50 protein-coding genes, 2 tRNA genes, 1 other RNA gene and 2 pseudogenes (1 of these 55 running past the window's edge) are annotated in these 57,671 nt (G+C 48.3%); 28 read left to right on the forward strand and 27 right to left on the reverse strand.

Features of this window, described 5'->3' with window-relative positions; translation table 11 throughout:
* Window positions 1–113: pseudogene (locus E2B99_RS14830) on the forward strand (IS5/IS1182 family transposase); the annotation flags it as partial.
* A gap of 283 nt (window positions 114–396) precedes the next feature.
* Here the strand turns inward: E2B99_RS14830 and ilvC are convergent.
* The 3 genes from ilvC to E2B99_RS03650 form a co-directional block, all read right to left on the reverse strand.
* Window positions 397–1,413, reverse strand: coding sequence for a ketol-acid reductoisomerase (gene ilvC, locus E2B99_RS03640; protein ID WP_134243628.1), 1,017 nt, complete (start codon window positions 1,411–1,413; stop codon window positions 397–399).
* Window positions 1,414–1,508: 95 nt separating this feature from the next.
* Window positions 1,509–2,003, reverse strand: a complete 495-nt coding sequence (ilvN, locus tag E2B99_RS03645) for an acetolactate synthase small subunit (protein WP_034279131.1) — start codon at window positions 2,001–2,003, stop codon at window positions 1,509–1,511.
* A complete protein-coding gene (locus E2B99_RS03650) occupies window positions 2,000–3,724 on the reverse strand; it encodes an acetolactate synthase 3 large subunit (protein WP_134243629.1) in 1,725 nt (574 codons plus the stop codon). The genes ilvN and E2B99_RS03650 overlap by 4 nt, the downstream gene beginning before the upstream one ends.
* 512 nt (window positions 3,725–4,236) lie before the next feature.
* On the opposite strand from E2B99_RS03650, the gene E2B99_RS03655 reads away from it, so the two are divergent.
* From E2B99_RS03655 to E2B99_RS03680, 6 genes are all read left to right on the forward strand, one after another.
* A complete protein-coding gene (locus E2B99_RS03655; protein ID WP_134243630.1) occupies window positions 4,237–4,770 on the forward strand; it encodes a DUF4124 domain-containing protein in 534 nt (177 codons plus the stop codon).
* A 49-nt stretch (window positions 4,771–4,819) separates the two neighbouring features.
* Window positions 4,820–5,263, forward strand: coding sequence for a DUF4124 domain-containing protein (locus E2B99_RS03660; protein ID WP_166738981.1), 444 nt, complete (start codon window positions 4,820–4,822; stop codon window positions 5,261–5,263).
* Window positions 5,264–5,424: 161 nt separating this feature from the next.
* Window positions 5,425–8,049 carry a leucine--tRNA ligase gene (gene leuS / locus E2B99_RS03665; protein ID WP_134243632.1) on the forward strand — a complete coding sequence of 875 codons (2,625 nt, stop codon included), beginning with the start codon at window positions 5,425–5,427 and terminating at the stop codon, window positions 8,047–8,049.
* 62 nt (window positions 8,050–8,111) lie between these two features.
* Complete coding sequence (gene lptE, locus E2B99_RS03670) at window positions 8,112–8,666, forward strand: LPS assembly lipoprotein LptE (protein ID WP_166738982.1); 555 nt, start codon at window positions 8,112–8,114, stop codon at window positions 8,664–8,666.
* Window positions 8,667–8,672: 6 nt separating this feature from the next.
* Complete coding sequence (holA, locus tag E2B99_RS03675) at window positions 8,673–9,668, forward strand: DNA polymerase III subunit delta (RefSeq protein ID WP_134243634.1); 996 nt, start codon at window positions 8,673–8,675, stop codon at window positions 9,666–9,668.
* Window positions 9,669–10,561: 893 nt separating this feature from the next.
* On the forward strand, window positions 10,562–11,929 hold the full coding sequence (locus E2B99_RS03680) for an outer membrane beta-barrel protein (RefSeq protein WP_134243635.1): 1,368 nt from the start codon (window positions 10,562–10,564) through the stop codon (window positions 11,927–11,929).
* A gap of 109 nt (window positions 11,930–12,038) precedes the next feature.
* Here the strand turns inward: E2B99_RS03680 and E2B99_RS03685 are convergent, their stop codons facing one another.
* The 4 genes from E2B99_RS03685 to rluD all read right to left on the reverse strand — a co-directional run bounded on the left by E2B99_RS03685 (window position 12,039) and on the right by rluD (window position 16,539).
* Complete coding sequence (locus tag E2B99_RS03685) at window positions 12,039–13,253, reverse strand: multidrug effflux MFS transporter (RefSeq protein WP_134243636.1); 1,215 nt, start codon at window positions 13,251–13,253, stop codon at window positions 12,039–12,041.
* Between the two features lie 644 nt (window positions 13,254–13,897).
* Window positions 13,898–14,446 carry a flavodoxin family protein gene (locus tag E2B99_RS03690; protein WP_134243678.1) on the reverse strand — a complete coding sequence of 183 codons (549 nt, stop codon included), beginning with the start codon at window positions 14,444–14,446 and terminating at the stop codon, window positions 13,898–13,900.
* 191 nt (window positions 14,447–14,637) lie between these two features.
* Window positions 14,638–15,423, reverse strand: a complete 786-nt coding sequence (gene pgeF / locus E2B99_RS03695; RefSeq protein ID WP_240687718.1) for a peptidoglycan editing factor PgeF — start codon at window positions 15,421–15,423, stop codon at window positions 14,638–14,640.
* Between the two features lie 27 nt (window positions 15,424–15,450).
* Window positions 15,451–16,539 carry a 23S rRNA pseudouridine(1911/1915/1917) synthase RluD gene (gene rluD, locus E2B99_RS03700; protein WP_134243637.1) on the reverse strand — a complete coding sequence of 363 codons (1,089 nt, stop codon included), beginning with the start codon at window positions 16,537–16,539 and terminating at the stop codon, window positions 15,451–15,453.
* A 74-nt stretch (window positions 16,540–16,613) separates the two neighbouring features.
* Between rluD and E2B99_RS03705 the strand changes: the two genes are divergently transcribed.
* The 3 genes from E2B99_RS03705 to E2B99_RS03715 all read left to right on the forward strand — a co-directional run bounded on the left by E2B99_RS03705 (window position 16,614) and on the right by E2B99_RS03715 (window position 21,823).
* Window positions 16,614–17,699: an outer membrane protein assembly factor BamD gene (locus tag E2B99_RS03705; RefSeq protein ID WP_134243638.1), complete on the forward strand. Its 1,086-nt coding sequence runs from the start codon at window positions 16,614–16,616 to the stop codon at window positions 17,697–17,699.
* A gap of 92 nt (window positions 17,700–17,791) precedes the next feature.
* On the forward strand, window positions 17,792–19,753 hold the full coding sequence (locus E2B99_RS03710; RefSeq protein WP_134243639.1) for a DNA primase: 1,962 nt from the start codon (window positions 17,792–17,794) through the stop codon (window positions 19,751–19,753).
* A gap of 168 nt (window positions 19,754–19,921) precedes the next feature.
* Window positions 19,922–21,823, forward strand: coding sequence for an esterase-like activity of phytase family protein (locus E2B99_RS03715; protein WP_166738983.1), 1,902 nt, complete (start codon window positions 19,922–19,924; stop codon window positions 21,821–21,823).
* Between the two features lie 105 nt (window positions 21,824–21,928).
* Here the strand turns inward: E2B99_RS03715 and hemA are convergent, their stop codons facing one another.
* Window positions 21,929–23,263, reverse strand: a complete 1,335-nt coding sequence (hemA, locus tag E2B99_RS03720) for a glutamyl-tRNA reductase (protein WP_134243641.1) — start codon at window positions 23,261–23,263, stop codon at window positions 21,929–21,931.
* 152 nt (window positions 23,264–23,415) lie between these two features.
* Between hemA and E2B99_RS03725 the strand changes: the two genes are divergently transcribed.
* From E2B99_RS03725 to panD, 9 genes are all read left to right on the forward strand, one after another.
* On the forward strand, window positions 23,416–25,026 hold the full coding sequence (locus E2B99_RS03725; RefSeq protein WP_205669629.1) for a tetratricopeptide repeat protein: 1,611 nt from the start codon (window positions 23,416–23,418) through the stop codon (window positions 25,024–25,026).
* 108 nt (window positions 25,027–25,134) lie between these two features.
* On the forward strand, window positions 25,135–25,758 hold the full coding sequence (lolB, locus tag E2B99_RS03730; RefSeq protein WP_134243642.1) for a lipoprotein insertase outer membrane protein LolB: 624 nt from the start codon (window positions 25,135–25,137) through the stop codon (window positions 25,756–25,758).
* Window positions 25,755–26,591 (forward strand): 4-(cytidine 5'-diphospho)-2-C-methyl-D-erythritol kinase, encoded by an 837-nt coding sequence (ispE, locus tag E2B99_RS03735; RefSeq protein ID WP_134243643.1) that lies wholly within the window; start codon window positions 25,755–25,757, stop codon window positions 26,589–26,591. The genes lolB and ispE overlap by 4 nt, the downstream gene beginning before the upstream one ends.
* A 31-nt stretch (window positions 26,592–26,622) precedes the next feature.
* Window positions 26,623–26,697, forward strand: a tRNA-Gln gene (locus E2B99_RS03740).
* A gap of 135 nt (window positions 26,698–26,832) precedes the next feature.
* Window positions 26,833–26,907 (forward strand) — tRNA-Gln (locus E2B99_RS03745).
* Between the two features lie 342 nt (window positions 26,908–27,249).
* Window positions 27,250–28,203, forward strand: a complete 954-nt coding sequence (locus tag E2B99_RS03750; RefSeq protein ID WP_134243644.1) for a ribose-phosphate pyrophosphokinase — start codon at window positions 27,250–27,252, stop codon at window positions 28,201–28,203.
* A 114-nt stretch (window positions 28,204–28,317) separates the two neighbouring features.
* A complete protein-coding gene (locus tag E2B99_RS03755) occupies window positions 28,318–28,920 on the forward strand; it encodes a 50S ribosomal protein L25/general stress protein Ctc (RefSeq protein WP_134243645.1) in 603 nt (200 codons plus the stop codon).
* 28 nt (window positions 28,921–28,948) lie between these two features.
* The gene (gene pth, locus E2B99_RS03760; protein ID WP_134243646.1) at window positions 28,949–29,536 is read left to right on the forward strand and encodes an aminoacyl-tRNA hydrolase; all 588 of its coding nucleotides are present in this window, start codon (window positions 28,949–28,951) and stop codon (window positions 29,534–29,536) included.
* Window positions 29,537–29,910: 374 nt separating this feature from the next.
* Window positions 29,911–30,291, forward strand: coding sequence for an aspartate 1-decarboxylase (panD, locus tag E2B99_RS03765; RefSeq protein ID WP_026469866.1), 381 nt, complete (start codon window positions 29,911–29,913; stop codon window positions 30,289–30,291).
* 130 nt (window positions 30,292–30,421) lie between these two features.
* On the opposite strand, the gene E2B99_RS03770 is transcribed toward panD, so the two are convergent.
* The 5 genes from E2B99_RS03770 to E2B99_RS03790 form a co-directional block, all read right to left on the reverse strand.
* Window positions 30,422–30,703, reverse strand: a complete 282-nt coding sequence (locus E2B99_RS03770) for a hypothetical protein (protein WP_026469865.1) — start codon at window positions 30,701–30,703, stop codon at window positions 30,422–30,424.
* Between the two features lie 166 nt (window positions 30,704–30,869).
* The gene (locus E2B99_RS03775) at window positions 30,870–32,147 is read right to left on the reverse strand and encodes an FAD-dependent monooxygenase (protein ID WP_134243647.1); all 1,278 of its coding nucleotides are present in this window, start codon (window positions 32,145–32,147) and stop codon (window positions 30,870–30,872) included.
* A gap of 110 nt (window positions 32,148–32,257) precedes the next feature.
* On the reverse strand, window positions 32,258–33,487 hold the full coding sequence (gene ubiH / locus E2B99_RS03780) for a 2-octaprenyl-6-methoxyphenyl hydroxylase (RefSeq protein WP_134243648.1): 1,230 nt from the start codon (window positions 33,485–33,487) through the stop codon (window positions 32,258–32,260).
* An 85-nt stretch (window positions 33,488–33,572) separates the two neighbouring features.
* Complete coding sequence (pepP, locus tag E2B99_RS03785) at window positions 33,573–34,889, reverse strand: Xaa-Pro aminopeptidase (RefSeq protein WP_240687719.1); 1,317 nt, start codon at window positions 34,887–34,889, stop codon at window positions 33,573–33,575.
* Between the two features lie 141 nt (window positions 34,890–35,030).
* A complete protein-coding gene (locus tag E2B99_RS03790) occupies window positions 35,031–35,669 on the reverse strand; it encodes a UPF0149 family protein (RefSeq protein WP_134243649.1) in 639 nt (212 codons plus the stop codon).
* A 65-nt stretch (window positions 35,670–35,734) separates the two neighbouring features.
* Between E2B99_RS03790 and E2B99_RS03795 the strand changes: the two genes are divergently transcribed.
* The 3 genes from E2B99_RS03795 (at window position 35,735) to ssrS (ending at window position 36,893) form a co-directional block, all read left to right on the forward strand.
* Entirely contained in the window at window positions 35,735–36,289 is a 555-nt protein-coding gene (locus tag E2B99_RS03795) for a hypothetical protein (protein WP_134243650.1), read from the forward strand.
* Window positions 36,286–36,573 (forward strand): cell division protein ZapA, encoded by a 288-nt coding sequence (locus tag E2B99_RS03800; protein WP_134243651.1) that lies wholly within the window; start codon window positions 36,286–36,288, stop codon window positions 36,571–36,573. Before E2B99_RS03795 ends, E2B99_RS03800 begins: the two co-directional genes overlap by 4 nt.
* Before the next feature lie 138 nt (window positions 36,574–36,711).
* Window positions 36,712–36,893: non-coding RNA, 6S RNA (ssrS, locus tag E2B99_RS03805), on the forward strand.
* 37 nt (window positions 36,894–36,930) lie between these two features.
* On the opposite strand, the gene E2B99_RS03810 is transcribed toward ssrS, so the two are convergent.
* The 4 genes from E2B99_RS03810 to E2B99_RS03825 all read right to left on the reverse strand — a co-directional run bounded on the left by E2B99_RS03810 (window position 36,931) and on the right by E2B99_RS03825 (window position 41,036).
* Window positions 36,931–37,974, reverse strand: a complete 1,044-nt coding sequence (locus tag E2B99_RS03810; RefSeq protein WP_134243652.1) for an AraC family transcriptional regulator — start codon at window positions 37,972–37,974, stop codon at window positions 36,931–36,933.
* A gap of 119 nt (window positions 37,975–38,093) precedes the next feature.
* Window positions 38,094–38,225, reverse strand: a complete 132-nt coding sequence (locus E2B99_RS03815) for a rubredoxin (protein WP_240687721.1) — start codon at window positions 38,223–38,225, stop codon at window positions 38,094–38,096.
* 40 nt (window positions 38,226–38,265) lie between these two features.
* Entirely contained in the window at window positions 38,266–39,483 is a 1,218-nt protein-coding gene (locus E2B99_RS03820; RefSeq protein WP_134243653.1) for an alkane 1-monooxygenase, read from the reverse strand.
* 308 nt (window positions 39,484–39,791) lie between these two features.
* Window positions 39,792–41,036, reverse strand: coding sequence for a putative solute-binding protein (locus E2B99_RS03825; protein WP_134243654.1), 1,245 nt, complete (start codon window positions 41,034–41,036; stop codon window positions 39,792–39,794).
* A gap of 112 nt (window positions 41,037–41,148) precedes the next feature.
* On the opposite strand from E2B99_RS03825, the gene E2B99_RS03830 reads away from it, so the two are divergent.
* Window positions 41,149–41,406: a hypothetical protein gene (locus tag E2B99_RS03830; protein ID WP_134243655.1), complete on the forward strand. Its 258-nt coding sequence runs from the start codon at window positions 41,149–41,151 to the stop codon at window positions 41,404–41,406.
* Between the two features lie 104 nt (window positions 41,407–41,510).
* Here the strand turns inward: E2B99_RS03830 and E2B99_RS03835 are convergent, their stop codons facing one another.
* On the reverse strand, window positions 41,511–44,027 hold the full coding sequence (locus E2B99_RS03835) for a heavy metal translocating P-type ATPase (RefSeq protein WP_134243656.1): 2,517 nt from the start codon (window positions 44,025–44,027) through the stop codon (window positions 41,511–41,513).
* Window positions 44,028–44,173: 146 nt separating this feature from the next.
* On the opposite strand from E2B99_RS03835, the gene E2B99_RS03840 reads away from it, so the two are divergent.
* The 5 genes from E2B99_RS03840 (at window position 44,174) to secF (ending at window position 48,791) form a co-directional block, all read left to right on the forward strand.
* Window positions 44,174–44,584, forward strand: coding sequence for a heavy metal-responsive transcriptional regulator (locus E2B99_RS03840; protein ID WP_134243657.1), 411 nt, complete (start codon window positions 44,174–44,176; stop codon window positions 44,582–44,584).
* A 149-nt stretch (window positions 44,585–44,733) separates the two neighbouring features.
* Window positions 44,734–45,327, forward strand: a complete 594-nt coding sequence (locus E2B99_RS03845; protein ID WP_134243658.1) for a 5-formyltetrahydrofolate cyclo-ligase — start codon at window positions 44,734–44,736, stop codon at window positions 45,325–45,327.
* Between the two features lie 217 nt (window positions 45,328–45,544).
* Window positions 45,545–45,874, forward strand: a complete 330-nt coding sequence (gene yajC / locus E2B99_RS03850) for a preprotein translocase subunit YajC (protein WP_026469851.1) — start codon at window positions 45,545–45,547, stop codon at window positions 45,872–45,874.
* 50 nt (window positions 45,875–45,924) lie between these two features.
* Window positions 45,925–47,793: a protein translocase subunit SecD gene (secD, locus tag E2B99_RS03855; RefSeq protein ID WP_134243659.1), complete on the forward strand. Its 1,869-nt coding sequence runs from the start codon at window positions 45,925–45,927 to the stop codon at window positions 47,791–47,793.
* A gap of 11 nt (window positions 47,794–47,804) precedes the next feature.
* The gene (gene secF, locus E2B99_RS03860; protein ID WP_134243660.1) at window positions 47,805–48,791 is read left to right on the forward strand and encodes a protein translocase subunit SecF; all 987 of its coding nucleotides are present in this window, start codon (window positions 47,805–47,807) and stop codon (window positions 48,789–48,791) included.
* A gap of 125 nt (window positions 48,792–48,916) precedes the next feature.
* Here secF and E2B99_RS03865 read toward each other — a convergent pair whose 3' ends face one another.
* The 9 genes and pseudogenes from E2B99_RS03865 to pilW form a co-directional block, all read right to left on the reverse strand.
* Window positions 48,917–49,588 (reverse strand): 4'-phosphopantetheinyl transferase family protein, encoded by a 672-nt coding sequence (locus E2B99_RS03865; RefSeq protein WP_134243661.1) that lies wholly within the window; start codon window positions 49,586–49,588, stop codon window positions 48,917–48,919.
* 42 nt (window positions 49,589–49,630) lie between these two features.
* Window positions 49,631–50,542: a DUF6929 family protein gene (locus E2B99_RS03870; RefSeq protein WP_134243662.1), complete on the reverse strand. Its 912-nt coding sequence runs from the start codon at window positions 50,540–50,542 to the stop codon at window positions 49,631–49,633.
* Window positions 50,543–50,598: 56 nt separating this feature from the next.
* Window positions 50,599–52,005: a ribosome biogenesis GTPase Der gene (gene der, locus E2B99_RS03875; RefSeq protein ID WP_134243663.1), complete on the reverse strand. Its 1,407-nt coding sequence runs from the start codon at window positions 52,003–52,005 to the stop codon at window positions 50,599–50,601.
* A 3-nt stretch (window positions 52,006–52,008) separates the two neighbouring features.
* Window positions 52,009–53,172, reverse strand: a complete 1,164-nt coding sequence (gene bamB, locus E2B99_RS03880; RefSeq protein ID WP_134243682.1) for an outer membrane protein assembly factor BamB — start codon at window positions 53,170–53,172, stop codon at window positions 52,009–52,011.
* Between the two features lie 16 nt (window positions 53,173–53,188).
* Window positions 53,189–53,953: a YfgM family protein gene (locus tag E2B99_RS03885; RefSeq protein WP_134243664.1), complete on the reverse strand. Its 765-nt coding sequence runs from the start codon at window positions 53,951–53,953 to the stop codon at window positions 53,189–53,191.
* A gap of 89 nt (window positions 53,954–54,042) precedes the next feature.
* Window positions 54,043–55,323: pseudogene (hisS, locus tag E2B99_RS03890) on the reverse strand (histidine--tRNA ligase); the annotation flags it as partial.
* Between the two features lie 21 nt (window positions 55,324–55,344).
* Window positions 55,345–56,457 carry a flavodoxin-dependent (E)-4-hydroxy-3-methylbut-2-enyl-diphosphate synthase gene (ispG, locus tag E2B99_RS03895; RefSeq protein ID WP_134243666.1) on the reverse strand — a complete coding sequence of 371 codons (1,113 nt, stop codon included), beginning with the start codon at window positions 56,455–56,457 and terminating at the stop codon, window positions 55,345–55,347.
* A gap of 72 nt (window positions 56,458–56,529) precedes the next feature.
* Window positions 56,530–57,345, reverse strand: coding sequence for a helix-turn-helix domain-containing protein (locus E2B99_RS03900; RefSeq protein ID WP_134243667.1), 816 nt, complete (start codon window positions 57,343–57,345; stop codon window positions 56,530–56,532).
* Window positions 57,336–57,671 carry the 3' end of a type IV pilus biogenesis/stability protein PilW gene (gene pilW / locus E2B99_RS03905; protein ID WP_134243683.1) on the reverse strand. It continues 483 nt past the right edge of the window, so 336 of the gene's 819 nt are visible here — the last part of the coding sequence; the start codon falls outside the window, past its right edge — the gene reads right to left on this strand; the stop codon is at window positions 57,336–57,338. The genes E2B99_RS03900 and pilW overlap by 10 nt, the downstream gene beginning before the upstream one ends.

Raw genomic sequence — 57,671 nt, forward strand, 5'->3', positions numbered from 1 at the left:
TTGCGAGACTAAAACATTTCCGTGCTATTGCAACCCGATTTGATAAGCTTGCACGAAATTATCAGTCTATGATTTACATTGCTTGCATGTTGATTTGGTGTAAAGCCAAATGAGGACACGCCCTAGTATTTAAAAATTTTGCCACTTACTAACCCCGTCAATCTATACAAATAGAAATATTTAAACATCATTAACATGAATATTACTAAGCTTTTCAAGAAAAACAAAACCCCCGCTATTACTAGCAGGGGCTTTGTACAACATCAAGTAAAACGAAAGGATTAACCCTTAGTTTTTCTCTTTATCGATGATCTTGTTGGCTTGAATCCAAGGTATGAGCGAGGATTAGCAGAGCACTGCTCTGCCCGAGCGCAAGGCACGCAAGCCAGTAGAAAATTAATTCTTTTCTTTATCAATGATCTTATTCGCTTGAATCCATGGCATCATCGCACGCAGCTTGCTACCAGTTACTTCAATACCATGTGCAGCGTTCAGACGACGGCGTGCAGTCATGGATGGATAGTTCAGGCTGCCTTCAGAAATAAACATCTTGGCATATTCACCAGACTGAATGCGTTTTAATGCATTGCGCATGGCTTCACGAGATTGTTCGTTGATCACTTCCGGGCCAGTCACATATTCGCCATATTCCGCATTATTGGAAATGGAATAGTTCATGTCGGCAATACCGCCTTCGAACATCAGGTCAACAATCAGTTTCAGCTCATGCAGACACTCGAAATAAGCCATTTCTGGGGCATAGCCAGCTTCAACCAGTGTTTCAAAGCCCATTTTAACCAGTTCAACCGCGCCACCGCAAAGTACGGCTTGCTCGCCAAACAGGTCAGTTTCGGTTTCTTCACGGAAAGTGGTTTCGATGATACCGGTACGGCCACCGCCAACACCTGACGCATAAGACAGTGCCAGATTACGCGCATTGCCGGAAGCATCCTGATAAATCGCAATCAGGTCAGGTACACCTGAACCACGCTGGTATTCAGAACGTACGGTGTGGCCTGGGGCTTTAGGCGCAATCATGATCACGTCCAGGTCTTTACGTGGCACAACCTGATTGTAGTGAATGGCAAAACCATGAGCAAACGCCAGAGTCGCGCCTTGCTTGATGTTTGGCTCAATCTCGTCACGGTACAGTTTGGACTGGAATTCATCTGGCGTCAGAATCATAACCACGTCAGCAGATTTAACCGCATCCGCCACTTCAGCAACCTGCAGGCCGGAGTTTTCTGCTTTTTTCCATGATGGAGAGTTTTTACGTAAACCGACAGTAACGTCTACGCCTGAATCTTTCAGGTTTAAAGCGTGAGCATGGCCTTGAGAACCATAACCAATGATTGAAACTTTTTTGCCCTGAATGATCGAAAGATCGGCGTCTTTATCGTAAAAAACTTGCATGTGAGGTCTCCGAGTAAAACTTTGAAAATAAATATTGGGTATCACCTGCTCCAGCCCTTTAATAAATTAAACAAAAGCTGGAGTGGTCTTAAAACTTAAACGGTTAAAACTTTTTCACCGCGTGCAATGCCTGACACACCGGAACGAACCACTTCCAGAATGGTGTTTTCAGAGAGCGCTTCAATAAAGCCATCCAGCTTGTCAGTGGTACCAGCAATTTGGATCGTGTAAGTTGTTGGCGTTACATCAACAATCTGTGCACGGAAAATATCAGCAGTCCGCTTAATTTCTGCGCGTGCAGCGCCCAATGCCTTAAGCTTGATCAGCATGAGTTCACGCTCAATATGCGCACCTTCTGACAGATCAACCACCTTAACCACTTCAATCAGCTTGTTCAGTTGCTTGGTGATTTGCTCAATCTTGTGCTCATCGCCATAGGTGGTTAGGGTCAGGCGCGACAGGGTTTCATCTTCAGTCGGCGCAACATTTAATGTTTCGATGTTATAGCCGCGCTGGCTAAACAAGCCCACTAAACGTGACAATGCTCCGGCTTCGTTTTCAACAAGTACGGAAATGATGTGGCGGTTCATGTCCGCTCTCCTTTTGCTAACCACATGTCACGCATGGACTGACCCGCAATCTGCATTGGGTAAACGTGTTCTTTTGGATCAACCATCACATTGATAAATACGCATTTATCGTTGATGGCCATTGCTTCCGCCAGTTTGCTTTCCAGCTCATCCTGATGATTGATCTGAATGCCGACATGACCATAGGATTCCATCAGCTTGGTGAAATCTGGCAGTGATTCCATATAGGAGCTGGAATGACGGCCTTCATAGTTCATGTCCTGCCACTGTTTCACCATGCCCAATGCACGGTTGTTCAGGCACAGGATTTTCACTGAAATGCCATATTGGGTACAGGTGGACAATTCCTGAATACACATCTGAATTGAGGCTTCACCAGTAATACAAACCACCTGCTTTTCTGGAAAAGCCAGCTTGCATGCCATTGCATAAGGCAAGCCCACACCCATGGTGCCAAGGCCACCGGAATTGATCCACTGGCGTGGTTCGTCATACTTGTAATATAACGCGCCAAACATCTGGTGCTGACCCACGTCAGACGTAATGATGGCTTTGCCGTCAGTGATCTTGTAGAGCGCTTCAACCACTTCCTGCGGCTTCATTTCACCCGGACTGGCAGGCTCGTAACGCAGGCCATGACGCTTGCGCCATTCATTGATTTGTACCCACCACTGGTCAATAGCTGCACTGTTTGGCTTTTCAATGCCCATTTGCTTAAGCTGGGCCAGCATTTCTGCCAGTACCGGCTCAACCGCACCAACGATTGGAATATGCGCGATAATGGTTTTGGAAATGGTTGCCGGATCAATATCAATATGAATAACTTTGGCATCCGGGCAGAATTTGGCCGGATTATTGGTGACGCGGTCATCAAAACGCGCGCCAACGCACAAAATTAAATCGGCATGGTGCATGGCCATGTTGGCTTCATAAGTGCCATGCATCCCCAGCATGCCAATAAACTGCGGGTCAGAACCGGGAAAGCCGCCCAGACCCATGAGTGTATTGGTAACTGGGAAGCCCAGACGATGACCAAGCTCGGTCAACAGGCTGGCTGCATTGCCCTGAATGACACCACCACCACTGTAAATAACCGGACGCTTGGCAACTACCAGTTCATCAATGGCTTTGCGAATCTGGCCAGAATGTCCACGCGCAGGCGGCTGATAGGAACGCAGCTTGACCTTCTCTGGATATTCATAGGCAAATTTTTCAGCCGGGTTGGTGGCATCCTTAGGAATGTCCACAACAACCGGGCCAGGCCGGCCACTGGCTGCAATATAAAATGCTTTTTTGATGATTGCCGGGATTTCACTGGCATGACGCACCTGAAAACTGTGCTTCACGATAGGACGGGAAATACCCACCATGTCAGTTTCCTGAAAGGCATCTTCACCAATCAGATGGGTTGCCACCTGACCAGAAATGATGACCATCGGAATGGAATCCATATAGGCTGTTGCAATTGGTGTGACAGTGTTGGTTGCACCGGGGCCACTTGTAACCAGTACCACGCCAGTTTTACCTGTAGAACGGGAATAGGCATCGGCCATGTGCCCTGCTGCCTGCTCGTGGCGCACCAGCACATGCTGCACTTTGTCCTGTTGAAACAAGGCATCATAAATATGTAAAACGGCGCCGCCCGGATACCCGAAAACGTGCTCAACACCCTCATCCGCTAACGCGCGAATGAGCATTTCTCCACCAGATAAAAGTTCCAAAATGACTCACCCTGTATGCTGACTAATGAAAGGAATCACTAATCCTTGAATTTGACACAACGCCATACCGACTCAACTAAACAGTCAATACGACAAAATACCACTGCGACTTTGGTAGGAAGATGACGGAAAACCTTTTTACAGCATTTATTGTGACTGCTGTACCGCGTCAGGTACTTTTTGGGATGGTAAAGTACCTGCTATGAGCCAAACACACCCGAGTGGGGTCTGATGTCTACCAAAGCAAAACGTCTGCCGCCGAAGGGTGATCGGCACAAATCGTTCAAATTTAAAAAGAGAGCTATTGTTTTATTTTAAGCCAGTGATGTCAAGGAAAACCTGCAATTTTCTTGCAGGATTGCCGCAAGTTTTTAGTGATTAAAAATGGCTCTCTTTACGAGAACGCCGTAGAGCCTAGACCTGCTACCACATATAGTAATATTACTTGCGAAACAAACCGAATTTAGCTACTTTGCACTAAATTATTGCGATGTGGTAGGGAGTTCCATCGTATGTTAAAAAATAGTCCAGCATTTAGACCTTTAAGATTATCGTCCACTGGTTTGATTTATAGCTTATCACGTGGCCTTTTATTCGCTGCAAGTTTAAGTACACTGGTCTTGGCGCAATCCGCCAGTGCAGAAACTTTTTACAAGTGGGTTGATAAAGCCGGCTCTACGCACTATACCCAGACGCCACCCGGTAAAAATAGCGCCAAGTCTGCCAAAAAAGTCTATATTGATGATCAGGCTCCGCCAACCCCGGTAGCTCCTGCCAATACTGAAACCAGTACCAATAATGCAAATACTGGCACTGCAAATAGCAATTCAAATAGTGGCAACGCGACCAGTGTTATGGATGCCAACCAGTTGGCCAATGCTGCCACCAATGGATCTGTTCCCAATACTAATGGTCAGCAACAAGCTCCTCAGGCCACTACAGCCTCACAACCTCAACCCGTCATTACTCCCATTACCCCGCCACCAGCCAACCGCCTGATTGTTCCAACACAGGATCAAACCAGACCAGCGTTTAGCGAACGTTAATGGATTGAGGGAAAATTTAGTTTATCAGTGAATCCATAAGTAGATGACCATGCCTGCAATTACTCAAACACTCAAAATTGGATTATTGATTAGTATTACCACTCTGCTGGCTACGACGATACAAGCCCAGCAAGTGTATAAATGGAAGGATGAAAAAGGCAGGCTGCATTATACGCAGACCCCGCCGCCTGCACGCTATGCTCAAGCAGTCAATATCAAGGAACGGCCAGCACCTGCGCCGGCTGTTAATGGTCAAAAAGCAGCCACAGGAACCACTGCGGCCAACACTGATAACAAAGCAACTGCGAGCAAGCCAGCACCGAAGCTCAGTGCGAGTGACTGTAAAGCCATGCAGGACAATCTAGCGTTGCTGCAAACTGGACGTCGTCTCTATGAAAAAGATGCGGGTGGGGAACGGGCATATATGACTGAAGAACGCCGTGCTTCACAAATCCAGACCTACCAGCAGAATATTGCCAATGGATGCAAATAGCTGTTTATAAATACAGGCTGGCTGCTGCAATACTTTTTAACAGGCTAGCATCCATTTAAAAAGTTGGTAAAAAATAACGATGTTGTTGACGAAAGCGCGCGCATTTTGCATTTTTAGGCTATGCTTGCGCTCAAGTTTTTATGATTGCCTGTTTTGTGGTTATGACAACATCCAATACTCAAAGTTCTGAATATCAATTTGCCCAAATCGAACCAGCTGTCCAGGCTGACTGGGAATCACGTCAAAGTTTTGCAGTGGCTAACGAAACTGGCAGCCCGCGTCGTTACGTGCTGTCCATGTTTCCCTATCCGAGTGGCAAGCTGCACATGGGCCATGTGCGTAACTACACCATTGGCGATGTGATTAGTCGTTATTACCGCTTAAAAGGCGAAACAGTGCTGCAACCGATGGGTTGGGATGCTTTTGGCCTGCCTGCTGAAAATGCGGCCATTGCTCATCAGGTCGCTCCGGCCAAGTGGACCTTTGAAAATATTGACTACATGCGTAAGCAGCTCAAAAGTCTAGGACTGTCGATTGACTGGAATCGTGAACTTGCGACCTGTACGCCAGAATATTATCGCTGGGAACAGTGGCTGTTTGTCCGTCTGTATAAAAAAGGCCTGATTTACCGAAAGCTGTCGACGGTAAACTGGGACCCGGTGGATCAAACCGTACTGGCCAATGAACAGGTGATTGATGGCCGTGGCTGGCGCTCTGGTGCGCTAGTGGAAAAGCGCGACATTCCCATGTATTACTTCCGCATTACTGATTATGCACAGGAATTGCTGGATGATCTGGATCAGTTAGCTGAAGGCTGGCCGCAACAAGTGCTGACCATGCAGCGTAACTGGATTGGCCGCTCGCAAGGCATGGATATTACCTTCCCGTCTGCAAATCCGGATGTTTATGCCGAGGGCTTAACCGTATTTACCACCCGTCCTGATACCTTGATGGGTGTGACCTATGTGGCGGTTGCAGCCGAGCATCCGCTTGCCCTGAAAGCCAGTGAAAATAATCCTGAACTCAAAGCATTTATTGAAGAATGCCGTATGGGTTCAGTGGCTGAAGCTGATGTGGCAACTGCTGAGAAAAAAGGCATGCCAACCGGGCTGTTTGTCAAACATCCGCTGACTGGTGAGCAGGTTCCAGTATGGGTGGGCAATTACGTACTGATGAGCTATGGCTCTGGTGCAGTGATGGCCGTACCTGCGCACGATGACCGTGATTTTGAATTTGCCAATAAATACCAGTTGCCAATCAAGCAAGTAATTCAAGTTGCCGATACTAATGATTATAACAATCAGACTTGGCAGGAATGGTACGGTAGCAAAGATGGCAAGCTGGTTCAGTCCGGTGAATTTGATGGCTTAAGCTATCAGGGTGCCTTTGATGCATTTCTGGCTAAATTAGAACCACAAGGCCTGGCTAAATCAAAAGTGCAGTTTCGTCTGCGTGACTGGGGTGTGTCGCGTCAGCGCTACTGGGGCTGTCCGATTCCCATGATTAACTGTGAATCATGTGGACAAGTGCCTGTCCCGGAAGAACAACTGCCTGTGGTACTGCCCACTGACGTTGTACCGGATGGGTCGGGCAATCCGCTGGCCAAGATGCCTGAATTTTATCAAACCACTTGCCCTAGTTGTGGCGCAGCAGCCAAACGTGAAACCGACACTCTGGATACCTTTGTGGAATCCAGTTGGTACTATGCCCGCTATGCCTCACCGGATTATGTCGGTGGCATGGTAAAACCAGAAGCTGCGCAAAGCTGGCTGCCAGTCAATCAGTATATTGGCGGCGTGGAACATGCCATTTTGCATTTATTGTATGCCCGCTTCTTCCATAAACTCATGCGTGATGAAGGCGTCGTTCAGGGTAATGAGCCATTCACCCGCCTGCTTACGCAAGGCATGGTGCTGGCAGATACCTTTTATCGTGAAGATGCCAGCGGCAAGAAAATCTGGTTTAACCCAGCAGATGTGGAACTGGATAAAGACGATAAAAGCCGGATTCTGGCAGCACGTTATAAAGGCGATGGGCAGCCCGTCAATATTGGCGGCATGGAAAAAATGTCCAAATCCAAAAATAATGGTGTTGATCCACAAGCCATTATTGACCGTTTTGGCGCTGACACTGCACGTGTATTCATGATGTTTGCTGCACCACCTGATCAATCACTGGAGTGGTCAGATGCCGGTGTTGAAGGCTCGCATCGCTTCTTGAAACGGGTATGGCGTCAGACGCAGTTACATCTGGAAAATACCCCGACTATTCTGGCACCTTTGCAAACGACAACACTGGGTACTACGGCTCAGGAACTGCGTCGCAAGCTGCATGAAACCATCCAGAAAGTGGGTGATGATATTGAGCGTCGTCAGTCCTTCAATACTGCCATTGCTGCACTGATGGAGTTGCTCAACAGTATTGCCAAGTTTGAAGCCAAGGATGACAGCGATTACGCTGCCGAACGTGAAGCCATTACCAATCTGCTGTTGTTGCTGGCACCGTTTGCGCCACACTTGAGTCAGGCTTTGCTGGCACAGCTTGATATTGATCTGGTCAACGCCCGTTTTCCAGAAGTGGATGCCTCTGCACTCACCCGCAATACCCAGACCATTGTGGTACAGGTGAACGGCAAACTACGTGGCAAGCTGGAAGTGGGCCTGGATACCAGTGATGATGAGCTTAAAGCATTGGCCAAGGCCCTGCCAGAAGTTCAGCAGTTTTTGACTGGCCCCACCAAGAAAGAAATTGTGGTTAAAAACAAGCTAGTAAATCTTGTGGTATAAGCCACAGGATTTACTTTGATCGACTATAAACCGGCTATAAGTTTTATATGGGAACAGCAGGCATGAAACAACCACGAATCCTGACAGGAATAACCTTGCGCCATTTGAGTTTAAGTCTGGCTTTGGGGTTAGCAGCCGTAAGCATGTATGGTTGTGGTTTTCACTTGCGTGGTACCCAGACTGCTGCCATTCCTGTGGCTTATAAAAATGTTCAGGTGGATTTACCCAAACAGGCCGAAGCCCTGCGTGAGCCTTTGGTGGTTTACCTGCAATCACTGGGTGCCATGGTCAATCAGGACAAAAGTGCGCCGATTATCAAGATTACCGATTATCAGCAAACCCGTCAGCTCCTCAGTGGCCGCCTGACCGAAGTTCAGCTGCGTCTGGCCATTACTTATCATATTGAAAGCAGTCTGGGTGAGCCACTCACCATTGACTACAGTGTGTATTCCCGCCGCAGTTATCAATATGATATTGCAACAGTAAATACTGAAAATCAGGAAGAAGCCCACCTGATTGAAGAAATGAATCTGGATGCCGCCATGCAGATTGCGCGCCAGTTGCATGCAGGCCGTATGCAGTACGCCACTGCTAATGATAAAACAACTGCGCCTTAGTTTATTATGCGGCTGGATTATCGGGGTGCGATGGGACGAGTTGCCCAAGCCAGTGGCGTCTGGCTCTTGCACGGTAATGAGCCATTGCTTGAGCAAAACCTGCTGAATGCCCTGCGCCAACACTGGCAATCCCAGCACATTGAACGCCAACGCTTTGAAATCAATACTGTTAACGACTGGCGTGATGTCTTTAATTCGTTAAATAGTCTGTCATTATTTTCTGAAAAACTGGCCATCGAAGCACATGGCAATATCAAGCCGGATGCCGCAGGGCTAGATCAACTCCAGCAATTCATTCAGTCACCCGCAGATAATACACTGGTTATTATCATGCCAAGGCAGGATCAGGCGGCGCAAAAAACCAAATTTTATCAAAGCATTGAGGCTAATAGCGTTGTGGTTCAGCTTAGCCTGCAAAACATGCATGAACGTCTGGCCATTTTACAGGATGAAGCACGTAAGCTTGACGTTCAACTGGCACGTGATGCCTGGGAATTGCTATTGGCCCAGACTGAAAATAATCTGTTTGCCGCACAGCAAAGCCTGTTACGCCTAAGTGATTTACATCAGTCTGACCACGTGATTGGCCTTGAAGAGTTACAAGCAGGCCTGACAGAACAATCACGCTTTAGCAGCTTTGATCTGGCTGATGCTGCCTTGCAGGGCAATGCATTACAGGCCGTTAAGATTCTTGGCTTTTTGCTGGAATCCGGAGAAGCCGACAGCCTGATTTTATGGGCACTGTCCCGCGAAATGCGCTTACTCATGCAACTCTTTGAGCAACCGGGTCAATACCAGAAACTGGGAATTTGGCCAAACAAAACCCGGCATTATCAGCAAGCACTTAAACGTATTTCTGGCAAACAGCTCATGCAATGGCCTGCTTTGCTTCAGCGCACCGATGCTGCCATCAAGGGACTTAGCGAGGAAAACAGCAAAGACCTGTTATTGCAAGTGACTATGGCATTAAGCGGTAAACCCCTGTTTCATGAATTGACCTAGCCAAGCTCTCTCATTAGGCGTAACTTTAAGTGGCACGTATCTAGAACAGCAGAAAACGCTCATTTAATGATCAAAAAATAGTATTTATTCGACCAAAAATGACAGTTAGTGTGAACTTTCATCAACATTTTGCTGATAATTGCTGTTTCTTGCAGACATATCTACGGCCTTGCCTATACCAAACCCAGAACTAAAATAAAGTCCGGCCCCAATTAAAATCACTGTAATCATTGCTTTCAATGTGCCCAAGCCTGCAAAATCTGGAGTTGAAATTCTGTTGTAATGCTTACTGCAATTCCTTTGCCAACTTGAAAAACCTAATATCTCTAACGAAGAGGTAGAGTGTTAAATGGCTTTAGATTCACTTGCTGTGAGGCTTGACATGATAAATTCACATTAAGCAGTAACTGGACTACTGAACATTAAAGGCTAAATGCTCTCAAATTGTTTTAGTTATTATTCTCTTGTTTTACAAAGTAAAGAACCGCCCGAAGGCGGTTCAGCAAGCTTTATCACTGTTTGGCAGCAGGATTGGATTACCAAACAGCTTTAAGTCTTGCTTAAGAAATTATACTTGAATCACTTTATTAAAAGTTTACTCGCCAGTCATTTCTTTAAACCATCGCTTTACTCAATATCTTAGGCCTAGAGTAGTCAATTTCGTACTTGACTATTCGACCTTAGGCTACAAACAATCACATTGACAAGCCTCAAGAAATGAAAATATAGTGAGATAGCGCTATTGCAAACAGCGCGCTTAGAATGGATTGCCATAAGATCTGTTTTAAGCCTTGAAAGGAATTTATCTACTGGATGTAGATGCTAAAAGCAGTGCCATTATGAGTTATTTATAAGTCCCGCTTTTAGCCATCTTTAATCATGGACGGAACCAAATGAAAATGAAAACTCTTGTGGTAGCTATTGCCACTGCTGCTCTCCCTGCCACCAGTGTATTTGCTGCGGCACTGGACCGTTCTGGTCAGTCCATTTCAGCTTTTTTACAGCCCGGCAACTATGCAGAAATTGGCGTATCTTCCCTGTATCCAACTGTTGAAGGAAAGGATCGTTCGGGTAATGGTATTGCTGACATTGGTGAAAGCTACACCTTTGGTAGCGCAGCCATTAAACTACAGCCTACCGAAAAACTCTCATTCGGCATGATTTATGATGAGCCATTTGGCGCACGGGCAACCTATCGTGGTAGTAATAACTTTACGGCAAATGGCAGCACAGGAACGTTTGGCAATACCTCATCTGACTTAAAAACACGCAACCTTACCACGCTGTTTGGTTATGAACCGATTGATCATTTCAAGGTATATGGCGGCGTGGCCTATCAGGAAATTGAAAAAGCCGAGGTAGACTTGCGCGGGACAGCCTACAGTGTCTATAACGGTTACAGCTCAACTGGCGACAAAGACAGTGCCTTTGGCTGGGTAGCCGGCATGGCCTATGAAATTCCTGAAATTGCGCTAAAAGCTTCTTTAACCTATCGTTCAGAAATTGAGCACAATGCGTCCACGCAGGAATCCCTGCAAATTGGCAATCTGTTGACGGCAGTTACCAATGGCTTAGGACAGGTTGATGCAGGTTTGTCTCAAATTAATGCCGGTCTGGCTCAACTGGCTGCGCTTCCGGACACTGATACCCGTAAAGCTGCATTACTCGCCCAGCAACAGTCTTTAACTGCAACACGTACAGGTTTAGTCACACAACAGGCACGTCTTGCTGCATTAAATGCCCTTGCACCTTCCAGCCTTGAACAAGCCAGCAAGGTGACCACGCCTCAGTCTGTCAATCTGGATTTCCAGACCGGTGTGATGGCAGATACAGTGGCCTTTGCTAACTTGCGCTGGGTAGAATGGTCAGGTTTTGCCATCAGGCCTGCCCTGTTTGGCGCTGTTGCCACCGCAGCTTCGCCATCAACCGGTGGATTTAATCTGGTTGATTATACCGATGACCAGTGGTCTGCCAATGTTGGCGTGGGTCGCAAGCTAAGCAATACACTGGCTGGTAATATGTCTGTGGGCTGGGACAGCGGTGCTGGCAACCCGGTCACTACACTTGGCCCAACAGAAGGCTACTGGAACGTTGGTCTTGGCTTGCGCTATAGCCCGGCACCTCAGGTTGAACTCTCTGGCGGGGTAAAGTATTTCTGGCTGGGTGATGCAACGGCCAAAGTAAGCAGTGGCACTGAAGTTGCTGATTTCGAAGATAACCATGCGCTGGCCGTGGGCCTAAAACTAGGCTATCGCTTTTAATTGATTTGAGAATTTCGTTTTTTGAAACTGCCCTGTACTGGTTACGGGGCAGTTTTATTTAATGACTAGCACTTTATTTTACTGATCTTGTGCCCATTGCTAAGTCACTCTATTGAACCTCGCTCGCTTGCAGCCTCAGCAACCAGCGCTTTTCACTTAGCATAATCAAAAAGGACGCCCCACATAAAATGGCAAAGCCCCAGGTCATGGGAATTAGGGTGCCGTTATAAAGCTGGCCAATAATGGTCGCCAGTATTAGCGACAGAACAGACGCCGATGCTCCAATAATGGCCGAGGCCATACCTGCGACATGTCCCATGGGTTCCATGGCAATGGCATTTAAATTGCCAAACAGACAGCCAAATACTGAGAACAGCAGACTGGCATACAGCAAAAACATCCAGAAAGTAATTTTAATACCGCTGTGCTGCACCACGAGAAAGCCAAAAGACAGTACAGCAATAAACAACATGCCATACATGCAAATCGGACGCATGCCAATTTTGGCTACCAGCCTTGCATTGGTAAAGGATGCCACACCCATCAAGGCGGCCAGCAGTGCAAAACACAGGCTAAATGTTTCGCCGGACTGACCAAACTGCTGCATAAAAATTTGTTGTGATGTGCCCAGATAACCAATAAAACCGCCAAAACACAGGCCAGTGCACAATAAATAGCTCATGGTGGTGCGGTTACTAATTACTTCCTGAAAGCCATGCTGGAACGCCTTAATTTGCATGGGCAAGCGTTGTTCTGGCAGCAGGGTTTCTTCTAGACGCAAGGCAATCCAGATTCCCACTACCAGCGCATAAACAATGTAGAGCAGGAAAATTTCACGCCAGCCTGAAAAATAAATGATGACTTGTCCGATGCCGGGTGCAATGGCAGGCGCTACCATAAATACCATCATGATCAATGACATCACCCGCGCCATGTCATTGCCGCTGTATTTATCGCGCACCACGGAAATGGTCGCCACATACGGCCCAGCCACGCCAATACCCTGAATAAAACGCCCTAGCAAAAACCATTCAAAACTGTGGGTCAAGTAGCACAGCAGGCTGCCCGCTAAATAAATGATAATCCCGGAAAATAAAATTCGCTTGCGGCCAATCGCATCCGATAGCGGCCCGGCAATCAGTTGTCCGAGTGTCATGCCCGCAAAGATACAGGTAATGACCCATTGCACATGGTTGGGATTATCAATCGAAAACACACGACCAATTTGCCCCAGTGCAGGCAAAATGGCATCAATGGAAAAAGACACCACTGACATCAGTAGCGCCATGAGTAAGGCAAATTCTCTGGAATCAATTTTGGTCATTTTACATTCTCTTGGAATAATCAACTGCGTGTATTGACGCATCAACGTATTTAACAACACATCAAGTCGCCATACTAAAAACAAATAATGTCATCCAACGGCATTTATAGTTATACAGGCTTAAAACTATCTATATCTTTTTCCGAAACATTCTCTCGACTAAAAATCCAAAAACAATGGTGAATGCAATAAAATGCATTGTCACAACCCATGTGCATGCGATGGAGATGATCATACTGGTAGGGATAAAATTGATTTTATTAAAAAGATCACTGGATGTATCCCAAGTTTGGATAGGCAGCATAATTACTATAACTAGTAAGACATACAAGCCTAATATCAGAAGATATGCCCAGAAGACTCGAGAAATTTTATAAGTCGGTTTGTTGCTAAAATAGTTTCTAACCTGTGCCCGCTGATTATAAAGAAATTTAATCCAGAGCCCTATATTAATAACAGATGAGCAAATCAAGATATTTTCAAATAAGAATACAGACTGCCGATTCCCAGGCCATGCTTCAAATACAGGGAAAAATGGCTGATAATTAATAAAGTAAGAACCAATCCATACCACGAAACCAATAATACAGGGAGAAATAAATAATGTTGTCAGGATATCAATTGTTTTAATCGTCATGTAATTTTTATATTAATTCAGCCAGATATTTGCCAAACCATTTTGCGGTTTCAATATCCCCTTGTGGCGGCGTTTCTTCAACGGGTGCATTGTCAGACTGGGTCATTAAACCCAAAAAGCCAGACAGCCGGTTCAGGTCATTTTCAGTGTGACCGGTTGGCATGAGCGGAATACCGCTCCACAACATGCCATGCTGCATGGCAAACAGGCAAATTTGCTGTAGCACCGCCAGCTTGTCACCGCTTAAACCACCAGAATTGGCAAACCCCGCTGCCAGCTTGCCCACCCACAAGCGGTTTTTCCAGCGTTTGGACGTCGCATCCATAAACAGCTTAAAGCCACTGGTCACGCTGCCCATATAGGTCGGTGAACCAAAAATGATGACATCCGCATGATCCAGTGCATGCCAGTCTACATGCTCTACCGACATCACATGCACTTGCGTATTAGCAACCTGCCGGGCACCGTCTGCAATGGCACGTGCCACGCGTTCGGTGTGCCCATAGGGGCTATGATAAACAATACACACCTGTTTGCAGGGTGCTGGCGGGGTCAGCGCAGGATCAGAAGCAATAGCGTGGGTCAATTCAACATCCTAAAAGCGGCCTGCATAAAAATGCAGCTCAGGCGCCACATCATAACAGTTTGCAGGTTTCACCACAAAAGCTGATGCAAAACATCATCATAAAAACAGCAATACACAACACGATAGCTTGTATGTAGTTATCAACTTATTGACCCACTCATTCAGGCATTCTGGATCATCACAAAGGTGGCCATGCGGCCTGTCCTTGCTGTATGCCGGTATGAATAAAACGTAGTGGAATCCTGATAGCTGCATTGTACGCCACCAGTGATGTGCCGGATTCCCAATCGGTGCAGACGCTGGCTGGCCAGTTGATAAATATCGGCCAGATATTTACCCGTCTTATGCTTGGTAAAAGCACTGGCAGCATCAGGATGGTGCTGGGTAAAAGCATCAAACACTTCCTGCCCCACCTCAAAACTGCATGGCCCAATTGCCGCACCAAACCAGGCGAACACAGCAGGTGACTGCATGGCATTGACGGTATTTTCAATTATCCCACCCAGCAAACCGCGCCAGCCGGCATGAATACAGCCCACCTCGGTGCCATCTGCATTGCTCAGCACAATCGGCAGGCAATCTGCAGTCATGATCATGCAGGCCACACCAGTTTGCCGAGTCACAAAAGCATCCGCATTAATGGGCAAAAACGGCATGGCTTGTTCAGTGACTTCATGCACGCGGGTACTATGGGTTTGTTCCAGCCATACCAGACGTTTAGCGCCATAAGGCTGCAATGCCTTTAACAGCTCAATGCGCTGCTGCTGGACTGTGCCAGCATCATCCCCCACATGCAGCGCCAGATTAAAGCTATCAAATGGCGCAGCACTTTGCAGTAATGGATTAAATGCCTGCCGGGTGGTTTGCCCTGCCAGTATCTGAGCAGGCAAACCTGTTGCATTAATGAATCCATGCGGCATATCCGGCTGCACAAGACTTTCCATCATTTTCACCTTGTTTATATGCTCATCAGATTAAGCTTGATGCCCTTCATCACGCAGCGCCTGAACCAGCTGGCTAAAATCATCCGGCCATGGCGCTTCAAACTGCATTTGTTTGTCCGTATGCGGATGCACCAGCCCTAGTTTGCGGGCGTGTAATGCCTGCCGCTTGAAATTTTGCAGGGTTTTGATCAGATTCTGGCTGGCCCCTTGTGGCAAGCGCCGACGGCTGCCATACATTGGATCACCCACTAGCGGAAAACCGATATGCGACAAATGCACGCGAATTTGATGGGTACGCCCGGTTTCCAGTTGCGCCTGCACCAGTGTATGTGTGCCAAAGCGTTCCAGCACCCGGTAATGGGTCACCGAAGCACGTCCACCGGGCTGTACACTCATGCGAGTACGCTCTACCGGGTGGCGCTTGATGGGCTGATCCACCGTACCGCCAGCAATCACATGTCCCACCACCACTGCATCATAAATCCGGTACACTGATTTGTCGGCCAGTTGCTTGCTGAGGTGATGCTGGGCTGCCAGATTTTTGGCCACGACCAATAGGCCACTGGTGTCCTTGTCAATGCGGTGCACCAGACCAGCACGCGGTAGTTCCTTCAGCTTGGCATCATGGTACAGCAGGCCATTCACCAATGTGCCTGACCAGTTGCCTGCGCCTGGATGCACTACCAGACCAGCCGGTTTGTTAACAACTAGAATATGCTCATCCTCATACACAATATCCAGTGCCATTGGCTCAGGCTCAGTGGTGTTCTGCTCTTGCAGAGTCACCTCCAGATTGAGTACTTCGCCGCCCAGACAACGGGTTTTGGGTTTTACGCTTTGCCCATTAACGGTAAGCTGGCCATCCTGCAACCAGCTTTTAAGCCGTTCACGCGAGAATTCAGAAAAAAGACTGGCCGCCACCTGATCAAAGCGCAGCCCAAGCATCTCATCAGGCACCACCGCCTGTTGCGAAATTCTGGTTGCACTAGCTGCTTGATTTGACGCCAGATCTCCCTCAAACAGGTCTTCTTGCAGATCAGCAAATAACGCATTGTCATCCTCAGGCAGCTCATTTATGCTTGAATCTGGTGTTTGCTGTAGATTTTGTGTATGGGCCATTTGGTATCTGTCATCAAAAATGGTTAAATAGCCCCCATTGTAGCGTATTGCCCGTTAAGTCCAGAGGAGTATTTATGTCGCTGCCCCGTTTTAGTGTGTTGATGTTGTCATTATCCGTGGCAATTGCAGGAGGAATGGCGGGTTGTAGCAGCTTTCCAAAAAAGAAAAATGATCTGAAGGACGCAGGCCCGCAGCGCAGTGAGCAAGCCTATTATGAGTCTGCACAAAAGAGCCTGAAACGCGGCCAGTACACCGAAGCCAACAAATCACTGGAAGCGCTGGATACTTACTATCCCACCGGTGAATATACTGAACAGGCCCAGCTAGACCTGATGTATTCCCGTTTCAAGCAGGGTGATTATCCGGGCGTGGTGACGCTGGCGGATCGCTTTATCCGTCTATACCCCAGCAATGCCCAACTGGACTATGCCTATTATATTCGCGGTGTTGCCAATATGGAGCAGCATTATGACGGCCTGCTGCGCTACACCAACCTGAACCAGTCACACCGTGATGTTAGCTACCTGCGTCTGGCCTATAGCAGCCTGCGTGAATTTGTACAGCGTTTCCCCAACAGCCGTTATGCGGTAGATGCGGCGCAGCGCATGCAATATGTCAATCAGGAGCTGGCTGAAAGCGAAATGAACGTGGCACGCTACAACCTGAAACGTCAGGCATGGCTGGCTGCAGTACAACGTGCACGCTGGGTGCTGGAATATTATCCGCAAACCCCGCAAGTCCCTGAAGCACTGGCCACTATTGTGTATGGCTATCAGAAACTGGGCGACCAGCAAACTGCCAACCAGTACCTTGAAATCATTCGCCTGAATTATCCCAAGCTGATCAAGGGCAATGGCGTAGACTTGAATGCTGCACGCGGCAAGGCCTCCTGGGTTAACCGTGCCACTTTGGGTATTTTTGGCCGTGAAGCGCAATCGTTTGTGCCACAGAACCGCGACAATGCAGCCGTGGTGGTTCCGCCTGCGGCCACCCCAGCCACCAGCAATGAACTGACATCCGAACAGATCAAACCTGATGTTCCGCAACCGGATCTGGATAATGCTGTACAGCAGCCTCCAGTTCCCAGCATTGGTCTGGGCCTGCCTGAGCTGACTTCGCCACAGCAGCAGCCGGAATCTGCACCATCCAATGCGCCGTAACTCTATAATGCTTGCAAAACATAACTGATCATTCACCTTATGCTATAGTGCTCCCACTGCCTGTTTTTGGTAAATAGTGCAGCGGGGGCAACATGGCAATTCCACAACATACCATCGACCAGATACTGGATCGCATTGATCTGGTAGAGCTGATTGGCAGCCGAATTAAACTCAAAAAATCAGGCAAAACCTATACCGCCTGTTGTCCGTTTCATCAGGAAAAGTCCCCATCATTTAATGTAGATCGCAATAAAGGCTTTTATCATTGCTTTGGCTGTCATGCGCACGGCAATGCCATTGGTTTTTTGATGGAATATGAAAACCGCAATTTTATTGATGTGATCAAGGATCTGGCGCAGCAAGCAGGAATTGAGCTGCCCAAAAATTCACAGGATGACAATAACAAGTTTAGCTATAAACGCAGTGCAGCGCCCAAGCCAGCTGTGCCTGCTGCTAAAAAACCCGTAGAACCACAGGCTGATACCCTGGACAGAAATAACAAAACGCCTGCTGGTAATCCTTCTGTATATAATTCTGATAGTGATCCTTTTGATATTCCTGCAGATGTTGATGGTACAGCGCATCTGATGCTGGATGACATCTGGCATGACAGCACCAGTCAGGCCATAGCCAATGATGAAATAGCAAATGCTTCATCAAAAGAAGGTAATTTATATGACCTGCTGGAACAGGTGGCCCAGTTTTATCAGCAGCAACTGGCGAAAAACAGTGCAGCACAGGCCTATTTAACCAGTCGTGGGCTGGATGACAAAGCATGTGAATTCTGGCGGCTGGGTTATGCGCCAAGTGACTGGCAACATCTGCAACAGCATTTTTCCCGTGATGTTGAAGGCTTAAAAACCGTCGGGTTGATTCGTGACAGTGAAAAAGGCCGCGCCTATGACCTGCTGCGTGACCGGGTGATTTTTCCCATTCGGGATGGTAAAGGTCGTGTGGTGGGTTTTGGTGGCCGCGCCATGAGCGATGACATCAAGCCAAAATACATCAACTCGCCGGAATCAATCATTTTTCATAAAAGTGAAATCCTGTATGGCCTGTATGAAGGCCGTAAGGCCCGCGCCGGTCAATGGCTGATGGTAGAAGGCTATATGGATGTGATTGCATTACAACAGGCCGGGCTGGCTGGTGCAGTGGCATCCCTGGGCACAGCCACCAATGTGGAACATCTTAATACCCTGTTTAAGCAAAGCAATAAGATCACGCTGGCCTTTGATGGTGACACAGCCGGACAGCGCGCTGCATGGCGTACCCTTGAGCTGGCACTGCCTGCCCTCACCGATGGGCGTGAACTGCGCTTTCTGGTGTTGCCCGAACAGCATGATCCAGATTCCTTAATTCGGCTGGAAGGCTTGGGCGGTATTAGGCGGCGGATTGAACAGGCCCCACCGCTGTCGGACTTTTTGTTTGAAAGTCTGGCACAGCAAATTGACATTAAAACACCCGAAGGCAAAAGTCGCTTGATGCAGGAAGCCCGTGCCTTAACTGCCCTGCTGCCGGCAAAAGGCAGTTTTAAGCGACTGCTGGAACAATCCCTGCGTGACCGTTTAGGGCTAGGCTGGAACAAAAAACCAGCGGCACAGCAGCAATTATTATCGTTTGAACAAAGCTCAAGTCTTGAAGAAAAAGCTCTGCTGCTGCTATTGCAATATCCGGCTTTATTTAACCAGATGAGTGGATTACTTGAGCTGGTCGATGCCAATCATGCCTTTGGTCGTGCGCTATACCTGATGCAACAGGCCGATGAAGAACTGCCGGACGACCCGGAACAGTGCCTGTATTTTCTGCTGGGTGCGTGGCCCAATGAACAGGAACGCAATAAGCTGTGTCATTTGCTGGATGCGGTAGATATGGGTGTTTATGTGCAGCAGCCTGAACGGCTGGACGGCCTGTGCCAGGAACTGGTGATGCAGCTCACCGAACAGTATTTACGCAAGAAACTGAATTTATCCGGCTCCATTCAGGTTCGCCAGCAATTAAAAAACCAGCTGCTGGAAATTCGCAAAAAACTATCGTTTCGGGAAGATATTGTTTAAAAAACTTTAAGTTCAAGGCTGGTTTGTCTATTTCTAAAAATTCAATAAAGCCAGAAGTTTATCGATACTCCACCGCTTTAATGAATGTCTTTATTTTGCCATGATTTTGTCACTTGCCTGTCATCAGCCCGCTATAGCTTAAGCCAGTCTTTCATCTGGAACTGCTTTATGCAACTCAACTATAAATCGCTCATCATTGCCATGAGTGCACTGGCGCTTGCCGCCTGTAATGACGACAACGATAACCAGGACGGCACTGCCCCGGTAGCCCAAGTACAAACTGCCTATTTCATTGATAGCGCAGTGAGCGGCCTCAGCTATAGCAGCAGCTCGCAGCAGGGTGTTACGGGCAGTGATGGCAAATTTAACTATAAAGCTGGCGAAACCGTTACCTTTAAACTGGGCGACATTACACTGGGTACGGCCAAACCTACTTCCGACAAGTTGCTGCTTAAAACGTTGAATAACGGGACTACCGAACAAGGTAACCTGAGCAATAGCAGTATTAATCGTGCAGTATTGCTGCAAACACTGGATCAGGATGCCGACAGCAGCAATGCCATTCAACTTGCCAGTACGACACTGGCACAGCTTAAAAATACGGGCACGCTGGATTTTACTGTCGCACCGGAGCAGTTTGCCCAGCAGCTTGGCAGTTTGCTGAGCAAATTGAATATTTCAGCCAGTGTCGTGGACGCAGCACTGGCCAAGGATCACCTGCTGGTGAGTGAGGCCAGTGCGCTGGGCAAAGCCACGATCAGCTATGACAAAACCATAGGCAGCGGACTGGTCAGCAGTATTGAGCGGCACGTCATTCCTGATGTTTACGTGCCTTATAGCGCTACCAATGCCAGTCTTAAGCAATATTTCCCCAAAGGCTTTCCATTGGCTGTGGGTTCTGGCCTAAGCTTTGTGAGCGCACAAAATGGCGTTTCCACCTTTTATGCCATTACGGACCGCGGGCCAAATGCCGACTCGCCAATGCTGGCAGATGGCACAGCCACCAAGGTTTTCCCGGCACCACAGTTTGCCCCTACACTGGTTAAACTGACTGTTGACCAAAATGGCGTCAAACTGGCCAGCCAGCTGGAACTCAGCCTGAACGGCAAGAAAATTACTGGTCTGCCTCTGCCAACTGGTAGCATTGGTTCCAGCAACGAAGCAGCCCTATCCGAAGATTTAAAAATCAATCTGGGCACGGATGCCAATGGTCTGGACACTGAAGCCATCACGCTGGATGCCGACAATAAGCACGGCTGGATTTGTGATGAATACGGCCCGTTTGTGGCGAAGGTTGAATTGTCCAGCGGCAAGATTATCGAAAAATTTGGTCCCGGGACTGGCCTGCCTGCCCTGATTGCCAAGCGCCAGCCAAACCGTGGTTGTGAAGGTCTGGCCTATGACAATGGCAAGCTATATGCGATTGTGCAAAGTACACTGGACATCAGCAAAAACAGCGCCCTGTTTACCCGTCTGGTGGAATTTGACCCACAAACCCGCACCAGCAAAACCTACGCCTATCCGATTACTCCGGCGGACTGGCAGGATGGCAAGGCCGGCAAAGCCAAACTGGGCGATCTGGTGGCATTGGGCAATGGCCGCTTTATGACCATTGAACAAGGTACTTTTGCCGACAATAAAATCCATAACAAGCTGTATGTGTTTGATATCAAGAACGCTACAGACATCAGCAACCTGAAATCCGGCGAGGATGAGCTGGAAAAACTCAAAGATCCTGCCAAGTTACTGGCTGCAGGCGTTAAGACAGCCAGCAAAACCTATCTGCTGGATTTGAAGGATTACGGCTGGCTGATGGAAAAAGCGGAAGGCCTGACCTTAATTGATGCCAACACCCTTGCCATTAGCAATGACAATGACTTTGGCCTGCGTGTCGATGCGCGTGACAAGGCAGGTAATAGCGTAGATGCCACTGAGTTGACAGTTGACGCACAAGGCAACCTGATAGATAAAAATGGCAATAGCGGCTATAGCTATAAAATTATTGCCAACAAACCGGAAGAACGCCATAGCCAGTTGTGGTACATCAAACTTAATCAGGCCATTAAATAATATTAATGCTACTGAGCAAGATACTACTGACCCAAAAGGCGGCTATGAATTCATAGCCGCTTTTTTTATTGTTGATTAAAAATCACATCAAAAGAAAAAATTTAGTTAAGGTTTTAGCAGCTCATTACCAGGCTGTAGTTGCGCTATCTGCTCGTTGCCTTCTGTTGGTTCATTCGGGACAAGCGCTTCAATTCCCAAAGCATTCATGCTCCATTCCAGTATTTCCGGATTTTCATGCATGGCTGCCTGCCGCACCAGTTGGGAGGGTGCATGAGCCAGCTTTGCGGTTAAGGCATTAGCCAGACGTTCCAGCACCTGTTCAGCATCCTGCCCCTGTGCCAGTAGCTGTCTGGCCTTGTCCAGTTCACTGGCCTTAAGCTGCTCAATATGACCACGATACGCCACAATATATGGTGTAGCCTGCTCACTGCGCTGCTGCCGGATAAACTGCGCTGACAACTGGCTCACCATTACTTCAGCTTCCAGTGCTGCCTGCCGGCGCTGTGCCAGATTGCCTTCAATGACAGTTTGCAGGTGATCCACATCATACAAATACACATCATTGAGCCGCGATACGGCCTGGTCAATATCGCGCGGCACTGCCAGATCAACCATCAGCATCGGCTTGAAGCGGCGTTTTTTTAATGCCTGCTTAACATCACTGGCATAAATAACCTGATGCAGACTGCCCGTGCAACTGGACACAATATCAGCACGTGGCAAGGCATCTGCCAGTTGATCAAAAGGAATAATTTCCACCGGCACCCGCGCCATCAATTCATCTGCCAGCAGGGTTGCGCGCTCCACACCACGATTGCAAATCAGCAGACGTCCTACATTTTGCTCAACCAGATGACGGGCCACCAGCGTGTTCATCTCACCAGCCGCTACAATCAGTGCGGTAGTCTGGCTTAAGCTGCTAAACACCTGCTGCGCCAGTTGTACCACGGCATAGCCCATAGAAATGGCCTGCTCACCGACAGCCGTTTCAGAACGTACTTTTTTGGCGGCATAAAAGGCATGTTCAAACAGGCGGCTTAACTGGCTGCTCACCGTACCAGCCTGCCGGGCCAATTGTAGGGCGTTTTTCACCTGGCCAAAAATCTGTGGTTCACCCAGCACCATCGAATCCAGCCCGCTGGCGACCCGAATCAGGTGGGTAATTGCTGATTCATTATCAAATTGATAAACATGCTGCAACAGATCAGTACGCTGCAAACCATTAAAATGGGTCAGCCAGTCCAGTAGTAGATCGGGCTTTGGCGTAATGGCATAAATCTCGGTACGGTTGCAGGTAGACAGAATCACCAGATCATTGAGATGACAAAATGCACAGGCTTCATGCAGTGCCGTGGCCAGACGCTCAGGCGAAAACGCGACTTTCTCACGCAAGTCAACTGATGCCGTAGTGTGGTTAACGCCTAACGCAAAGAAACCCATATTGCGTGGATTGCTGCAAAAAAATATGTGCTATTGTGCGTTATCTACCGCACAAACTCAAACTATTCGCAAAAACAGGAACACCTTTGTCCGTATTTTCCCCCTCACATGCTTGTGTTAGCGCTAGTCGGCAATGCCTGTGCAGCTTGCTGATGGGGAGTCTTATTTCACTGCAATCGGTGCAGGCCTTTAAAAATAGTAATATCCCTATCACTCCAGTCAATGATCATTTTAGTGGCAGCATGCAGGCCGAGTTTCTACTGGCGCGGCAACAACAGGCCAAAGCCGTGGCTATTTACCAGAAAATGGCATTCGAAACACTGACACCCAGTATTCTGGAGCGCGCCCTGACGGTATCGATTGATGCACAGGATGATAAAACCGCCCTAAACATAGCCAAGCATTGGGTAGAAAATGAACCACAAGACACCCCGGCCCAGTTTTATTTAGCGCACCTGGCACTTAAAACCCATGACTATCCATTGGCTGGGCGGATTCTTGACCAGATTTTAAGTGCCGATGCGGATGTTGCACTGGATCAGGTACTGGCTGGTATTTACCCTGAAAATGAACAGGACCGCCAGCAACTGTTAAATGCCCTGATTCATCTGGACATGCACAGTAACCCGTCGCTGCTGGTGCTGATTGCAGGCTTACAGGCTCAAAATGGCCAACTGGATGACGCCTTAAAACGCATTAACCGTGCGCTTAAAAAACGTCCTGATGTCACCGCATTTATGACATTAAAGGCCAACATACTCATTGCACAAAATAAAAATGCCGAACTGATGCAATGGCTGGACAAGCAAACCACGCTACAACCCGGCAATAAAAGCCTGAAACTGTTTGAAGTCCGCTATTTGCTCAAGCAAAACCAGCAGCCCAAAGCCCTTAAAAAACTGGATGGCATGATCGGGCAATGGCCTGATGACACCGAAATTTTGCTGCTGGCCGGCTTGGTGAGCATTGATGAGCAGCAATATGCCAAGGCAGAACAATACCTGCTAAAGCTGTTGCAGCAGGAAGCCTATATGGATCAGGCCTACTATTATCTGGCTATCAATGCGCAGCGGCAGCATAAGATTGATCTGGCAAGCGCCTACTACAAACGGGTGGAAGGCACACTGTATCAAAGTGCCCAGAAAAAAATGGCGCTGATGCTGGCAGAACAACAAGCGCTGCCACAGGCAATTTCCCATCTGACGCAGGAGCGGGTTAATCATCCCGGTGAAGCCAGTTTTCTTTACCAGTTACAGGTACAACTGCTCAAGGATAACCATCAGCCGGACACAGCACGCTCACTGCTGGACGAAGCCCTTAAAAACCTGCCTGATGACCCTGAACTGATTTATGCCCGTGTGTTGCTGCTCAAGCCCAATGAACAGGCCTTGCTGGATCAGGAACTGGAACGCCTGCTGGGTATTGAACCCAATAGCCCAACCTATTTAAACGCTTATGCCTATACACTGGCCACCCAGAATCGCCGTCTCAATGATGCCCGGCAACTGGCTGAACGGGCCAATACGCTGGCTCCCGACCAGCCTGCCATTCTGGACACGCTGGGGCTGGTAGCATTCCTGCAAAAAGACTACGACAGTGCCATCAAAGCGCTGCAAAAAGCCCTGTCCTTTGGCGATAATCTCAATATTGCCATGAGGCTGGCCAAGGTTTATCAGGCCAAAGGGGAAATGGCAGCTTATAATACCTTAAAATCCAAGCTGCAAGCCCAGTATCCCGATAACATTCAGGTGCGAAGCCTGTAACTATTGCTGGAATTTTTAGCTTTTTTCAAAAAACCACAAAATGCCTGCCCTGACTATCAGCAATTTCCCTACAATACATGATTAATTTCACTCACTTAAAATTAAATCATGTCTGCTCAGATTAGCCAGTCCCAAGTTTTACGTCTTTCTACTGCCGTGTTGGTTGGCTGTATCAGTCTGGGGCTAGGTGGTTGTCAAAAAACCCTTAAAGCACCTACCCTAAGTACTCCCCTGCCCAGTCAGGAAATGGTTAAAACCCAGTTTAGTATTGCAGGCAAAATTGGCGTTAGAACGCCGCAGCAAAATGGCAGTGCCTTTTATGCCTGGACTCAGGTCAATAATTACTTTGCCATTGACCTGACAGGCGCGCTGGGTATCGGGCAAACCCGCATTGAAGGCATTCCCGGCAAGGTCACATTAACCAGCGCCAAAACCGGAACCTTGCAGGCCGCGAGTCCAGAAGAACTACTGCAACAGGCAACAGGCTGGCAAGCTCCTATTTCCTATCTGGTATCGTGGGTACAGGGCAAACCTGCTTCAGGCAGTGCACAAGCCCAGTATGATGAACAACGCCGTTTAAAAACCCTTGCTGAAGGGGGCTGGCAGGTGCAGTTAAGCTATGACAATGCAGACCCGCTCCCCCAAAAACTGGTAATGATTCAAACCCTGCCCCAAGGCGAAAACCGCGTAACCCTTACCATCCAGTCGCGTGAGGATGCAGCACAACCATGAGTCAACTCACGCTTCCCTCGCCAGCCAAGCTAAACCTGTTTTTGCACATTACCGGTAAACGCACTGATGGCTATCACAACCTGCAATCTGTATTTCAACTTATTGATTTATATGATTACCTGAGTTTTGATATTAACCATACCAGCTTAAGCATCAACCAGCTGGATGACGTTGCCAGTGAAGATAACCTGATTATTAAGGCAGCGCGTTTATTAAAACAGCACACAGGCTATTCCGGGGGTTGCCGTATTGAACTGCAAAAAAATGTTCCGATTGGTGGCGGCGTTGGTGGCGGTTCTTCTAATGCAGCCACGACCCTGCTGGCTTTAAATACCTTATGGCAAACTGGCCTAACGCTGACCGAACTGGCCAAACTAGGCATTCAACTGGGTGCGGATGTTCCCATTTTTATCTTGGGTAAAAATGCCTGGGCGGAAGGCGTTGGTGAGCGGTTGGTGGCTGTCGATTTACCGCAAATTGATTATATTGTGCTCAAGCCTGATTGTTTTATCAGCACTAAGCAACTTTTTTCACAAGAATCATTGACAAGAAACACGCCAGAAACTACATTTGCCGCCTATCAGCAAAACCCAACGCAATTTGGTAATAATTTCGAGGCAATTGCCCAAAAATTATATCCTGAAGTTGCACAAGCGCTAGCCTATCTCAACCAGTTTGGTCAGGCACGTTTGACAGGTACAGGAGCCTGTGTGTTTTTACCGGTTCAGCCGGAACAGGACGTCACAGCGATAATGCAGAATACGCCTTGCAAAAGCTACTTTTGCCACGGTCTGCAGAACTCTCCAGTACATGAACAGTTGGGTCTGGTTTAACGTGATTATCAATATGATCATCTACGTCAACAGGGGCGTCGCCAAGTGGTAAGGCACCGGGTTTTGATCCCGGCATCCGTTGGTTCGAATCCAGCCGCCCCTGCCATTTTAACTGACTGATATTATCTTAAAACCGGAACATGGTTGTGCTTAACTGTTTAAAATGTGATTTTTCAACAGCACATTTTATGTAAATCAGCTTGACAGTTTACAGCAACAACACTATAGTTTCCGCCGACTTAGGGGCGTCGCCAAGTGGTAAGGCACCGGGTTTTGATCCCGGCATCCGTTGGTTCGAATCCAGCCGCCCCTGCCATATTCCAAACTACTTTTCCTTAATTCTGTTAGAAAATCATAGGCTTTCTAATTTACAGCGGAAGAGTAGTGCTTTTCGTTTTTGTTGTTGCGCTTAAGTGAATATAAGATTTTATTTTGTTTTGTAGAGCAAAGTAATTTCTGTTATTTCCTATAGAAAATCACAGATTTTTTCATGCGCATGGGCAGCTCTTAGCAGTTGCCTTATTTTTGCATGAAAATTGTAGATTTCCTCTTGCGCTTGGGCAAAGCAGTGCTTTGCTTAACCCTTATAGGAAAATCATAGATTTTCCCTTGCACTCGGGCAAAGCAGTGCTTTGCTTAACCCTCGTTCAGGTGAAACATGCCTAATCTTGTCGTTTTTAGTGGCAATGCCCACACCGCTCTGGCCCATAAAGTGGTCAGTCATCTTCATATTCCATTGGGTTCGGCCATTGTTAACCGTTTCTCTGATGGCGAAATCGCGGTGGAAATCACTGAAAATGTTCGCGGTAAAGACGTGTTTATCGTTCAGCCAACCTGTAGCCCGACAAACGACAACCTGATGGAAATTCTGGTCATGGCCGATGCATTGCGTCGTTCCAGTGCTGGCCGTATTACCGCAGTTATTCCCTATTTTGGCTATGCCCGTCAGGACCGTCGTCCACGTTCTGCCCGTGTGCCCATTACTGCCAAAGTCGTTGCCGACATGCTAACCACCGTCGGTATTGACCGCGTTGTGATGATTGACCTACATGCCGACCAGATTCAGGGCTTCTTTGATATTCCGGTTGACAACATCTATGGTTCGCCCATTTTGCTTGCCGACCTGCGCCAGCAACAATATGACAACCTGATTGTGGTTTCTCCTGATATTGGTGGTGTAGTGCGTGCCCGCGCCATTGCCAAGCAAATGGGCGATGTAGACCTTGCCATTATTGATAAGCGCCGTCCGAAAGCCAATGAAGCTCAGGTGATGCATATTATTGGTGATGTTTCAGGCCGTGATTGCGTAATTGTTGATGACATGGTGGACACTGCCGGAACCTTGTGCAAGGCTGCTGAAGCCCTGAAAAAATTTGGTGCTCGGCGTGTAGTGGCCTATTGTACCCATCCGGTATTATCTGGCCCGGCCATCAGTAATCTGGAAAATTCGGTTATTGACGAGCTGGTGGTTACAGATACCATTCCATTATCGGATGCTGCTCAGCAATGCGATAAGATTCGTCAGGTGTCAGTGTCTGCCATGGTTGCTGAAACGGTTCGTCGTATTAATAACGAAGAATCCATCAGCGCCATGTTTGATGAAAGTATTTAATGCTATTGAATAAGATTTAACCCTATTTTTTTGTAGTGATACTTTTCGTTTACTACAAAAAATCCCAGCTGAACTGGTCGCAAGTTCAGCTTTTTTTAACTGTTAGGACATATCATGACTGATTTTAACTTAAATGCCGTAGCACGTGATCAGCAAGGGAAAGGTGCGAGCCGCCGCCTGCGTCACGCGAACCTGGTACCTGCCGTAATTTACGGTGGTGAACAAGCTCCTCAGAGCATTTCCATTGCATTCAAGGATCTGGTAAAGGTTCTGGAAAGCGAAGCGTTTTACTCCCACATTGTTAACCTGAGTGTTGATGGCCAGGTACAACCTGTTGTGCTAAAAGCATTACAGCGTCATCCTGCTAAAAACTTCCCAATGCATGCTGACTTCCTGCGTGTTGATGCAACCCATACAATTAACGTACGTGTTCCATTGCACTTCATTAATCAGGAAACTTCAGTTGGTGTGAAGCAGCAAGGTGGTATTGTTTCCATTATTGCAAATGACGTAGAAATCATTACCCTGCCTGGTAACCTGCCTGAGTTCATCGAAGTTGATCTGGCTCAGGTTGAAGTCGGTACTGTGGTTCACCTGTCTGACATTAAACTGCCAGAAGGCGTAAAAATTGCTGCACTGGAACAAGGTGCTAGCCATGACAACGCCATTGCTAACATCCATGCACCAGCTGGTGGTAGCCAGGATAGCGCTGAATAAGCCTAACCTGTCATATTGAGCTAGACCATTGAATAAATTGTCACTCATTGTTGGTCTGGGCAATCCGGGTTCGGAATATGCCCAGACCCGTCATAATGCGGGCTTCTGGTATGTCCAGCAACTGGCTGACCAGTACCGCATTAGTCTTAAGAACGACCCGCGCTTTTTTGGCATTTCCGGTCGTGGTACGATTGAAGGACAGGAAGTCAGATTATTACTTCCAACCACGTTCATGAATCGTTCCGGACAATCGGTTGCCCCGTTTGTCAAATTTTTCCAGATTCCAGTTCAACAAATCCTCATTGCGCATGATGAGCTTGACATGCCTGCGGGTATCATTCGCCTTAAGACAGGCGGTGGGCATGGTGGCCATAATGGGCTGCGTGATATTGTGCCGCATATTGGCGCTGATTTTCACCGCCTGCGCATTGGCATTGGTCATCCGGGTTCGCGTGAAAAAGTCACTGGCCATGTTTTAGGTAAGGCACCGCAAGCCGAACAAAATTTATTGGATCAGGCCATTGAACAAGCGCTCCAGCAAACCCATCTATTGGTAAATGGTGACGTGGCCAAGGCCATGAACCAGCTCAACGCGTTCAAGCCTGAGCGAGGATAAAGCGAAGTATCACTTCGCCCAAGCGCAAGAAAAAAATCTATGATTTTTTTGCGAGGATAAGCAGAGCCACTACGTCTTGCAGCATATATGCCTCATCTGCCCGAGCACAAGACCGAAGGCTATGCGTGAAGATAATGTGGCACTGCTTCGCCTTGTAGCATAAATCTCTCCTTATTTTGGCATCAACTGCGACAGGTCATTTACATTCAATCTCAGGATTTTGTGATTATCCGCACAAATTACTTGCAGCACCGCACTGAACACGGCAAAATGTCGCCGTTTCAAAGCGGAACAAGCTTTTGCAAAATATCCGGTGTTTAAACTGCTGATATTTTGCCAGCGTTGGTTACCCTACTCCTCAGGAGACATTTGCCATGCAAACTCATATGCTTAAATGTAAAATTCACCGTGCGGTTGTAACCCATGCTGAGCTACATTATGAAGGTTCCTGCGCCATTGATGGCAAGCTGATGGATCTGGCCGGTTTACTAGAATACGAACAAATTCAGGTCTGGAACGTGACCAATGGCAAGCGTTTTACCACCTATGCCATTCGCGGTGAAGATAATTCCGGCATTATTTCGGTCAATGGTGGTGCTGCGCATCATGCGGATGTGGGCGATATTATTATTATTGCAGCGTTCGGGGTTTATACTGAAGTTGAGCTAAAATCCTATAAGCCACGCTTGGTTTATGCCAATCCGGATAATACTGTCAACCACACCACCAATGTGATTCCAGTTCAGGTGGCCTGATCAACTCAAAAATATCTAAACTTTCTAGTCTGCTGAACTACTGCTGACTGGCAAGCTCTCAAAAAAGCCTATGCAATGACATAGGCTTTTTATTTAGGTACTAGTTTTTAAGTACTAAATGGTTCGCACATTATTCATGTACGCTTTCATCCGCCGGTACTTCGGTAATTTTTCCACCCTGCGCCAAAAAGCGCGCGACTTCATCTTCCAGTTGCTGGCGAATGGATTGTTTAGCCGTAACAGTTAAGCTTTCAGCTTCAGCGAGATCAGCATCTGTCAAGCTTGGCGCGTCATCAGCACTGTCTGTACTGCCGACATCCGTGGACACAGTTTCGGTTTCATCAACATCTACTGCTTCTACGTCACTGTCAGCATTGTCGTAGTCATCGTCGTGATCAATAGTCATTGTCATTACCCCTAATGTATCTCTTGAAATTAGTCAGTTTTCTTAAGCAGGTTGGTGCTCAAGAATTTCGCTAACTGTAGCAATCCCGAAATATCCTTGCTAGTGGTGGTGACAATAACTTGCTATTTTTTTAAGCGGTTCAACAAAACATGGGTAAATAGTAACCCAAAAGCTAGAACTGGTAATATCTCGTATCTTTTATTGCAGATTTACCACTGGCTTGTTCAGTAAATATATTCAGCAATAACGGATTGTTAGCGACAAAATGCATCCCTTCACTTCGCAACCACTGCACTGCTTTTAACTGACTGCCCTGCAACCAGCCAAGCCCTGAAAAACTATGCATCATCAGGCTATTGTGGCTACGGCGCTTGACTTCATAACGGTTCAGGGTTTGCCAATGCGCCCATAAGCCCCGCTCTTCATCGCGCAGCAGGTTATCAACCAGCAATGCTGCATCCAGACAGCCTAAATTAACGCCCTGTCCTGCCAATGGGTGCACTACATGCGCAGCATCGCCAATCAGTGCTAAATGCGGTAATACATAGCGCTCAGCCTGCCGGGCGGCTAATGGAAATGCAGCACGCGATTCTACGGCAGTTACCTGTCCCAACATGTGCCCACTGGCATGGGTAATTGCCGTCAGAAAATCAGCATCACTGAGCTGGCTTAACGCTTCTGCATCCTGCGCTGGCAACGTCCACACCACAGATTGCCAGTGTCCGGCGGGTTCATCCGCGCTTAAACCAGTGAGGGTTAAATCAGTCATGGGCAAGAAAGCCAAAGGCCCTGTCGGTAAAAAGACCTGACGGGCAATTTGCTGATGCGGCTGTTCGGTTTTAATCGCGCAGCTAATGGCAGTTTGCTGATAATCCAGCACGTCAACACCAATGCCCGCCATTTTCCGAACCAAGGAATTGCCGCCATCTGCACCAATCAGCAAGGCGGTATTAAACTGTTGGCCGCTAGTTAAAGTAATTTGCCAATAGTCACCAAATGGCTCAATACGCTGCACCCGCACCTGGGTGTGATAGTGTTGAATCTGCGTTTTAAGTTCATGCTGAATGGCCAGTCCCAGCACGCTGGGCTCTACCATACTACCCAGTAAGTCCTGTGCCGTGCGCGGTGCGATATGGTCTGTTTTACCAAACTCCAGAATGCCGTAACCATCCCGTGACCAGACCTGCATGCCATAGTAATCGGCCTTGCGCTGAATATGGGGCCATACATCCGTTTGCTTGAGTAGGCTGATCGTAGCCGGGCTTAAGGCCAGTACACGCGCATCACGGCGCTGTAAAATCTCTGTATCCAGTTCAGGCGCAGCATCCAGTACAATAGGCTGAATTCCAGCCTTGGCCAGCAACAAGGCACATAAACCACCAACCAGTCCACCGCCGATGATGACGACCTTTTCAATCGGTATTGATTCTTGTTGCTGATTAACCGACATATGCTGCCCTACCTTAAGCTACTCGTTTTATGCTGATGTTTTACTTGGATCTGCTGACCAAAATCCTGGAGGATTAGCGGCATCACTCAATCCTGCCGGATCATTCTTATTTAAACCTTTAGGCCCATGGCGTAAGTTGCGACCAACTGCTTGGCACCGGGTATCACATCAAATGCCACAAGGCCGGTATTGCGCGCCAGCTTTAACAGGGGGTTCTGGTTGGAAAAGCCGCGCACCACGCTATCACAAAAGCGAATGACGCGCTTCTGGTCACTCAGGCGTGCCTGCTCGTAATGCTTGAGGCGGGCGTTGTCACCCATGTCTTGCCCAGCCTGATATTGCTCACTCAGGTAACGGGTGAGTACATGCGCATCACGCATACACAGGTTAAAACCCTGACCTGCCACGGGATGCAAAGTATGCGCGGCATTGCCCATCAGCACCACACGGCCGGACACTTGGCTATGCGCCAATACCTGTGACAGCGGATAGGCAAAACGCTTGCCGGTTTTGGTAAATTCGCCAGCACGGTTGCCATAGGTGTGCTGCAGGGCCTGTAAAAATTGCTGGTCATTGTGCTCGCCCAGCCATTGCTGCTCACTGCCCTTTTCGACTGTCCAGACCACCGAACGGCGATAACTGTCCTGCTGACCCGTGATGCCAGGTAACGGCAATAGTGCCAGCGGGCCATTTTTGCTAAAGCGTTCAAAGGCCACTTGTCCGTGCGGCTTGCTGGTTTGCACTGTCGTGACAATGGCCACTTGCTGGTAATCATGCTCATCCACGCCAATACCTAGTGCTTTGCGACAAAATGAATCACGGCCATCGGCAGCAATCAGCAGGCTGCTTTGAAATTGTAGCTGATCACTGCCACGCTGCGCGGTAACCCACACTTTGCCTGCATCCTGTTGCAGTGATGTCACCTGAATGCCATCCACCAGTTCAATATTGGCATTGGCACGCACTTCACTGAGCAATACCCGGCCCAGCCAGGCGTTTTCAATCACCTGGCCAAAGCTTTCCACCTTTTCTTCATGGGCTTGCAAACGTGCCTTGCCAAAACCACCCTGCTCGCTAATGTTTACCTGCAAAATCGGTGTCGCATGCTGCGATAGCTTTTCCCAAAGCCCCAGCTCACTAAAAATCTGGACGGTACGACGTGACAATGCCGTATTACGGGCATCGAAACTGGAATGATAGGTAGCAGGTTCACCAGAGGCATTTTCAGGATATTTCACTGCTTCCAGCAAACGAATGGCAATGCCTTGTCGGGCCAGCATCAAGGCAAGGCTTAAACCGACCATACCACCGCCAACAATAATTACCGGTTGCTGTGACATACTTCTAATTCCTGCTTCAAATGTATTTTTCAATTAACTTATTTTTTAGATAAAGCCATTAGATCAAACCAAGCATGGTCCAAACCTAAGCAGTTTTTTGCATCAATGCTTCAATTTCTTCCACGGTTTTTGGCACATCGCAGGTTAAGACTTCATTACCAGATTCAGTGACGAGCACATCATCCTCAATACGAATGCCAATGCCGCGCCAGCGTGCGTCTACGCTATCATCATCCGGCGCAATGTAAAGGCCGGGTTCAACTGTGACCACCATGCCGGGTTGATAAGGCCGCCATTCATTATTTAATTTATAACTGCCGACATCATGCACATCCATGCCGAGCCAGTGCCCGGTACCATGCATATAAAACTGGCGGTAGGCTTCGCTGGCAATCAGCTCATCCACATCACCTTGCAATAAGCCCAGCTCCACCAATCCTTCGGTCAAAATTTGGACTGCGGTTTCATGCGGCAAACGGTAGTGATTGCCGGGTTTAGTTGCTTCAATGGCAGCCAGTTGCGCTTTTAATACCAGCTCATATAGGGCTTTTTGCTCAGGCGAAAACTTGCCATTGACCGGAAACGTACGGGTAATATCTGCCGCGTAGTGATCCAGCTCGGCGCCTGCATCAATCAGCACCAAGTCACCGTCCTTTAAGGGCTGATTATTTTCCACATAATGCAAAATGCAGCCATTGGCACCACCGCCCACAATACTGTTGTATGCAGTCTGGCAGCCATTTTGCGCAAAGATATATAAGAGTTCAGCTTCAAGTTGATATTCCATCATACCCGGCTTCACCTGCTGCATGGCACGCACATGCGCCTGTGCACTAATTTGTGCAGCGCGACGCATTAGGTCAATTTCATGGGTATCCTTAAACAGGCGCATTTCATCCAGCAAAGAATCCAGCTGGATAATTTCCACCAGCCCTTGCCCGCCCTGACGCTGGTTAGCTGCAATTTTCTTGAGCCAGCCTGTTACCCGTAAATCAAAGGCAGCATCCTGTCCCAGCCGCACGTACAAACGTTTTTTACCACTGAGCAAACTAATGATTTGCTCATCAAGCTGTTCAATAGTAAAGGCCTGATCCGTCGCATATTGGCTCAACGCGCCTTCTGTCCCTGCACGCAAGCCATTCCAGATTTCCATTTCCCGGTTGCGCTCGCGGCAAAACAGCGTATATGGCTGATCACTACCGGTTTGCAGGACGGCAACTGCTTCTGGCTCGGCAAAACCGGTCAAATAATAAAAGCTGCTGTCAGCGCGAAATTTATAATCAGCATCGCGGTTACGATACATTTCTGCACGAGTGGCAATAATAGCAATGGCATCATCACCCATTTGTTCTAACAGGCGGGCACGGCGGTGAGCAAAAGGCATCTGGGCTGGTGAGGTCATCGTGTAATCATTGACTCTTATAACGGGTTTTTAAGATCATTCCCTCTTTTGGCGAGGGAATGCAAGCATTTTTATTAAGGTCACATTGATTAAGGCCGCAATATCGATGTTAATGACGGCTTAACCATAGGAGGTTGCAGCTTAGGACGGACGATCCGGTGTAAACATTTCTACAATGGAAATATTGTCATCCTGTACCGTTCTGGCTGACGATGCCTGATTTTTTAAATTGTTTTTGAAAATTGCTGTCTCGGCTAATGGCTGCTTCTGACGTCCCGTAGCAAGGCTCACCGGAATCAGGCGTACAAATTCCACCAGATCCGCGTAGCTGGCCTCGCCTTCTTCGTCATCATCGCTGGCTTCAAACTCAACCGCGGCCACATCCTGCAAATCTTGTAACAATTCAGACTCATCATTACGCAAGTGTCCAGAAGCCAGGCCAAAACCCAGCACCACGCCATTACACCAGTCGGCCAGGCATTGCACCCGTTCTTCCAGTGTATGCTGGTCATCCGGCAGCATGGGCATATAATCCAGACTATCATCAGCCAGTGCTGCTGCGGCATCTTCTGCTTCATCTACCAGCAATTGCAGGGCATTGGCATCCAGTGGTTCAAAATCAAGCTGTTGCAGCATATATTGCCATTCATCGCCTGTGGGTGCCTGCGCTACTGCGACAATTCCCATCACCAAACCATGCAGCTCACTGGGGCTTGCCAGCTCAGGAATATCCTTAAAAGCGGCTTCCCATTCATTCCAACCTGAAATATCGTCTTGCATTACATTGACCAACCTCTATCTTGACCTCTATATTACTCTTCATTGTTAAGCGACGCGACCCAATCATGTTGGAAGAAGTTCAGCGTTTACAAACGCTCATTCAAAAATTAACCACTCAGTTGCAATTGGTGCAAACGCAGAATCAGGAATTGCGTACCGCGCTGGAAGCCAAGCCAAAAACGGTGGAAGACCCGGCAGTGCGCGAAGCACTGGAACTTACCAATGTCCGTAATCAGGAACTGGAACAGGAATTGGCTGAATTTCAGCAACGCTACATTAGCCTGCAAACCGATGCGACTGCGCTGGCCGAACGCTATGGCCGCCTTGAGCAAAATGCCGGTGAGCTAAAAAATCGTTTTGAAGCCTTACTGGTGGTGCGTGACCAGCTAAAAACCGAACGTGACAAGCTGGCCAGCGACCAGCAGCAACTGGGCCAGAAGCATCAAAACCTGATCAAAGAACGTGATGGCTTAATCGTCAAGAATGAGCATGCCAAGCAAAAAGTGGAAGCCATCATTCAGCGGCTGGCGTCGCTAGGACAAGGTTTAAACCCATCACAGGCCAATCAGGATATTGCTGCGCTTGAAAACCCTGCGGCAGAAGAAGAAGGAAATCAATGATGACTGTTGATGTAAGAATTCTGGATCGCAGCTACAAACTGGCCTGTGAACCCAGTGAGGAAGAACAGCTACAAAAAGCAGTCAACCTGCTGGAACAAAAACTTCAGGACATGCGCCGTAGCATGCCAAGACTGGAATCCGAGCGCGTGGCGGTATTAACTGCCTTGAGTCTGGCTCAGGAAGTCTTAAGCCTTAATAAGGACTTGCAGGAACAAACCCATTGTCAGCGCCTGATCAAGCAAATGATCAACGATGCGGAAAAATCACTGGCACAGCTGGGCTAACTGGTGCCTTTTCTTCACAATATGAAGGTCAAGAGCCAAAATTGTTTTTTATACAGACTGCCACAAAAGCTTTGCTAAAAAATAAAGCAAACGCACAACAGTGGGGATTACAGTAAGCCAAGACTGCGCTATAATGCATTCAATCTGAAGTGTTCGCCAGTGTGTCCTAATCCCCTGAGCCGATATCAACACTTATGGATGCGGTCTGCTGACTTTGTGTGCATGTCTACCCTGAGTAGAAAGCCTGTAAGTTGGCGTCGCCTCCGCCTTGAACTTTAGGGTTCAAGGGTAACGACACACAGCGGCACTTTGGAGCATTTATTTTTCTATGTCACTATTCTAATAATAACCAGATTCTTATAATAATTGGCTTTTATCACAATTTGCTCTATACCCTTCGGGACTTATCCCAACCAGCGCCTTAAATGCCCTCGCAAAATTTGATGATGATGAATAACCCAGTTCATGGGCAATCTGGGTAATGCTATCTGAACATTGCGCAAGTCTTTGCTTGGCCCTTAGGGTAATCACCTTTTTCTTGATCACATTAAAATCTGTGTTTTTCTTGCGTAGCTGACGCTGCAAAGTCTTGGTTGAGACATGCAGCAGGTCTGCACATTCAGCCAGGTTTGGCATCTGGTAAGCATTCATCAATACCCGTTCAATCCACTCGGGAAAATCCTGTCCGTAGGTGATTTCCTTCATTTGTTCCTGACACCGTCGCTCTACGGCCTTGAGTGTCATCTCGTCAGCCAGTGGCAATTTATGCTCAAGCAGACTTTGGCTTAAAACGAGTTTTATTCCCGGCTTATGCAGGCTGCTAAAATGAAATTTTGCCGACGTTAACTGGTTGAATTTATGACCATGTAACGGCTCAGGGATGGACAAAAAAATATGATAGCTGGCCGGATGCTGGCTGATTAACTCATTAATATTATTTTGCAGCGCTACAGCAATGGCTTCAATATGAAAATTCAGGGTGAGCGGTTCCAGCAGCAGTTCAGGTTCAATGGTTAGTTCCAGCTGGTTCTGCGGGTTGTAATGGATGGATGCCTTAAAGCTGGGCATGATCAAGCTAAAGTAACGGGTAACCAGCCTGAGTGCATGCTCAATGGTGTCGCAGGTTAAAATCGCATAACCCACCAGACTATGTGAGCTGAGATGCAATGAACGACCCAGCTCAAAGGCCAGATCGCGGTTAGCCGGATACTTTAGGCAATACTGAACAAATTTTTCTACCTGCTCTACCGACACTTTAAGATCAGGTTCAGCCAGGAATTTTCCAATATCAATATTAAGCTCATCACATAGGGCCTGCGTAGAAATATTCCTTGCGGCAATGAGTTCGATCAGTCGCAAATAATAACGCACTGGAATAAGCGGAATGGTTTTATTGATCATCTTTGCATGAGTCAGGGCTGGTTGAATACAGTAATGTAAAAACACTGAACCTAGGGCAAGACTCAGTGTTTTCAGATATTTTTAGCACATTAACCTTAAATTCCTCAGGGTGCATTGCTTTAAAGCATAATCATTTCAAAATCAGATTTACTCACCCCACAGTCAGGACATGACCAATGGGCTGGAATATCTTCCCAGCGTGTGCCAGCGTCAATCCCCTCTGCAGGCCAGCCTTGCGCTTCATCATCAATTCAGCCGCACACAATGCATTGGTATTTTTTCATGTGACGCTCACTTTGCCGGAACAGCTGGTTTTGCTGCGTGGTTAAATAAATGTGCGTACTTGCTTAACAGCTTCTGACGCGCTTTGGGATAAATATTGAGCTTATCAATCTGCCCTGCATAGTGTTGAATCACCCGTTCATCCATTTGCTTAAACCACCAGCCTGGAATCAGGGCGGGCAACATCATGCTGGCATAACCAGCAGGTAATTGCGGTACATTGTCATAATGCCGCAACGACTGAAAACTGCGTGTGGGATAGGCATGATGATCGGAATGCCGCTGGAGCTGGTATAACAGGACATTACTAAACATGCTGTTATTGTTCCAGCTATGTTCCGGCATGGTTCGCGCATACCGCCCGTTGCCTAAGTCTTCGCGCTTGAGGCCATAATGTTCCATGTAATTGACCGCTTCAAACAGGGTGATGCCGCACAATGCCTGTGTCACCTGGGTTGGAATAATGCGGGGGCCAAAGCATTTCAGCATGAGCAGATGATACGCCGCACTCATGGCCCAGCCGTGAAGCAGTTCATTGTTCAGACACCAGAAGGTTTTGCCCTTGCGCTCTAAACGTCGGGTTTCAATATCAATGGCGGATTTAAAACTGCCCACAACGGTGCGCGGCCAGAATTGCCAGAAGCTTTCACCCAGTTGCGAAGATGCCGGGTCTTCAGGCGTTGCCACACGGCGGTGATGGCCATACGGATGCTCAATGCGAAAATGATTATAGCCCGTAGGTGCCAGACACAGATGCGACAAATAATGTTCTAGCTTGCCGGACTTATGGCTGAGTTCATGCGCAGTATTGATTGCAACGCCATTGACCACACCCAGAAGATGACCAAACAAAATCCGGTCTGCCAGTGGCGTGGTTGTTCTGCTGGCAATGTAGTTGCCATAAACATTGGCAGCCAGTTGAAATGGAATGAAGAGCTTGACTACCCGTGCATAGTAGGGATCATGCTCCAGCGCTGCAATGGCATCTTCTGGCGGATTATCAGGGTCTTCACCCAGATGTTTATCAATGGCTGGAATAATCAGATGCAAGGCCAGCGGGCCAGCCGAGGCAAACAGTTTCCGGGTGATTCTGGGGCCAAACTGATAGCCCAGAAAAGCTGCATTGGCAATATTGGGAACTACCAGCCCCAACAGCCATAGTTTTCGTTTGTTATCCCTGAACTTGACTGAAGGTTTGGATAAATCAATGGGGTTTATTGCATTCATCACCGGCTCCACAGCGTTTTATCTTGTCTTGATAAATAAATTGTGGCGCTTAGCGTTTTTTACTGAAATTCATTAACAGACATTGTTCATTCATTTTAAGACATCCTGCCATTTAATTACGCAGGTCTGTCTTGAATTTTCTGGAGAATCAAGAATTGCTTTTTGATTTTTCCTGCCCTGCAAGGCTGATTTTTTAAATTCCATGATTGGTATGCGCTTAAAAAAACAGGGCCGGTTTTATCAACCGGCTCCTGCTTTTAGATTTGATGTTGCAGATTTAGTTTAGCTCACTGATTTACTAAAATCCGTTACTCCTCATTCATGCTGCACTCGTAGTTAGCCGGCTCAAACTTGCAACGCACCCGCTTTAAAAATTGCATCATGGTTTTGTCGTAATAGCCGTCCTGGGTCATGGCAATCCGGGCTTCACGCATCATTTTCAGATAGCCCGGTTTATCAGTGCCAGGTACATCCATCCAGTATTTCACTGGAATATCATTTTCGGTTTGATAGACAAAATCATAGGCAGGCGCAAGGTTAAGCGAACTGACCTCACGCACAATCTGCCCCAGACCATCCGGGAATTTGCCCCGGTGCATCATCAGCACACCAGTCACCTGCATGAGTGGAAAGCGGATAATTGCCCCTTTGACTTCTCCATTTGGGCCAATCATGCCCTTGGACAACTCCATTGGTTTAAAGATCAGCGCTGGACCTGCCATGATCTGCACTTCACCGTTGTTAAATTTGCCGCCCACCGAGGTAAAATCTACAGCAACAGGCTGGGCACCAATGCGTTGTACCAGTTTGGCCTGTGACTTGTCAAAATCAAAAACGGCTACTTTTTTGCCGGCTGCCTTAGCCAGTGTGTTGATTTTGCGGTCATTGACCATGATGTAGGCAGCGCCCAGCGGAATGATGCCAACCACTTCATAATCCCGATTGGTCATGCGGGTGGCAAATTCAGGACGTGACAGCAGGCTAATGGCTTCCGACAATTGCTTGTAGGTAAGGATGCCGCCAATGGCATCCATGCTGCCGGCAAAGGCATTGAACTGACGTGCGCGAATATTGCTCATGCCAGCGCCATCACATTTTTTCATCTTAAAATCTTCGGCCAGCACGCGTTCATCGCTATAGACCCGGATTTTGGTTTCGGTACTGGCTCTTTTTTTCAGTTTGGGATAACCAATATCAATGCGCAAGGTCAGTGGATTGAGCATGGTGACATTCAGGTCAATACCAATGTCTTTGGCCATGCGGGTGTATTTGGGCACTTCGGTCAGATAGCTCATGGCCTGCTTGAAGCTTTCGCCCTTAGGGCCATCCGGTGAATACACACACAAGGTGACCTGTTTAGGAATTTTTTGCCAGGTGGATGGGTTATCCATCAGTTTTTGAATGCGGCCAATCACTGACTGGCTTAGCTGTGGCTCAGGTTTGCTGGCTGGTGCGGCAGACGCTGTTGCAGGCAATAAGACAGGCACAAATGCTGCACATAACACACTGCTACATAATAGATTTTTTGGAGCAAACTGCTTGAGATTTTTCATTATTTTACATCCTGCGTGGCTAATCCTTCAGCAGGATTAAAGCACGCCTTGTTTGCTGCCACATTGACACTTGTACAGTGAAGCCGCTGAGAGTTTGGTCAATGGCTGCTTGGTGATTACTGCTAAGGATTTTGGCTGGGTCATTATGCTTGCCCGTCAACCAGCCATGTTGTGGCTAGGTTGCGGGAATATTGAAGGCTCTACCACGGAATGGACGATCTTTTTGGTGGCTGAAAAGACATTGCTGCAGCGTTTTCAGCAACTTTTTAAAAAACAATCCACTACACTAAACTCTCAACAGGTCTGGCAGCAGGTGCAGGAAATTGTAGAGACCATTCCTGCTGTCCAACATATTGAGTGGATAAAATGAGCCTAATTTTGCTTTTAAGAAAACAGGCATATATGTAGCAATAGCAATTTTATTGTTTACGACTACATACCAATTAGTAAGGTAGGTAATGGCCTTGCTAATCATTAATCCACGTTGAACTTGCTCAGCCGCAAGGCATTCATTACCACCGATACCGAGCTGAGCGACATGGCCAGTGCGGCCATCATGGGCGTGAGCAAAATGCCAAATAGTGGATAAAGCACCCCGGCAGCCACCGGTACGCCAATCGCATTATACAGCAGGGAAAAGGCAAGGTTTTGCTTCATGTTTTTCACCGTGGCCTGTGACAAACGATAAGCCCGCGCAATGCCATACAAGTCACCTTTGACCAGTGTCACACTGGCACTTTGCATGGCAATGTCAGTGCCGGTACCCATGGCAATTCCCACTGTTGCGGCTGCCAGTGCAGGCGCGTCATTAATACCATCACCGGCCATCGCCACCACCTTGCCTTGCTGTTGCAATGTCTTGATCAGCTCAGCCTTATTTTGCGGGGTCATGTCGCCATAGGCTTTGCTAATTTGCAACGTATTGGCCACGACATTGGCACTGGCCTGACTATCGCCCGTGGCCATAATCACCTCAAGGTTTTGTGCTTTTAAGAATGCTAAAGCCTGTGCGGTGGTGGCCTTGATGGGATCATTGACACTGACCAAAGCAGCCAGTTGTCCATCAATGGCAAAGTACAAAATAATTTCACCCTGATGACGCAATTGTTCAGCCTGGCGTTGGGTGGCACTGTCAAGCATAATACCAGCCTGCTTTAGCCAGCTTTCACTGCCGGCCAATAGCTGGTGATCATTAAGCGTAGCTTGTACACCAATCCCGGAGGAGGAATCAAAATCCTGTACCGCTTGCAGGCTGATATTTTCATGCTGCGCAGCTTGCAAAATGGCACGCGCCAGCGGGTGTTCACTGCCCTGCTCCAGTGACACCAGCATGCCCAGCAATTCGTCATGAGCAAACTGTTCAGTCTTGGCAATCAGGCGATTCAATACTGGCCGTCCTTCGGTTAAGGTGCCGGTTTTATCAATCACTACCGTGGTCACTTGCCGTAGCTGCTCAATGGCCTCGGCATTACTAAACAGCACCCCGCTGGTTGCTGCCCGCCCAGTTGCAGCCATAACCGACATGGGTGTTGCCAAGCCCAATGCGCAAGGGCAGGCAATAATCAGCACCGCCACACTATTGAGCAAGGCATAGCTTAATTGCGGCGCCGGGCCAAGCAACGCCCAGACTGCAAACGTCAGCACTGCAATGGCCAGCACTACCAGCACAAAACCACCGGCTACCTTGTCGGCAATCCGCTGCATGGGCGCACGCGAGCGCTGGGCATCGGCCACCAGCCGTACAATTTGCGCCAGCATGCTGTCCTGCCCAATATGCTGTGCTGCCATCAGGATGCTGCCACTACCATTGATAGTGGCACCAATCACCCGGTCACCCGTCTGTTTTTTAACGGGCATGGGCTCACCGGTCAGCATGGATTCATCAATCGTGGTGGAACCTTCCAGCACCATGCCATCTACCGGAATTTTATCACCGGGCCGGATACGCAACTGGTCACCCACCTGTACCTGTTCCAGCGGGATTTCCTGTGTCTGCCCATCCTGCACCCGCCATGCCGTACTGGCCTGTAAACCCAGCAGGCTTTTTAATGCGCTGGACGTTTTGGAGCGGGCTTTAAGCTCCAGAATCTGTCCAAATAAGGTGAGTGATACAATCATGCAGGCCGCTTCAAAATACACCCCTACCCGGCCATGCATATAAAATGATTGCGGAAAGATTTGCGGGGCAAGCGTGGCCACCACGCTGTATACAAATGAAGCGCTCACACCAATGCCAATCAGCGTCCACATATTTAAATGGCGGGTTTTTAAGGAAGCAAAACAGCGCTGCAAAATTGGCCAGCCTGCCCATAGGATCACTGGCAGGCTGAGCAGTAATTCCAGTCCACTGCGTACCGTTGCAGATAGCCCTGCAATCTGGTGCCCCAGCATGGCCAGTGCCATCACCACGATAGATAGTGGCAAGGTCCAGTAAAAACGACGGCTAAAATCCACCAGTTCCGGCGATACCTCATCGCTTAAACTGGGCTGCATGGGTTCCAGCGCCATGCCACAAATGGGACAGGTGCCCGGCCCTTTTTGCACAATTTCCGGGTCCATGGGACAGGTGTACAACATGTCTGCTGCACCAGTTGGTAATGGTTCTTCGGCTTTTGGCTGTAAATACTGTTGCGGGTTGGCCTGAAATTTGGTTAAACAGTCTTCCCGGCAAAAATAATAAGGCTGATGCTGATAATCCGTGTGCCATTGGCTGGTCGTGCTGACTGTCATGCCGCACACCGGATCAATGGCGGATCTCTCTTTTTCTGAACCCGTGTGGTTTTCTGTAGTTGCTTTAGAGTGTCCACCACAGCAACTGTGTTTGTTGGGTTGCACGCCATGATGATGATCTTGACGGCTAAGCAGCTGTGCAGCCTGATGATCAGGCTGCTGTATGGGAGACTGTGCTGCCTGTACAGATTTTTTTTGCTTTGTACCACAGCAAGAATGCTCAGTATTGTGGTCTGAATGGTCTGGTTCAGTATGATTCATGATAAATAACCTGATTTGACATTTCTTGCCAAACACGATAAACCCTGTACTCAGGTACAGAGTCAAGTCTGCTTTGTAAGCATATTTTGACAGCAGCAATTTTTGTTAATAAGTCATTTTTACTCAATCATGAAGGAGCAATTTCCATGCTCACCATTGGCAAACTGGCCAAACAAGCCGGGGTTTCCAATGAAACCATCCGTTATTACCAGCGCATTGGCCTACTGCGAATTCCTGAAAGTACCCAGGCTTATCGCTACTATCAGGAAAATGATCTTGAGCGCCTGTTATTTATTAAACGGGCCAAACAGGCTGGCTTGCAACTTAATGAAATTGCAGAGTTGCTGGCACTGGATGGCATGCAGGACAAGCAGCGCGTGCGTGAAGTCATTAAAAATCGCCTGCATGAAATCCAGCACCGTATTGATGAGCTGCAACATTTGCAACATCGCCTCAGCACCTGGATTGATGAGTGTGAACATTCTACAAATGCCGATTGTCCCATTTTGCAGGCTTTAAATGACGCTATTCCTGAACCCAAGCAGGACTCAATATAATCAGTATGCAAGATAGTCAGAATCCAATAGATCTCTTGCATAAGTCTGGTTTCGACAAGCTCAACCAACGCTGCCTGAGCCTGTCGAAGGCGAGTTGGTACAACTTATGAAAGAAGTCTAATATAGTCAAAACCCAAGACAATCAACACATGACCCCAGAACAGCTTAAGCTTTTACGCCAGCAATTACGCAAGCAGCGCCGTGCTTTACCCCAGCGCATCCGGCAGCAGGCAGGCCGCAAGGTGGCTCAGCGTCTGCACAGGCAGGCAGTATTCCGGCAAGCGCGCCATATTGGTATTTACCTGAGCGCCTTTGGTGAAGTCCCCACTCAAGCCATTATTAAACTGGGCTTAAAGCAACAGAAAAACATTTACCTGCCGCAAATCCGTAATGTTGACCAGAAACTGCAATGGGTGTGCATCAATCGCCAGCAGTGGCAAAACCGGCGTTTTTCCATTCATCGACTAGGCATGCATGAACCCCGGCAACGCGGTATTAGCGTTAACCGCTTGAATTTGCTGATTATGCCGCTACTGGCTTTTGACCAGCATGGCTCGCGAGTCGGAATGGGCGGCGGCTACTATGACCGCACCTTATGGAAGAAGCACAAGGCGTACCGGTTAGGGCTGGCCTATGACTTCCAGCAAGTTGAGTATCTTAAGCGGCAGCCGTGGGATCAACCGCTGGATGCCATACTGACTCCTTCGGGATTTTCCTCATTTCGTAGCGCGAAAAATCTTTGACAACAACAGCTTGATATAAGCCTTTTGCTAACGCTATGGTTCTTTTTAAGCATCGCGAGCCGAGATGAGAATCAGTCCACTTTTTTGTGAATAAATGATGCCTTAGGTCTGAACCATTTGCGTCAAAAGTCCAGACAAGGTAAATTGCAGCACCAGTATTCGTTGTATTTTTATTCGTGGCAGAAGTTAACTTTGTCACTGCTTGAAGGGTTCGTTAATGAGTTTATTTATTTCCACAGCCTACGCGGCTGCCCCTGCGGCTGGCCAGCAAAGTCCGCTGCCATCCATCCTGATGATGGTTGGTTTTATCCTGATTTTCTATTTCCTGATCTGGCGTCCACAAGCCAAGCGCACCAAGGAACACCGCGCCATGGTTGACAGTGTCAGCGTAGGCAGTGAAGTGGTATTTGCCGGTGGATTAATGGGCCGCATTACCAAGGTAGAAGGGGACTATGCGGTGGTTGAACTCAACCGTGGCAATGAAGTGAAAATTCAAAAAGCTGCGGTCATTTCCGTATTGCCAGAAGGCACCCTCAACAGTCTGTAATTTTATAGGGATTGGTTTCGCAATCCCTTTTTTCATTAAGTAGAATTCAAATGCGTTATCCAGCGTGGAAATATGTACTGATCCTTTTTGTTCTGGTGATCAGTACATTATATGCCCTGCCCAGTCTCTATCCTGACGAGCCAGCGGTTCAGATTTCAGGCGCCAAGGCAGGAAGCCAGATCGACCAAACGGTATTAACCCGTGCAGAACAAATCCTAAAAAGCGCCAGTATTGCAACTCATGACGGCAGTTTTGGCCAGAATGCAGCGCTGCTTCGCGTGCGTACCAGTGAAGACCAGCTTAAGGCACAGGAAGTATTGCGCCGTGAGCTGGGTGAAAACTACGTGGTGGCCTTAAACCTTGCACCGACCACACCAGCATGGCTACAGGCCATTGGCGCCAAACCCATGAAGCTGGGGCTGGACTTGCGCGGTGGGGTACATTTCCTGCTGGAAGTGGACATGAGCAAGGCGCTGGAGCAACGGCTTGAAACTGCCACCGCAGACATTCGCCGCAACCTGCGTGACAACAAGGTCAACTTTAACGGTGTGCGCCAAAACAAAGACAACATTGTGGTGAGCTTCGCCAATACCACAGACCGTGATAATGCGGTGAGTGTACTGCGCCGCCAGAGCAATGATTTTAGTATTCAGTCGCTGGCCTCCACTGATGGCCCGATCCTGCAATTAAAATACACCGAAGCACGCTTGCAGGAAATCAACCAGTACGCGGTGAACCAGAACTTAACCACCCTGCGCAACCGTATTAACGAGTTGGGCGTGGCTGAAGCCCTGGTACAAAGTCAGGGCAGCAACCGCATTGTGGTGGACTTGCCGGGGGTACAGGACACGGCTGAAGCCAAGCGCGTACTGGGCCGCACCGCCAATCTTGAGTTCCGTCTGGTATCTGAACAGGCAGACACCTATGCCGGTGGACCAGTGCCTGCTGGTACTCAGGCTTTCCCGTTTGAAAAACTGGATGGTCCCACCATTTTGCTTAAACGCCAGCGCATTGTTACCGGTGAGCGTGTGCAAAATGCCATGAGTGGCTATGATGAAAACAACCAGCCTGAAGTGAACATCACGCTAGATACCGCAGGCGGCAAGCTGATGGCCGATGCCACCCGTAATGCGGTGGGCAAGCAAATGGCCGTGCTGTTTATTGAAAACAAGCAGCGGGTAAGTTACGTCACTGATCCTGTCACAGGTAAAACGGTAGAAACCCGTACCCCGTATACCGAAAGTGTGGTGATTAACCGTGCCACCATTCAGGCAGTATTAGGGTCGCAATTCCGTATTACCGGCGTTGGCACGCCACAGGAAGCCTCTGAGCTTGCACTATTGCTGCGTGCCGGTGCACTGGCTGCGCCCATGTATTTTGTAGAAGAACGTACTGTTGGCCCAAGCCTGGGTCAGGACAATATCGACAAGGGGATTTTATCGACCCAGGTTGGTTTTGTGCTGGTTGCCCTGTTCATGATTGTGTTCTACCGCGTGTTCGGTTTAATTGCCAACTTTGCGCTGTTTATGAACCTTGCCATGATTCTCACTGTCATGTCCTGGATTGGCGCAGCGTTGTCGCTACCCGGTATTGCGGGTATTGTACTCACCATTGGGATGGCGGTAGATGCCAACGTACTGATCTGTGAGCGAATACGTGAGGAAATCCGCTGGGGTGCCTCGCCCAAGCAGGCGATTGTGGCGGGTTATGACCGGGCTTATACCACCATTTTTGACTCTAACTTAACAACCTTGCTGGTCGCCTTTATCCTGTTTGCCATTGGTAGCGGACCCATCAAAGGGTTTGCGGTTACACTGGCCATTGGTATTGTCTGCTCCATGTTCACCGCCATTACGGTCACTCGCGGTATTGTACAACTGGTCTATGGCAAACGCCGTATTGACCACTTGAGCATTTGAGGAGAACACCCATGAAAAAATCAACTGCTCAAAACAGTGCTCCTGAAACCACCAATCAGCCGCGCGAGTATGGCCGTCGTGGTAACGAACCTGTTATTCATTTTATGCGCTTTAAAACACCGGCTGCTATTTTCTCGCTGGTGTTTAGCCTGATCTGCCTTGGTTTTATTTTCACCAAGGGCCTAAACTTTGGCCTGGACTTTACCGGTGGTATCTCGGCTGAAATCAACTATAGTCAGCCGGTGGAGCAAAAGCAGGTCATTCATGCACTGGAGCAAGCAGGCTTTAAGGAACCTGTGGTGCAATTTCTCGGCACCCAGCGTGATCTGATTATCCGTATGCCTGCGCAGGAAGGTGAAGACCTTGCAGCGCGCCTAACACGTGCAGTACAGCTCCCCAATAACACCGCCTCGGTGCAAAAAGTGGATGCAGTCGGTTCACAGGTGGGCAACGAGCTGTATATCCGCTCAGTGGGTGCAGTCGCGCTAGCGCTGATCCTGATGCTGGTGTATGTAACCATCCGCTTTGAATTCAAGCTGGCGGTGGGCGCTGTCATCTGTTTATTGCACGATACCATTGTAACTGTAGGTATTTTTGCCATTTTTGGCTGGCCATTTGATCTGACTGTACTGGCAGCCGTACTGGCCCTGATTGGTTATTCTCTCAACGACAGTATCGTGGTATCAGACCGGATTCGTGAAAATTTCCGTAAAATCCGTGGCGCTGACCCGATTGAAGTGGTGGATATTTCCCTCACTGAAACCCTGCGCCGTACTATCATGACCGTCACTACGGTATTACTGGTGGATCTGGCCATGCTGTTTTTAGGCGGTGATGGCCTATTCTGGTTTGCGGTGGCAATGCTGGTTGGTTTGTTTGTTGGTACCTACTCGTCCATTTATATCGGGACTTCCTATGCCCTGTGGCGTGGTCTAAACCGTCAGGATTTTATAGTTCAAGTAAAGCCTGAATTTGAAGAAACTGACGTTGTACCTTGATTAATGCTGTCTTAATCCTGTTTTAAGGGTTAATCGCTAAAGCCTGCTGGTTGATATAACAGCAGGCTTTTTAAATGCATACTGATTTTAGCGCCTACGAGTGTTCCCGGAAGCTAAAACTCGGCTTACTCAGGAAGCCAGTTAAAGCTCACCTGCTGCGCTGAATGATATTGCCATGCCACGGTATAATAATAATCCGCTGTTTCAAAACAATGGTATGCCCATTTACCAATAGCAGCCTGATATGCCACAGCACCATTCAGTTGAATTTCAGAGCCGCTATAGTCTGTTTCCAGCGTATTCAGATTTAAGCGAATTCCCAACCCGCTGGCCTTCACTACTGCTTCTTTAATTGTCCAGCATTTTAATAAATAGGCCTGTGGGTTTGCAGTCTGGGTAAAGACCTGCATTTCTGCTGCGGTGAGGATGCGTTTTGCCAATCCTGCCAGATTGATGCTCCGCTGTCTGGCCTCAATATCCACGCCAATAGGAATGTGCTGCTGGTTAAACACCAGTGCAAACTGCTGCATACAATGCGACTGACTAAATTGCAAATTTGGGGTATCAACTAAATAAGGCTTACCATAGCTATCTTTTGCAAAGTATAAATTTTCAGGGGTTTGACCAAGCTGCGTGGCTAGAATTTGCCGCCGCCAGCTCCGGCTGACAAGCTGCTCTACCCTGCGCTGCGGATGGGTGGCTAAATTATTGTGATCTGCTGCATTAACCTGCAACTGGTCCAGAGTTTCAGGCTGGATATGACGCAAGGCAAGATGAATTAACAGGCTATTTGGCATCGTAGCTCTGTAATTTTATATCAGAAAAAAACAGGCCAGCCATTAATCCTGCGCCAAAGTTAATTTGTAAATGGTGGTGCTTAACTGTTCTGTGTCGTTGTCTTCACACAATAAAAATTCCAGCTTATGGGGCGTTTGCTGATACAGGGTCAGGCCTTCAAATTTGTGACAAGTACTGATTAATTGCATGTCCTGAATGGTTTTTGTATTTAAATCCATGCAGCCGATATAACTGCCCAGTACCTCTCCATCCTGATAGGTTGAACTGCTGTTTTCTGCGGACGCCAGAAAATAAATGGTTTCCCCTACCAAAATCGCATCGGTAAATCCGCTGGGCACGTGATTCACAACGGGTAATTGCAGCGGTACAAATTCTACAGCTTGAACAATGTTATTGGACTGAATAGTGTCATCAGGCCGGACATCGTTGCCGGATAAACTTAAATCCGAAACAAGATTGCCCTGCACGATAAAAATGCCATTTTGGGCTTGTGCGCCATTACCGCGCTGGAACAACAGCCACTGGGACTGATGGTATATTGCCCCTTCAATATTAAGCTCATCATCGTTTAGCTGGGCAGTTTGCCTGAGTTTTTCATACAGCGCAGACAGGTCATACTGCCGGGTTGCTACAGTGCTGCCTTGATCTGCCTGGGAATCTGATAAATCATGGCGTACCAGCGAATTACGGCGCGGGGTAGAACCTGAGCCTAACAATAACAAGGCATTGCCATATTCAACAATAGCCTCAAAATCAAATTTTTCAGGCTTGGGAATAAATTCACGGCTATCGGCAAACAGTGCAATTTTATTTAACTGACCCTGTTCTAGCTCATAGCAATACAAATAGCTGCTGTAATCTGAAATCAGGTAAAGGCGGGGCTGCTGATAAACCAGTCCGGAAGCAGCACCTAGCCCCTCAATTTCCTGAAAGGCTTTTAATATAAATTGCATGAGGCTGCCTGCTTGCTAGGGAATAGCTTATGATCATACAAAGAAAAAACGCCGCATTAGCGACGTTTCTTTTCCATTTTTTTGAATTTTTGTACATAACGCCGCTTGCGGTCGGCAACACGGGCATCCACCTGATTTTTGCGCCCTTCAAACGGGTTAATACCTGCCTTGAATTCAATTTGAATGGGAGTACCTTCCAGCTTGAAAACCTTGCGAAATACGTTTTCCAGATAGCGACGATAGTCAGCCGGGACTTTATCAGTCTGGTTACCGTGAATCACAATCAATGGCGGATTTAAGCCGCCCATGTGGGCATAACGCAGCTTGATTCGGCGGCCACTGATCATGGGCGGCTGGTGCTGCTCAACAGCATCTTCCAGAATTTTAGTTAGTTTTGGCGTGGGAATCTTGGTCATCGCCGCGTCATAGGCCCGATGAATGGACGGATATAAATCACCGACGCCTGTGCCATGCAATGCTGAAATCAAGTGGATTTTTGCCCACGGAATAAAGTCAAAACGGCGCTCTACCGCTTCCTTGACCTGACCACGGTCATACTCAGTCATGCCATCCCACTTGTTAATGGCAATCACTACGGCACGGCCAGCTTCCAGTGCAAAGCCCAGCAGGTGTAAATCCTGCTCAACAATTCCTTCGCGCGCATCCAGCACCACCACCACCACATGCGCATCCTTGATGGCTTGCAGGGTTTTAACCACCGAGAACTTTTCAATCATCTCATTGACACGGCCACGGCGACGCACACCCGCAGTATCAATCAGGGTATATTGCCTTCCCTGCCGCTCATAAGGAATGTAAATACTGTCGCGTGTAGTGCCGGGCATGTCAAACACCACCACCCGTTCTTCACCCAGCAGGCGATTGACCAGTGTAGACTTGCCGACATTGGGACGGCCAATGACTGCCAGACGCAAGCCCTTGATATGTTCCTGCTCATCAATGGGCACATCTTCCGGCAATTCAGCCAGCACATCTTCCAGCAGTTGCTGTACGCCACGGCCATGACTGGCGGCCACATGATGCGGCTCGCCAAAGCCCAGCTTGAAGAATTCACTGACCGCTGCCTCAGCATGGACGCCATCAACCTTGTTTGCCACCAGATGCACTTTTTTACCCAGTGCACGCAGGTCACGCGCAATTTGTTCATCAGAAGCCAATAAGCCAGCACGCGCATCAACCACAAACAGGATGATGTCGGCCTCTTCAATGGCTGTGCGTGACTGCTCGGCCATATAGGCATCAATGCCCTGCTCACTTTCGCCAATACCACCGGTATCCACCACAATGAAAGACTTGTTTTCATAGGTGGCATCACCATACTGACGGTCACGCGTCAGCCCCGGAATATCCGCCACCAGCGCATTACGGCTTTTGGTAATCTGATTGAATAACGTTGATTTGCCCACATTGGGGCGGCCAATCAAGGCCAAAACAGGTTTCATGAATTAGGAGGCCTGCCACACACTTAAGTTGCCAGTACGGGTTGCCACGTACAGGCGGTTATCAATTGCACGAATGGTGGTAATTTCACCCTTGCTGCGCACACGACCCAGCACATTGCCAGTATTAGGGTCAATCAGGTGCAGGTAGCCATCAAGATCACCGACCACCACGTACTGACCAATCACAACCGGATTACTCAGCTTGCGATACGCCAGCGCATTTTGTTCCCAGGCTTTTTCGCCAGTCACCTGATTAAAGGCCTGAATATGGCCTTCACTAGTGGCGACATAAACCAAACCATTGCCTACTGCCGGACTACGCAGGCTGCTGGTGTCCTGTGCCCACATCACACGCTGGGATTGCAGGTTCACAGCAGTGAGCTGGCCCTGATAGCTGACTGTAAACATATTATTGTCAACAATCACTGGTTCACCATCAATATCAATCAGGCGCTGCACCTCAGAACGGCCTTCGCTCACGGCCACACGGCGCTGCCAGCGTGGAATGCCGCTTTGTACATCAATACCATACACATAACCACTGTTATTGGCCATGACCACAGTATTGTCATCGCTGAGTACCGGTGCTGCATTACCACGTACACTTAATGGCGCGGTTGCAGTATCAAATGTCCATACTGCTTCACCTGTGCTGGCATCAGTGCCAAATACCGTACCATCGTTGGCATAGGTAATAACACGGCCATTATGAATCAGTGATGGTGACAAGATGGAACCGGACAATTGACGCTGCCATTTTACTGCACCAGTTGCGGCATCCAGTCCATACAAATAGCCTTTACCCGAACCCACGACAACCAGCCCGTCAGCGGCGGTCACACCACTGGTCAGGTTTTTGTCTTTCTTGCGTGGGCGGGTTTCCCAGATTTTTTTACCTTTTAAATCATAGGCAACCACTTCACCCTTACGGCTTACGGCATAAATGGCCTGATTACTGGCATCCAGTTGCAGACGCAATGGATCATACTTTTCACTACCACCAACGCTTTCTTTAAATACAGGCGTTAGGGTTTGCATCTGTGCCACTTTCGGCAGTTTGCTGGGCTTGTGCTCTTCAACCTTGGGTCCCTTGCTACAGCCCGCCATGACAGCCATTGCAATACAAGTCGTTAGCAATAGGGGTTTACGCAGGTTGCTCACTGCCATTTGATTTGCCATGATCCTATGCTCCTGAACCGGATTGTGCTGTGGGTACTGCTGGCGCAGCAGGTGGAATAGAACTGGTTTCACTGGCTGGACGAATAGGACCGTCTATTTTTAGCTCAGGAACCTGAACACCCAGACTTTCCAGTTTAACCTGCAATAATTGACGTGGCTCTTCACGCTTGGCCAGTGCATCCCAGGCGGTCTGATAAGCTGCTTTGGCGCCAGCCAGATCATTTTTCTGAACCAAGATATCACCTTTGGCTTCATTGGCACTGGGCAGGAATGCAGCATCATTTACCTGCTTAAGGCTGCTCAATGCAGCATCATGCTTGCCTTGCGCCATTTGCATATAAGCCAGACGCAACCATGCCAACTGCTTTAAACCTTCATCTTTGACATTGCTCTTGGTGGCCGCCATTAACTGTTTTTCAGCAATGGCATAATCGCCTTTGGCTGCTGCAATCTTGGCACTTAAAAAATGGGTTTGCACAGCTTGCGCACTATCTGCATTGGCTTTAACCAGTGCATCAGCCTGAGAGAAATACTGAGTACGCGCAGTCTGGTTATCCGGTGCAGCTGCCAGACGCTTGCTGGAATCCACCACCTGCTGATACTGGGTCGCTAGATTAAAGCGCTCAACTGCCTGTTTCTTCTGCCAGTATTGCCAGCCAAAAAAGATAATCAGCGCCACCAGAATACCAGTGACAATGGCATTGCCATACGTTTTCAGAAAGCCTTTAAAGCGATCAATTTGTTCTTCATCACTTAAATAGGTACTCATCTAGGGCTTCCTGTCTGCGGGTTAAAAGAATCACTGCTGAAAGAATTGTTGGATAAAGAAGATTGCTCTACTGTAGCCGATTGTTGTAATTGTTCAAGTAAATAGCGGTTTAAATCCGTTAATGAAACAGTGGTTTGCTCACCTGTTGCCAGTGTTTTTGCCACAATCTGCTGACTGGCAGCTTCACGCTCGCCCAGAATCAAGGCAAGCCTGGCACCGGATTGGTCGGCTTTTTTCATCTGGCTTTTCAGGCTGCCCTGTGAACCAGTTTTTAGGCGCAGCAACACCCCTTGCTGGGCACACTGGCTGCGTAGCTGCTCGGCAAGAACCAACGCCTGCCCCTGACACACCGGATCAGCCAGCAGGAATACGTCACATTCTGTGGTGTTAACAACCCAACTGGTTTGCTCCAGCAATAACAGCAAACGTTCCATTCCCAGAGCAAAGCCAACTGCAGGCATACTTTGCTCTGGCTTGCCTTTGAGCTGTCCAACCAGACCATCATAGCGGCCACCGGCACACACTGTACCCTGCGCGCCCAAATGGGTAGTTGTCCACTCAAACACGGTTTTGTTGTAATAGTCGAGGCCACGCACCAGCTTCTGGTTAATCACAAACTCAATGCCAGCCGCAGTTAAATAGCGTTTAAGCTGTTCAAAATGTGCCAGCGTTTCTTCGCCCATAAAATCATGCAGCTTGGGCGCATTTTCCAGAATAGCCTGGGTCTGGGCATTTTTACTGTCCAGAATACGCAGCGGATTGGTATCCAGACGGCGTTGTGAATCTTCATCCAGCTGAGGTTTGTGCGCGGTTAAATAATCTACCAATGCTTGACGATACTGGGCCCGCTCATCGCTTTCGCCCAAGGTGTTGAGTTCCAGTTGTACCTTGTCGCTTACCCCCAGACGCTGCCACAACCGTGCCGTCATCATGATCAGTTCGGCATCAATGTCCGGCGTTGCAATGCCAAAGGTTTCCACACCAAACTGGTGAAACTGGCGATAGCGGCCCTTTTGCGGTTTTTCATAACGGAACATGGGGCCAATGTACCAGACCCGTGGTGCGGCACCGCGCAGCAAATTATGTTCCAGCATGGCACGCACACAGCCTGCTGTTCCTTCCGGACGCAAGGTCAGCGAATCCGGTGGATCACCCTTGTCAAAAAAGGTATACATTTCCTTTTCAACAATATCCGTAGCATCACCAATCGAACGCTTGAACAAATTGGTTTGCTCAACAATCGGCAAGCGAATTTGCTGGTAGCCATAGCTATCCATCAAACCTGTAAGCTGAACTTCCAGCGCACGCCACGCTGCCGTTTGGGCAGGGAGAATATCGTTAAAACCTTTAATTGCTACAATTGAACTCATAACCCACTCAAGGCGCTTTTATCATTTAGCGCGAATAATCTCTTTTTCTTTGGCTTTTTCAAGCGCATCCACTTTGGCACGCACCATTGCCTCAATTTCATTGACCAGCTGATTAGTGTTAATCAAATGGCTTTTTTCACCATTCATATAGACCAGTGAGCGCGGACTGGCGCCCACCACGCCGATATCCGCTTCCTTGGCTTCACCCGGCCCATTTACCTTGCAACCAATTACGGAAACATCCATCGGCGTGCGGATATCTTCAAGCCGCTCTTCCAGTGCATTCATGACCCGGATGACATCAAACTCCTGCCGCGAGCAACTCGGACAGGCAATAAAGTTAATTCCATTGGAACGAATATTTAAGGATTTTAAAATATCAAAGCCAATCTTGACTTCATCTTCCGGTTCAGCGGCCAGCGACACCCGTAGCGTATCGCCAATGCCTTCCAGCAATAACCCACCCAATGCAATGGCAGATTTTACTGTTCCTGAACGAAACACCCCCGCTTCGGTTACGCCCAGATGCAGTGGATTATCAATTTGCTTTGAGAGTAAACGGTAAGCATCCAGTGTCAAAAACACATTGGATGCCTTTACGCTCACCTTGAATTCATGGAAGTTCAGGCGATCTAGAATATCAATATGGCGCATGGCTGATTCCAGCAGGGCTTCACCGGTTGGCTCGCCATATTTAACCTGCAAATCTTTTTCCAGCGACCCGGCATTGACGCCAATGCGCATGGAAATGCCATGATGACGCGCTGCAGCCACCACTTCACGTATCTTATCTTCGTTGCCAATATTGCCGGGGTTAATACGCAGACAGTCCGCCCCATAGTCAGCCACAGCCAGTGCAATCCGGTGATCAAAATGAATGTCAGCCACCAGCGGCACATCGACCTGTTTGCGAATTTGGCCAAATGCTTCTGCAGCCTGCATGGATGGCACCGACACACGCACAATGTCTGCACCCGCATTCACACAGCGGTTAATCTGCGCAACCGTGGCAGCCACATCGCAGGTTTCGGTGTTGGTCATGGTTTGCACGGTAATCGGTGCATCACCACCCACATACACTGATCCTACGCGGATTTTACGGGTCGTTCGACGCACAATCGGAGAGTGGTGCATTCTTTATGTTTTCCGTCAAAATTCTAAAGAGAAGGCCAAACAACAATCTGGACAAACGCTAAACCAAACCTGTTAACGCGATAACCGGAACTCAGCCTTGCCATTTACGGTATAGGGCGACAGGGAAATCTGTTCCTGATTAAAGCTTAAACTTACAGCAGCTGCATCATCCAGACGAATGCTAAATGGCGATTGTCCAGTTAATGTCAATGGCTGGGTTTGACGGCCAGAAGCCAGATTCTTGCCGGTTGCATCATGAATGGACACAGTGACTGGATGGCTAAAGCTCAGGCTCAGGCGATCTTCACTGCTGGATGCCGTTGCTGGTACTGATGCCGGCACTGGCAAGACTGCAGGCGCCGTGGTTGTTGCCACGGAAACGGAGTTTACTTCTGCGGCTACTGGTTCAGCAGGCTGTGCCGACTTGTTGTTACGCCATGCCTTGATCCCTGCATAAAGCAGCCAGATGATAGCAATAATAACCAGTGCCCCCACTATCCATTTGAGCCAGCCCAGACGCTCACGACGGCCACGCTGCAGACGACCCAGCGCTTTTAAGGGAGAGTTTTCCAGTGCATGGTTGGTTGGCAGTCCGGTATCGCTGGTATAAATTTCATCAAAACGGCGAATCAGGTGGCTGGCATCGGCTCCCAGCAATTTAGCATAGGCCCGCAAATAACCCTTGATAAATGCAGGTTCCGGCAGCGACTTGTAGTCATCAGCCTCCAGCGCAATCAACTGGCGTTCCGGCATGTTTAATTCGCGGGCAACCTCACTCAGCTCACGCTTTTGTATGCTGCGCAATTGACGCAAATATTCACCAGGACGCTGCGCATTACTCAGGTTACCTGTACCTGATGATGGCTGCTGGTTGCTGTTTATTTCCATACTGCCTCAGGAGTTTGTTGCAATTGAAGATAACGTTGATACTCGGTGCTGGCTGGATAGTCCGCACCAAGTTGATTAATAAAATTTTTCATGCGTATGGTATCACGTTCTGCGCGGGCAATGCGGATTCCCAGCCATAAAGAACGTGCGCCCTGCTTTTGTGAACCAATCTGGCGCAGGTAATCATTATAAAGCGCACTGGCATCCTTTATCTGGTTGCGCTGCAGGAAGATTTCAGCCAGTTCCAGCTTGGCAATCACTGAGTCCCGGTTGGCCTGCAATGCCTGTTTAAAGGCTTTCTCCGCATTTTTGGAATCATTTACCTG

Source organism: Alkanindiges illinoisensis (genome assembly GCF_004377485.1).
Taxonomy (GTDB): domain Bacteria; phylum Pseudomonadota; class Gammaproteobacteria; order Pseudomonadales; family Moraxellaceae; genus Alkanindiges; species Alkanindiges illinoisensis_A.

Excerpts from the sequence above, each read along its gene's own strand:
- ilvC (WP_134243628.1), bottom strand. The coding sequence starts at position 1,413 with ATGCAAGTTTTTTACGATAAAGACGCCGATCTTTCGATCATTCAGGGC.
- ilvN (WP_034279131.1), bottom strand. The coding sequence starts at position 2,003 with ATGAACCGCCACATCATTTCCGTACTTGTTGAAAACGAAGCCGGAGCA.
- E2B99_RS03655 (WP_134243630.1), top strand. The coding sequence starts at position 4,237 with ATGTTAAAAAATAGTCCAGCATTTAGACCTTTAAGATTATCGTCCACT.
- E2B99_RS03660 (WP_166738981.1), top strand. The coding sequence starts at position 4,820 with ATGCCTGCAATTACTCAAACACTCAAAATTGGATTATTGATTAGTATT.
- leuS (WP_134243632.1), top strand. The coding sequence starts at position 5,425 with ATGACAACATCCAATACTCAAAGTTCTGAATATCAATTTGCCCAAATC.
- lptE (WP_166738982.1), top strand. The coding sequence starts at position 8,112 with ATGAAACAACCACGAATCCTGACAGGAATAACCTTGCGCCATTTGAGT.
- holA (WP_134243634.1), top strand. The coding sequence starts at position 8,673 with ATGCGGCTGGATTATCGGGGTGCGATGGGACGAGTTGCCCAAGCCAGT.
- E2B99_RS03680 (WP_134243635.1), top strand. The coding sequence starts at position 10,562 with ATGAAAATGAAAACTCTTGTGGTAGCTATTGCCACTGCTGCTCTCCCT.
- E2B99_RS03685 (WP_134243636.1), bottom strand. The coding sequence starts at position 13,253 with ATGACCAAAATTGATTCCAGAGAATTTGCCTTACTCATGGCGCTACTG.
- pgeF (WP_240687718.1), bottom strand. The coding sequence starts at position 15,423 with ATGATGGAAAGTCTTGTGCAGCCGGATATGCCGCATGGATTCATTAAT.
- rluD (WP_134243637.1), bottom strand. The coding sequence starts at position 16,539 with ATGGCCCATACACAAAATCTACAGCAAACACCAGATTCAAGCATAAAT.
- E2B99_RS03705 (WP_134243638.1), top strand. The coding sequence starts at position 16,614 with ATGTCGCTGCCCCGTTTTAGTGTGTTGATGTTGTCATTATCCGTGGCA.
- E2B99_RS03710 (WP_134243639.1), top strand. The coding sequence starts at position 17,792 with ATGGCAATTCCACAACATACCATCGACCAGATACTGGATCGCATTGAT.
- E2B99_RS03715 (WP_166738983.1), top strand. The coding sequence starts at position 19,922 with ATGCAACTCAACTATAAATCGCTCATCATTGCCATGAGTGCACTGGCG.
- hemA (WP_134243641.1), bottom strand. The coding sequence starts at position 23,263 with ATGGGTTTCTTTGCGTTAGGCGTTAACCACACTACGGCATCAGTTGAC.
- E2B99_RS03725 (WP_205669629.1), top strand. The coding sequence starts at position 23,416 with ATGGGGAGTCTTATTTCACTGCAATCGGTGCAGGCCTTTAAAAATAGT.
- lolB (WP_134243642.1), top strand. The coding sequence starts at position 25,135 with ATGTCTGCTCAGATTAGCCAGTCCCAAGTTTTACGTCTTTCTACTGCC.
- ispE (WP_134243643.1), top strand. The coding sequence starts at position 25,755 with ATGAGTCAACTCACGCTTCCCTCGCCAGCCAAGCTAAACCTGTTTTTG.
- E2B99_RS03750 (WP_134243644.1), top strand. The coding sequence starts at position 27,250 with ATGCCTAATCTTGTCGTTTTTAGTGGCAATGCCCACACCGCTCTGGCC.
- E2B99_RS03755 (WP_134243645.1), top strand. The coding sequence starts at position 28,318 with ATGACTGATTTTAACTTAAATGCCGTAGCACGTGATCAGCAAGGGAAA.
- panD (WP_026469866.1), top strand. The coding sequence starts at position 29,911 with ATGCAAACTCATATGCTTAAATGTAAAATTCACCGTGCGGTTGTAACC.
- E2B99_RS03770 (WP_026469865.1), bottom strand. The coding sequence starts at position 30,703 with ATGACAATGACTATTGATCACGACGATGACTACGACAATGCTGACAGT.
- E2B99_RS03775 (WP_134243647.1), bottom strand. The coding sequence starts at position 32,147 with ATGTCGGTTAATCAGCAACAAGAATCAATACCGATTGAAAAGGTCGTC.
- ubiH (WP_134243648.1), bottom strand. The coding sequence starts at position 33,487 with ATGTCACAGCAACCGGTAATTATTGTTGGCGGTGGTATGGTCGGTTTA.
- pepP (WP_240687719.1), bottom strand. The coding sequence starts at position 34,889 with ATGACCTCACCAGCCCAGATGCCTTTTGCTCACCGCCGTGCCCGCCTG.
- E2B99_RS03790 (WP_134243649.1), bottom strand. The coding sequence starts at position 35,669 with ATGCAAGACGATATTTCAGGTTGGAATGAATGGGAAGCCGCTTTTAAG.
- E2B99_RS03795 (WP_134243650.1), top strand. The coding sequence starts at position 35,735 with ATGTTGGAAGAAGTTCAGCGTTTACAAACGCTCATTCAAAAATTAACC.
- E2B99_RS03800 (WP_134243651.1), top strand. The coding sequence starts at position 36,286 with ATGATGACTGTTGATGTAAGAATTCTGGATCGCAGCTACAAACTGGCC.
- E2B99_RS03810 (WP_134243652.1), bottom strand. The coding sequence starts at position 37,974 with ATGATCAATAAAACCATTCCGCTTATTCCAGTGCGTTATTATTTGCGA.
- E2B99_RS03820 (WP_134243653.1), bottom strand. The coding sequence starts at position 39,483 with ATGAATGCAATAAACCCCATTGATTTATCCAAACCTTCAGTCAAGTTC.
- E2B99_RS03825 (WP_134243654.1), bottom strand. The coding sequence starts at position 41,036 with ATGAAAAATCTCAAGCAGTTTGCTCCAAAAAATCTATTATGTAGCAGT.
- E2B99_RS03835 (WP_134243656.1), bottom strand. The coding sequence starts at position 44,027 with ATGAATCATACTGAACCAGACCATTCAGACCACAATACTGAGCATTCT.
- E2B99_RS03840 (WP_134243657.1), top strand. The coding sequence starts at position 44,174 with ATGCTCACCATTGGCAAACTGGCCAAACAAGCCGGGGTTTCCAATGAA.
- E2B99_RS03845 (WP_134243658.1), top strand. The coding sequence starts at position 44,734 with ATGACCCCAGAACAGCTTAAGCTTTTACGCCAGCAATTACGCAAGCAG.
- yajC (WP_026469851.1), top strand. The coding sequence starts at position 45,545 with ATGAGTTTATTTATTTCCACAGCCTACGCGGCTGCCCCTGCGGCTGGC.
- secD (WP_134243659.1), top strand. The coding sequence starts at position 45,925 with ATGCGTTATCCAGCGTGGAAATATGTACTGATCCTTTTTGTTCTGGTG.
- secF (WP_134243660.1), top strand. The coding sequence starts at position 47,805 with ATGAAAAAATCAACTGCTCAAAACAGTGCTCCTGAAACCACCAATCAG.
- E2B99_RS03865 (WP_134243661.1), bottom strand. The coding sequence starts at position 49,588 with ATGCCAAATAGCCTGTTAATTCATCTTGCCTTGCGTCATATCCAGCCT.
- E2B99_RS03870 (WP_134243662.1), bottom strand. The coding sequence starts at position 50,542 with ATGCAATTTATATTAAAAGCCTTTCAGGAAATTGAGGGGCTAGGTGCT.
- der (WP_134243663.1), bottom strand. The coding sequence starts at position 52,005 with ATGAAACCTGTTTTGGCCTTGATTGGCCGCCCCAATGTGGGCAAATCA.
- bamB (WP_134243682.1), bottom strand. The coding sequence starts at position 53,172 with ATGGCAGTGAGCAACCTGCGTAAACCCCTATTGCTAACGACTTGTATT.
- E2B99_RS03885 (WP_134243664.1), bottom strand. The coding sequence starts at position 53,953 with ATGAGTACCTATTTAAGTGATGAAGAACAAATTGATCGCTTTAAAGGC.
- ispG (WP_134243666.1), bottom strand. The coding sequence starts at position 56,457 with ATGCACCACTCTCCGATTGTGCGTCGAACGACCCGTAAAATCCGCGTA.
- E2B99_RS03900 (WP_134243667.1), bottom strand. The coding sequence starts at position 57,345 with ATGGAAATAAACAGCAACCAGCAGCCATCATCAGGTACAGGTAACCTG.